Source organism: Pseudoalteromonas sp. GABNS16E (genome assembly GCF_028598715.1).
Classification (GTDB): Bacteria; Pseudomonadota; Gammaproteobacteria; order Enterobacterales; family Alteromonadaceae; genus Pseudoalteromonas; species Pseudoalteromonas atlantica.
Map to the genome: position 1 here is coordinate 1 of NZ_JAQREZ010000028.1, position 57,671 is coordinate 57,671.

At 41.1% G+C, this 57,671-nt stretch carries 56 protein-coding genes (1 of these 56 running past the window's edge); 31 read left to right on the forward strand and 25 right to left on the reverse strand.

Translation table 11 applies throughout. From position 1 onward, the window contains the following. The first annotated feature begins 631 nt into the window (after positions 1–631). Positions 632–1,168: a gamma carbonic anhydrase family protein gene (locus PSI06_RS12230; protein ID WP_004588027.1), complete on the forward strand. Its 537-nt coding sequence runs from the start codon at positions 632–634 to the stop codon at positions 1,166–1,168. Here PSI06_RS12230 and PSI06_RS12235 read toward each other — a convergent pair. Next, positions 1,151–1,411, reverse strand: a complete 261-nt coding sequence (locus PSI06_RS12235; protein ID WP_004588028.1) for a DUF1488 domain-containing protein — start codon at positions 1,409–1,411, stop codon at positions 1,151–1,153. The two genes, PSI06_RS12230 and PSI06_RS12235, sit on opposite strands and share 18 nt — an antisense overlap. Beyond that, complete coding sequence (gene aroE, locus PSI06_RS12240) at positions 1,408–2,232, reverse strand: shikimate dehydrogenase (RefSeq protein ID WP_273603855.1); 825 nt, start codon at positions 2,230–2,232, stop codon at positions 1,408–1,410. Before aroE ends, PSI06_RS12235 begins: the two co-directional genes overlap by 4 nt. A gap of 53 nt (positions 2,233–2,285) precedes the next feature. Between aroE and PSI06_RS12245 the strand changes: the two genes are divergently transcribed. Next, positions 2,286–2,723 (forward strand): group II truncated hemoglobin, encoded by a 438-nt coding sequence (locus tag PSI06_RS12245; RefSeq protein WP_256846611.1) that lies wholly within the window; start codon positions 2,286–2,288, stop codon positions 2,721–2,723. A gap of 93 nt (positions 2,724–2,816) precedes the next feature. Here the strand turns inward: PSI06_RS12245 and hemF are convergent, their stop codons facing one another. The 6 genes from hemF to PSI06_RS12275 form a co-directional block, all read right to left on the reverse strand. After that, the gene (gene hemF / locus PSI06_RS12250; protein WP_054983830.1) at positions 2,817–3,767 is read right to left on the reverse strand and encodes an oxygen-dependent coproporphyrinogen oxidase; all 951 of its coding nucleotides are present in this window, start codon (positions 3,765–3,767) and stop codon (positions 2,817–2,819) included. Between the two features lies 1 nt (position 3,768). Beyond that, entirely contained in the window at positions 3,769–4,332 is a 564-nt protein-coding gene (locus PSI06_RS12255) for an L-threonylcarbamoyladenylate synthase (protein WP_004588032.1), read from the reverse strand. A gap of 21 nt (positions 4,333–4,353) precedes the next feature. Beyond that, entirely contained in the window at positions 4,354–4,929 is a 576-nt protein-coding gene (locus PSI06_RS12260) for a DNA topoisomerase family protein (protein WP_004588033.1), read from the reverse strand. A 97-nt stretch (positions 4,930–5,026) separates the two neighbouring features. Further along, complete coding sequence (locus tag PSI06_RS12265) at positions 5,027–5,500, reverse strand: DUF494 family protein (protein ID WP_004588034.1); 474 nt, start codon at positions 5,498–5,500, stop codon at positions 5,027–5,029. A 1-nt stretch (position 5,501) separates the two neighbouring features. Continuing rightward, positions 5,502–6,593 carry a DNA-processing protein DprA gene (gene dprA, locus PSI06_RS12270; protein ID WP_004588035.1) on the reverse strand — a complete coding sequence of 364 codons (1,092 nt, stop codon included), beginning with the start codon at positions 6,591–6,593 and terminating at the stop codon, positions 5,502–5,504. 31 nt (positions 6,594–6,624) lie between these two features. Then, positions 6,625–7,746: a LysM peptidoglycan-binding domain-containing protein gene (locus PSI06_RS12275; RefSeq protein ID WP_004588036.1), complete on the reverse strand. Its 1,122-nt coding sequence runs from the start codon at positions 7,744–7,746 to the stop codon at positions 6,625–6,627. Positions 7,747–7,865: 119 nt separating this feature from the next. Between PSI06_RS12275 and def the strand changes: the two genes are divergently transcribed. From def to trkA, 4 genes are all read left to right on the forward strand, one after another. Beyond that, a complete protein-coding gene (gene def / locus PSI06_RS12280) occupies positions 7,866–8,372 on the forward strand; it encodes a peptide deformylase (protein WP_004588037.1) in 507 nt (168 codons plus the stop codon). Between the two features lie 21 nt (positions 8,373–8,393). Then, positions 8,394–9,347 carry a methionyl-tRNA formyltransferase gene (gene fmt, locus PSI06_RS12285; RefSeq protein ID WP_273603853.1) on the forward strand — a complete coding sequence of 318 codons (954 nt, stop codon included), beginning with the start codon at positions 8,394–8,396 and terminating at the stop codon, positions 9,345–9,347. Continuing rightward, complete coding sequence (rsmB, locus tag PSI06_RS12290) at positions 9,340–10,635, forward strand: 16S rRNA (cytosine(967)-C(5))-methyltransferase RsmB (protein ID WP_273603852.1); 1,296 nt, start codon at positions 9,340–9,342, stop codon at positions 10,633–10,635. The genes fmt and rsmB overlap by 8 nt, the downstream gene beginning before the upstream one ends. A gap of 75 nt (positions 10,636–10,710) precedes the next feature. Next, positions 10,711–12,087 (forward strand): Trk system potassium transporter TrkA, encoded by a 1,377-nt coding sequence (gene trkA, locus PSI06_RS12295; RefSeq protein WP_004588040.1) that lies wholly within the window; start codon positions 10,711–10,713, stop codon positions 12,085–12,087. Between the two features lie 85 nt (positions 12,088–12,172). On the opposite strand, the gene PSI06_RS12300 is transcribed toward trkA, so the two are convergent. The 8 genes from PSI06_RS12300 to PSI06_RS12335 all read right to left on the reverse strand — a co-directional run bounded on the left by PSI06_RS12300 (position 12,173) and on the right by PSI06_RS12335 (position 19,873). Beyond that, a complete protein-coding gene (locus tag PSI06_RS12300; RefSeq protein WP_004588041.1) occupies positions 12,173–12,388 on the reverse strand; it encodes an EF-hand domain-containing protein in 216 nt (71 codons plus the stop codon). Positions 12,389–12,566: 178 nt separating this feature from the next. Then, entirely contained in the window at positions 12,567–12,779 is a 213-nt protein-coding gene (locus PSI06_RS12305) for a calmodulin (RefSeq protein ID WP_273603851.1), read from the reverse strand. Positions 12,780–12,908: 129 nt separating this feature from the next. Further along, the gene (locus tag PSI06_RS12310; RefSeq protein ID WP_004588043.1) at positions 12,909–13,121 is read right to left on the reverse strand and encodes an EF-hand domain-containing protein; all 213 of its coding nucleotides are present in this window, start codon (positions 13,119–13,121) and stop codon (positions 12,909–12,911) included. Between the two features lie 463 nt (positions 13,122–13,584). Further along, entirely contained in the window at positions 13,585–14,247 is a 663-nt protein-coding gene (locus PSI06_RS12315; protein WP_004588044.1) for a PilZ domain-containing protein, read from the reverse strand. A 29-nt stretch (positions 14,248–14,276) separates the two neighbouring features. Continuing rightward, positions 14,277–15,728, reverse strand: a complete 1,452-nt coding sequence (locus PSI06_RS12320) for a TrkH family potassium uptake protein (protein ID WP_004588045.1) — start codon at positions 15,726–15,728, stop codon at positions 14,277–14,279. A gap of 50 nt (positions 15,729–15,778) precedes the next feature. Further along, positions 15,779–16,393, reverse strand: coding sequence for a YigZ family protein (locus PSI06_RS12325; protein ID WP_024032141.1), 615 nt, complete (start codon positions 16,391–16,393; stop codon positions 15,779–15,781). A gap of 86 nt (positions 16,394–16,479) precedes the next feature. Then, positions 16,480–17,802, reverse strand: a complete 1,323-nt coding sequence (gene pepQ / locus PSI06_RS12330) for a Xaa-Pro dipeptidase (protein ID WP_273603850.1) — start codon at positions 17,800–17,802, stop codon at positions 16,480–16,482. 184 nt (positions 17,803–17,986) lie between these two features. Next, a complete protein-coding gene (locus PSI06_RS12335; protein ID WP_273603849.1) occupies positions 17,987–19,873 on the reverse strand; it encodes a transglycosylase SLT domain-containing protein in 1,887 nt (628 codons plus the stop codon). Between the two features lie 295 nt (positions 19,874–20,168). Between PSI06_RS12335 and fadB the strand changes: the two genes are divergently transcribed. The 3 genes from fadB to tusA all read left to right on the forward strand — a co-directional run bounded on the left by fadB (position 20,169) and on the right by tusA (position 23,991). After that, positions 20,169–22,328: a fatty acid oxidation complex subunit alpha FadB gene (gene fadB, locus PSI06_RS12340; protein ID WP_096738858.1), complete on the forward strand. Its 2,160-nt coding sequence runs from the start codon at positions 20,169–20,171 to the stop codon at positions 22,326–22,328. A 4-nt stretch (positions 22,329–22,332) separates the two neighbouring features. Next, positions 22,333–23,502, forward strand: a complete 1,170-nt coding sequence (gene fadA / locus PSI06_RS12345; RefSeq protein WP_004588050.1) for an acetyl-CoA C-acyltransferase FadA — start codon at positions 22,333–22,335, stop codon at positions 23,500–23,502. Between the two features lie 249 nt (positions 23,503–23,751). Beyond that, positions 23,752–23,991, forward strand: coding sequence for a sulfurtransferase TusA (gene tusA, locus PSI06_RS12350; protein WP_055255663.1), 240 nt, complete (start codon positions 23,752–23,754; stop codon positions 23,989–23,991). Here the strand turns inward: tusA and PSI06_RS12355 are convergent. From PSI06_RS12355 to dnaA, 8 genes are all read right to left on the reverse strand, one after another. Beyond that, on the reverse strand, positions 23,988–24,935 hold the full coding sequence (locus PSI06_RS12355; RefSeq protein WP_273603848.1) for a hypothetical protein: 948 nt from the start codon (positions 24,933–24,935) through the stop codon (positions 23,988–23,990). The two genes, tusA and PSI06_RS12355, sit on opposite strands and share 4 nt — an antisense overlap. 103 nt (positions 24,936–25,038) lie before the next feature. Then, on the reverse strand, positions 25,039–25,488 hold the full coding sequence (locus tag PSI06_RS12360; protein WP_273603847.1) for a hypothetical protein: 450 nt from the start codon (positions 25,486–25,488) through the stop codon (positions 25,039–25,041). Positions 25,489–25,560: 72 nt separating this feature from the next. Continuing rightward, entirely contained in the window at positions 25,561–27,630 is a 2,070-nt protein-coding gene (gene glyS / locus PSI06_RS12365) for a glycine--tRNA ligase subunit beta (protein WP_004588054.1), read from the reverse strand. 2 nt (positions 27,631–27,632) lie between these two features. Further along, positions 27,633–28,535, reverse strand: coding sequence for a glycine--tRNA ligase subunit alpha (gene glyQ / locus PSI06_RS12370; RefSeq protein WP_004588055.1), 903 nt, complete (start codon positions 28,533–28,535; stop codon positions 27,633–27,635). 140 nt (positions 28,536–28,675) lie between these two features. Beyond that, entirely contained in the window at positions 28,676–31,102 is a 2,427-nt protein-coding gene (gene gyrB / locus PSI06_RS12375; RefSeq protein WP_096040911.1) for a DNA topoisomerase (ATP-hydrolyzing) subunit B, read from the reverse strand. A gap of 12 nt (positions 31,103–31,114) precedes the next feature. Continuing rightward, entirely contained in the window at positions 31,115–32,209 is a 1,095-nt protein-coding gene (recF, locus tag PSI06_RS12380) for a DNA replication/repair protein RecF (protein ID WP_024032132.1), read from the reverse strand. Positions 32,210–32,223: 14 nt separating this feature from the next. Then, positions 32,224–33,327, reverse strand: coding sequence for a DNA polymerase III subunit beta (gene dnaN / locus PSI06_RS12385; RefSeq protein WP_004588058.1), 1,104 nt, complete (start codon positions 33,325–33,327; stop codon positions 32,224–32,226). Positions 33,328–33,340: 13 nt separating this feature from the next. Next, complete coding sequence (dnaA, locus tag PSI06_RS12390) at positions 33,341–34,732, reverse strand: chromosomal replication initiator protein DnaA (protein WP_004588059.1); 1,392 nt, start codon at positions 34,730–34,732, stop codon at positions 33,341–33,343. Positions 34,733–35,348: 616 nt separating this feature from the next. On the opposite strand from dnaA, the gene rpmH reads away from it, so the two are divergent. The 20 genes from rpmH (at position 35,349) to glmU (ending at position 54,193) form a co-directional block, all read left to right on the forward strand. After that, the gene (gene rpmH / locus PSI06_RS12395; protein WP_004335215.1) at positions 35,349–35,483 is read left to right on the forward strand and encodes a 50S ribosomal protein L34; all 135 of its coding nucleotides are present in this window, start codon (positions 35,349–35,351) and stop codon (positions 35,481–35,483) included. A 7-nt stretch (positions 35,484–35,490) separates the two neighbouring features. Further along, positions 35,491–35,916 carry a ribonuclease P protein component gene (rnpA, locus tag PSI06_RS12400; protein ID WP_029772813.1) on the forward strand — a complete coding sequence of 142 codons (426 nt, stop codon included), beginning with the start codon at positions 35,491–35,493 and terminating at the stop codon, positions 35,914–35,916. Positions 35,917–36,041: 125 nt separating this feature from the next. Further along, positions 36,042–36,317 carry a membrane protein insertion efficiency factor YidD gene (gene yidD, locus PSI06_RS12405; protein ID WP_004588061.1) on the forward strand — a complete coding sequence of 92 codons (276 nt, stop codon included), beginning with the start codon at positions 36,042–36,044 and terminating at the stop codon, positions 36,315–36,317. An 8-nt stretch (positions 36,318–36,325) separates the two neighbouring features. Further along, complete coding sequence (yidC, locus tag PSI06_RS12410; protein ID WP_024032130.1) at positions 36,326–37,960, forward strand: membrane protein insertase YidC; 1,635 nt, start codon at positions 36,326–36,328, stop codon at positions 37,958–37,960. Between the two features lie 135 nt (positions 37,961–38,095). After that, positions 38,096–39,460 (forward strand): tRNA uridine-5-carboxymethylaminomethyl(34) synthesis GTPase MnmE, encoded by a 1,365-nt coding sequence (mnmE, locus tag PSI06_RS12415; RefSeq protein ID WP_273603846.1) that lies wholly within the window; start codon positions 38,096–38,098, stop codon positions 39,458–39,460. Between the two features lie 901 nt (positions 39,461–40,361). Continuing rightward, entirely contained in the window at positions 40,362–40,811 is a 450-nt protein-coding gene (gene mioC, locus PSI06_RS12420; protein WP_024032128.1) for an FMN-binding protein MioC, read from the forward strand. A gap of 426 nt (positions 40,812–41,237) precedes the next feature. Continuing rightward, entirely contained in the window at positions 41,238–43,127 is a 1,890-nt protein-coding gene (gene mnmG, locus PSI06_RS12425) for a tRNA uridine-5-carboxymethylaminomethyl(34) synthesis enzyme MnmG (RefSeq protein WP_004588065.1), read from the forward strand. Positions 43,128–43,142: 15 nt separating this feature from the next. Further along, a complete protein-coding gene (rsmG, locus tag PSI06_RS12430; RefSeq protein ID WP_004588066.1) occupies positions 43,143–43,763 on the forward strand; it encodes a 16S rRNA (guanine(527)-N(7))-methyltransferase RsmG in 621 nt (206 codons plus the stop codon). Positions 43,764–43,777: 14 nt separating this feature from the next. Continuing rightward, positions 43,778–44,563 carry a ParA family protein gene (locus PSI06_RS12435; protein ID WP_004588067.1) on the forward strand — a complete coding sequence of 262 codons (786 nt, stop codon included), beginning with the start codon at positions 43,778–43,780 and terminating at the stop codon, positions 44,561–44,563. A 20-nt stretch (positions 44,564–44,583) separates the two neighbouring features. Beyond that, on the forward strand, positions 44,584–45,510 hold the full coding sequence (locus PSI06_RS12440) for a ParB/RepB/Spo0J family partition protein (protein WP_004588068.1): 927 nt from the start codon (positions 44,584–44,586) through the stop codon (positions 45,508–45,510). Positions 45,511–45,652: 142 nt separating this feature from the next. Beyond that, positions 45,653–46,033 carry an ATP synthase subunit I gene (locus tag PSI06_RS12445; protein WP_024032126.1) on the forward strand — a complete coding sequence of 127 codons (381 nt, stop codon included), beginning with the start codon at positions 45,653–45,655 and terminating at the stop codon, positions 46,031–46,033. Positions 46,034–46,048: 15 nt separating this feature from the next. Next, positions 46,049–46,906, forward strand: coding sequence for a F0F1 ATP synthase subunit A (gene atpB, locus PSI06_RS12450; protein ID WP_004588070.1), 858 nt, complete (start codon positions 46,049–46,051; stop codon positions 46,904–46,906). Between the two features lie 51 nt (positions 46,907–46,957). After that, positions 46,958–47,191 carry a F0F1 ATP synthase subunit C gene (atpE, locus tag PSI06_RS12455; protein ID WP_138683981.1) on the forward strand — a complete coding sequence of 78 codons (234 nt, stop codon included), beginning with the start codon at positions 46,958–46,960 and terminating at the stop codon, positions 47,189–47,191. Positions 47,192–47,233: 42 nt separating this feature from the next. Next, on the forward strand, positions 47,234–47,704 hold the full coding sequence (atpF, locus tag PSI06_RS12460) for a F0F1 ATP synthase subunit B (RefSeq protein ID WP_004588072.1): 471 nt from the start codon (positions 47,234–47,236) through the stop codon (positions 47,702–47,704). 16 nt (positions 47,705–47,720) lie between these two features. After that, complete coding sequence (gene atpH, locus PSI06_RS12465; RefSeq protein ID WP_004588073.1) at positions 47,721–48,254, forward strand: F0F1 ATP synthase subunit delta; 534 nt, start codon at positions 47,721–47,723, stop codon at positions 48,252–48,254. A 14-nt stretch (positions 48,255–48,268) separates the two neighbouring features. Next, positions 48,269–49,810 (forward strand): F0F1 ATP synthase subunit alpha, encoded by a 1,542-nt coding sequence (gene atpA / locus PSI06_RS12470; protein ID WP_004588074.1) that lies wholly within the window; start codon positions 48,269–48,271, stop codon positions 49,808–49,810. A gap of 60 nt (positions 49,811–49,870) precedes the next feature. After that, entirely contained in the window at positions 49,871–50,731 is an 861-nt protein-coding gene (gene atpG, locus PSI06_RS12475) for a F0F1 ATP synthase subunit gamma (protein WP_004588075.1), read from the forward strand. Positions 50,732–50,764: 33 nt separating this feature from the next. Then, positions 50,765–52,150 (forward strand): F0F1 ATP synthase subunit beta, encoded by a 1,386-nt coding sequence (gene atpD / locus PSI06_RS12480; protein WP_004588076.1) that lies wholly within the window; start codon positions 50,765–50,767, stop codon positions 52,148–52,150. 13 nt (positions 52,151–52,163) lie between these two features. Continuing rightward, the gene (locus tag PSI06_RS12485; RefSeq protein ID WP_004588077.1) at positions 52,164–52,586 is read left to right on the forward strand and encodes a F0F1 ATP synthase subunit epsilon; all 423 of its coding nucleotides are present in this window, start codon (positions 52,164–52,166) and stop codon (positions 52,584–52,586) included. A gap of 248 nt (positions 52,587–52,834) precedes the next feature. Further along, complete coding sequence (glmU, locus tag PSI06_RS12490) at positions 52,835–54,193, forward strand: bifunctional UDP-N-acetylglucosamine diphosphorylase/glucosamine-1-phosphate N-acetyltransferase GlmU (RefSeq protein ID WP_273603845.1); 1,359 nt, start codon at positions 52,835–52,837, stop codon at positions 54,191–54,193. Positions 54,194–54,221: 28 nt separating this feature from the next. Here glmU and PSI06_RS12495 read toward each other — a convergent pair whose 3' ends face one another. Continuing rightward, entirely contained in the window at positions 54,222–55,064 is an 843-nt protein-coding gene (locus PSI06_RS12495; protein WP_273603844.1) for a LytR/AlgR family response regulator transcription factor, read from the reverse strand. Between the two features lie 205 nt (positions 55,065–55,269). Here PSI06_RS12495 and PSI06_RS12500 point away from each other — a divergent pair, with 205 nt between their 5' ends. Together PSI06_RS12500 and PSI06_RS12505 are read left to right on the forward strand one after the other, a co-directional pair. Beyond that, a complete protein-coding gene (locus tag PSI06_RS12500; protein ID WP_273603843.1) occupies positions 55,270–56,418 on the forward strand; it encodes an acyltransferase family protein in 1,149 nt (382 codons plus the stop codon). Positions 56,419–56,504: 86 nt separating this feature from the next. Continuing rightward, positions 56,505–57,671 carry the 5' portion of a choice-of-anchor I family protein gene (locus tag PSI06_RS12505; RefSeq protein WP_273603842.1) on the forward strand. 627 nt of this gene lie beyond the right edge of the window, so 1,167 of the gene's 1,794 nt are visible here — the first part of the coding sequence; its start codon is at positions 56,505–56,507; the stop codon falls past the right edge of the window.

A 57,671-nucleotide genomic window follows, 5' to 3' on the forward strand; every position in this document is an offset into this window, starting at 1 on the left:
TAGGCCTGCCGCCAGCGTTCAATCTGAGCCATGATCAAACTCTTCAATTAAAAAGTTTTGTGTCTTTCGACAGCTCAATGAATTCTGAATTTATTTAATATCTTTCGATATTGAATTGACTGTGCTGAATAACTACCTAAGTAATTATTCTGTTGGTCACTCAGTTTCAATTGAGACTCTAAATTTGTTTGCCTCACTACCTAAGTAGCTTGACTGTTAGAACTCAATCTGTACGAGTGCCCACACAGATGATTGCTTTATATTATTAAAGAACGTTGCGACGTTGTCGCTAGGGATGCGTATAATACATCCTTTATTTTTCGAGTCAACACTTAATTTTAAACTTTCTTTTTAGAAGATTTAAAACCGAAGTTTTACTTAACTCTGTGAGCAGCTCCTGCCTCGCTATGCGTTGGCGTTCCCCGTCTCAGTGGGGTCGCATTATAGGGAGAACAGATTTTTACGCAAGCACTTTTTAAAGAAAAACCAAAAAAAAGCACTGTTCGGTCAATATGTGAACTAAACCCTCTATAACTGGTAGTTTTATAATCAAAACAGGCCTTTTCTGGCCTATATTTAAGTGTTGCTGTTACACTCAAGCGACTATAACTGGTATTTAAAAGGTATATATATGGCTATCCGTTCTTATAAAGGTGTGACTCCCTCTTTTAATTCGTCTGTTTATGTTGATGAATCGTCTGTTTTGGTAGGAGATATTACTATTGGTGACCACAGTAGCGTATGGCCATTAGTGGCAGCGCGAGGAGATGTTAACTATATACGTATTGGTGAACGTACAAATATACAAGATGGTAGTGTTCTTCATTTATCACGCGCGACTAAAAGTAACCCAGATGGTTACCCACTTATTATTGGTGATGATGTGACAGTAGGACACAAGGTGATGCTGCATGGATGTACGCTTGGAAATCGTATACTTGTCGGTATGGGCGCTATTGTAATGGATAATGTAATAGTAGAGGACGACGTTATTATTGGTGGGGGTTCATTAGTACCGCCAAATAAACGATTGGAGTCTGGTTATTTATATGTTGGTAGTCCGGTAAAGCAAGCCCGCCCATTAACAGAGCAAGAGCTTGCCTTTTTAAAAGTATCGGCAGATAACTATGTGCAATTAAAAGACGAGTATTTAGCAGAGATCAACTAGATTCACTTCTATCTGCCCTGCCGAGTTATAACTTTCATTTTCTATAAGTTGCTCGGCACATTCTTCGTAATCAAATCGGTATTTATCAAAATGCTGCGTTGCATGGCTTTCATCTTGAAGCCCTAGCTTTCGTAAATCTATAATACACTCCACCAGCATCCCTGTTACTTGTGCAAAAAAGACTAGTTGGTGGGAAGGTTCTCTAAACTCGAGTCTATCTATAAACTGTATGGCTTGATTCATTTAAGCATGCCTTGTTTTAGTGCTTTAACAACAGGAAGTATGGCGGGCATTTTATTACGCCATACATAATATGCCTGTGCGGCTTGGCCTACCAACATACCACTGCCATCTAACAGCTTAGCGTGGTTATTATGCTCTGCAACCCAGTTCATAAATATGGTATTTTGCTGGGAGTAAAACATATCGTATGCCACCGTGCACTGACTTAGGTATTTTTCGTCAAGTGCTGGTAACTTGTTGTTCATACTGCTAGAGGTAGAATTTACGATAAGTGAGTAATTGCTTACAGGTAGTGTATCGAACCCATAGCCTGTTACCTTGCCATATTCAGCAAATAGTAGTGCTAAGTCTTGCGCTTTTTTTGCCGTGCGATTAACAATCGTTATTTCAGCTGGGTTATGCTCAAGTAGCGGTAGTATTACCCCTCTTGCTGCGCCACCAGCACCAATAATTAAAATACGCTTATTGGTAATTGTCACTTCATTGGCAAGTAAATCATTAACAAAGCCCACACCATCGGTGTTATCGCCTAACAAAGTGCCATCATCGCGTTTTTTAAGTGTATTAACTGCACCAACAATTTTAGCAAGTGGGGTGAGTTCATCAGCCATGGCATACGCTTGCTCTTTAAATGGCATAGTAACGTTGGCACCTATCCCGCCTTGCTCAAAAAAGGTGGTTACTGTTTTTTCAAAGTGATCGATAGGTGCTAATATTGCGCGGTAGTCGATTTGCTCACCCAAAGATACAGCAAATTGTTTATGTATCGCGGGGGATTTTGAATGTTTGATTGGATTTCCAAAAACCGCATATTTGTCCATTTTAAAGCAACCTCTTTGCAGCTATACACTGCCTATTAACGATGATAAGTAATATGATTAAACGACTTTTTTCAAAATCTAAACCAGCTCCTGAGCAACCAGCGCCCACTCCTGAGAAAACACCGTATGAAATTATTGGTGGAGAAGCAGGTACCCGTGCTATTGCTAATAGATTCTACGACATAATGGCCAGCGATGAATACGTCAAACCATTATATGATATGCATCCTCTGCCATTAGATAGAATTCGCCAAGTATTTTTTGAGTTTTTATCGGGTTGGTTAGGCGGCCCTAACCTATTTACTGAAAAACATGGCCAACCTATGCTGCGCAAACGCCATATGCCTTTTACTATAAATAAAGACCTGCGCGATCAGTGGATGTATTGCATGAATAAAACCCTCGATATAGAAGTAGACAACCCCCTACTGCGCGAAGGGTTAAAGCAGTCTTTTGGACAACTTGCCACCCATATGATTAATGAACACTAATTGTAACTGCTTAGCAAAAAGGCGCTGTTTAGCGCCTTTTATTAGGGTTTATTGACCTTTGCGGATTGAACAGCCCCTACCTTAATTTAATATTTATAACTGCCACTCTCTGGCTATCAAATCAGTGGGTTTAGTGCTTAGCCACTCTTGTGGACGTAAATAGTATTGATACAAATTAGCCTCTGCGCTGTCGGGCGCGGGCTTATAATTGTACTCCCAACGCGCCAGTGGTGGCATCGACATTAATATAGACTCTGTGCGCCCACCGCTTTGTAAGCCAAATAAAGTGCCTCTATCCCACACAAGGTTAAATTCTACGTAACGACCGCGGCGATACAATTGAAAGTCGCGCTGCTGTTGCGTGTATTCATCATTTTTACGACGCTCAATAATAGGTAAGTACGCATCTAAAAAACCATTACCAACCGATTGCATAAATGCAAAGCTCTGCTCAAACCCTAGTTCGTTTAAGTCATCAAAAAATAAGCCGCCTACACCGCGTGTTTCGTCGCGATGTTTTAGGTAAAAATATTCATCGCACCACGTTTTGTATTTTGGATACACTTGTTCACCAAATGGTGCACAAATGTCGTGTGCGACTTGGTGCCAATGCTGTACATCTTCAAAAACGGGGTAAAAAGGCGTTAAGTCAAACCCTCCGCCAAACCACCAAATAGGCTCTTCGCCTTCTTTTTCAGCTATAAAAAAGCGTACATTGGCATGACTTGTAGGAACATGTGGGTTTTTTGGATGAATAACTAATGAAACACCACATGCATGAAAGCTTCGCCCCGCAAGCTCAGGCCTATGAGCGGTCGCAGAGCCCGGCATAGATGCACCAAACACATGCGAGTAGTTAACGCCGCCTTGCTCTATTACATTGCCGTTAGTGGTAACACGCGTACGCCCGCCACCGCCTTCGGCACGTTGCCAGCTATCTTCTACAAATTTTGCACTGCCATCGGCCTGCTCTAAACCTTGGCAAATGGTGTCTTGCAAAGCCATAAAATACGCTTTTACTTGTTCCAATAATTCGCTTTGCATATTAACCTCTAAATACTTTGCCAGTCATGGCGTCTTTAATTGTGCTTGGCTGCGTGTTGCCCCCTAAGGGCTCATCAATGTAACAGCCTACCTTATCTGCAAATTGCTGCTTGGCTTGTTCAATACTTGTTACCGTTGGCTGTCCGGTTAAATTAGCACTAGTAGAGACAAGAGGCTTGCCTAATTGCTGGCACAAGCGCTTAACACTTGGATGATCAGTAACCCGTACGGCAATCGTATCAAACTGCCCTGTTAACCATTTAGGCGTATTTTTAGCTGCAGGCATTACCCAAGTAATAGCACCGGGCCAACTAGAAAAAATATCAGCGCGTTTGTCCATTGGCAGCTTTACATCGTCAACATACTTTAATAACTGGCCGTAGTTATCGGCGATTAAAATAAGGCCCTTTTCAACGGGACGCTGTTTTATTTCTAGCAACTTCTCAACAGCTTGCTGATTATCTGGATCACACCCTAAACCATAGACAGCTTCAGTAGGATATAAAATAACTTCACCTTGCTCTAAGCAAGATATAGCCGTAGGCAATGTAGAAAGGTCTGACAAAATATGCTCCAGAAATTTATATTAATCAGTAGTGGTAAGTTTATGCAGGCAACTTTTTTGTGGGCACTGTAGCACAGTACCATTGGCCATTTTTTTCTCAATAACAAGCGGCCAATCGCACTTAGGGCATGGCTTGGCTATTGGTTTGTTATTTAGAGTATATTTACAGCTTGGGTAACAATCGCATGAGTAAAACGTTTTACCAAATTTATTGCTGCGTGCAACTAGCTGCCCTTTTTTACATTTAGGACACCCAGGTAATTCATCATCGTTATTATTAGGTTCGTCATCGTGAGCGATATAATGACACTCAGGGTACCCTGTACAGCCAATAAACATGCCATAACGGCCATTTTTAACCACCAGCGGTTTTGTGCACTGTGGGCAGGCTGAATCTTCAAGAACCTTTATTTCGTTGCTGTCGTGATGCGCTAATGGACGAATAAAGTCGCATTTAGGGTAACTAGCACAACCCAAAAACGGACCAGTCTTAGAGTTACGGATCACTAATTCAGAACCACATTGTGGGCAGACTTCGTATTCTTTTTCTAAGGCGTGTTTATCCGCCGAGAAAAGCGAATGGTCGATTTTACTCATGAGGTTCCTAATGGGTTGCTGAATTTTCGCCTAATATACCCAAACCACTTAAAGATACAAGCTGTGCATATATGTTTAAGTGGTTTGGCATACAATTTTAATGTAGAAGTTCGGTGGGTTCGTCAAATATAAGGTCTTCCATTTGCTCGTAAGCCTCTTCTGAGCCAGGTACGTTAAATAACACCATAAGCACCACCCACTTTAAGTCATCGAGCGAAATATAAGGTTTATCTAATGCGGCTAGGCGGTCCATAACCATTTCACGGGTTACACTGTTAACCACCCTTATTTGCTCTAAAAACATCAAAAAGCCACGGCATTCAACGTTTAACATTTTGCATTCGCTATCGGTAAAAATGCGCATTGCTTGGTGAGGCTTTGTAATTAAGTAGGGCGACTCGTCGCTGCGTTGTAAATCGGCCAATTGTTCAAGCCAGTTTAACGCTTTAAAAATTTCGGTCTTATTAAAGCCCGCGCGAAGTAATTCATCGGTAAGCTCGTTTTCTTCAATATAAATATCGGCTTCACTGTGAATGTAGTTTTCAAAAAGATACATGAGAATATCAAACATATTACCTTCCTGTGCTTAGCTTTATATACCCGTCTAACACTCGCTCTATTTCGTCGTCTAACTCTAAGTCGAGCAACCTTGCCAGCACTTTATCAATTGGCCACTTGGCGCGACGTACAATTTCATCAACACTGGTTACCTCATACCCTATACTATTTAACACCTCACACTGTGACTGTTTGTTTACAGGCTCCTCTTTATTATATAGACCGCTTTGATAAGAAAAGCTCACCTCATCCAAAATATCTGTTACATTTTCGACTAACTTAGCGCCCTGCTTTATTAAAAAATGACTCGCTTGCGATAAAGGGTTTTTAATAGAGCCAGGTACTGCAAACACTTCTTTATTTTGTTCAATAGCGTAACGTACCGTGATCAATGAACCGCTTTTAATTTCAGCCTCTACAATAACCACGCCTAAAGACAGCCCTGATATAATACGGTTTCTGCGTGGAAAGTTATGCGCATTAGCGGCGGTACCCGGTAAAAACTCGCTTATTAATAAGCCATGCTCTAATACTTGGTCTGTTAATAATTTATGGCGTTTGGGGTAGTAAATATCAACCCCAGTCCCTAATACACCAATTGTTTTGCCATTATTGGCCAATGCGCCTTTGTGCGCGGCACCATCAATACCCCGCGCCATGCCCGAGGTAACAGTAATACCGGCTAAAGTAAGCTGATAAGCAAGCTCCGAAGCTATTTCAAGCCCCGTAGGGGTCGCGTTTCTACTGCCAACAATAGCCACTTGCGGGCTAGATAACAGCGATATATCGCCTTTACAAAATAACAGTAAAGGGGCACTGGCTATGTGTTTTAGCTCGTTTGGGTATAGCGCATCAAAAATACACACCACAGTAATATTAAGCTGCTGTATTTGTTGTTCGTAATGGTTTACTTGCTGCCAATTGGTATTGAGTAAGTTGCAGGCTTGGTTTTGGGTAAGGCCAAGCTGTTGTAATTCACTTTGGTTTAAATCAAATAATGATTCGAGGGGGTGAGTATGTGATAAGGCTAACAGTGTTTTAATACCTAAGCCTTTACACATATAAAAGGCAAGCCAGTGGGCTAGCTTGCCAGATGACTGATCCATGCTCTCTCCTAGAGCACCGACTCGCTACAACTTAATGAATTACTACACTATCTCCAACGCGAATTGGGTGCTGATTTTTTGTTATTAATGCATAACTCACTTTGTCATACACTTTAAATACAATTAACTCACCCACTTTTTCATGTGGCATTGTCCATGTTGTGGTGTCTTCATCTGGCTCGCTGCCAAATAATTCACCTGCATCAGATAAAAGCTTTTCAAATTTGCTCGAATCCTCTGGATAACGCGGTCCTCGTGGGCCATCAATAACGGTGGGTGATTGGCGTTCTAAATCGAGGATATGACCAACTTCAATTTGTTGCTCAGCACCTAAGTTTAGCACCACTACATCCATTGTGCTGAATTCTCTTACTTGGCGCGGCGAGTCAATAACACTGCCTGATACACTTTGCTTAGGACGATGCATATTAAAGTACGCTGGTAACATTTGGCCTTGCATAGCAGGGAGTAAAAAATCGCCTTGTTGTATTTCTTGTTTAACTGACTCAACCCGTAAAGACGATGGTACGCCATTGCTTTCATCGCCCGTTCTAAATGCACGAGCCATACCGACATAAGTAGCGCGAGTAGCTAGCTCTTCACCGGTTTGTGTATCTATGTAAGGTTCGCCTTTGTGATAAATAGCATACGCTTTATGTACTTTTAAATCGCCCTTAACGTATAAAATATGCCCGAGAGTTTGCGTTTTAGTATTTTCGTTTGCCCCTAAAATATACGGCTTATCATCTATGTCATCGCTGTTAATCGCTTGCTCATAACTTAAATAAGGTTTAATTATTTCAAGTGGCAAAGTGGTGATGGCGTTATTACCTTTTGGTGTAATACGCCCTTGCGGCGATAACTTTCTGTACGCTTTATTAATCACCAAACGCGGGTTACCGTCGGCGTCGTACACTAACGCGAGTGCATCGCCTGGGTAAATTAGATGCGGGTTATCTATTTGCGGGTTCATTTGCCACAACTCTGGCCACAGCCATGGTTCTTCTAAATAAATGCCGGAAATATCCCAAAGGGTATCGCCTTTTTTTACAACATATTGTTTTGGAGCATCTTTTTTTATTTGTAAAACATCAGCGACTGCAGGAAAAGCAGTACTTAGTGCAAACATAATTGCAGCCAATTGAGATTTCATTGGGCTTCCTTGTATTGTTTTTTCATTATTATTGACCAAAACCTGTTAAAGGGGAACGCGAATGGCTAAAATAAGAGCATACAATACCCTAAATTAAGCACAAGTGTAAAAAGGTAACTATGGCTAGGTTAGAAGTTTTAAGATTTCCAGATGAGCGTTTACGTACGGTAGCAAAAGAAGTTGCACAGGTTGATGACAACGTTCGCCAAATTGTAAAAGACATGCTAGAGACAATGTACGATGAAAACGGCATTGGGCTAGCTGCTACACAGGTTGATATTCATCAACGTATTGTGGTGATCGACGTATCAGAAGAACGCGACGAACCACTGGTTTTAATTAACCCACAAATTATTAAAAAAGATGGTGCAACAATTAGCGAAGAAGGCTGTTTATCAGTGCCTAACTCTTACGCAAAAGTAGACCGTGCTGAAACCGTAACCGTTGCTGCTCTTAACGAAAATGGTGAAGAATTTGTACTAGATGCAGATGAGCTATTAGCTATTTGTATTCAACACGAACTAGATCACTTACAAGGTAAACTATTTATTGATTACCTATCGCCATTAAAGCGTCAACGTATTCGCAAAAAGCTTGAAAAAGAAGCTAAATTTGCCGCGAAGTAATAAGCACCTTAGGAAAACTCAGTGACAAAACCACTACGCATTATATTTGCCGGTACGCCGGACTTTGCCGCTCGTCACCTACAAGCGTTAATTCAAAGCGAACACCAAATTGTTGGTGTTTACAGCCAACCAGATCGCCCTGCTGGGCGTGGTAAAAAATTAAAAGCCAGTGAAGTAAAAGCGCTTGCGCTTGAACATGAACTACCTGTTTTTCAGCCACAATCATTAAAAAATGAAGACGCACTCACTGAGCTTAAAAGCTTAAATGCCGATATCATGATTGTGGTGGCTTATGGCTTAATTTTACCAAAAGCCATTTTAGAGGCACCACGCTTAGGGTGTTTAAATGTGCATGGCTCTATTTTACCGCGCTGGCGCGGTGCTGCGCCTATACAGCGCGCAATTTGGGCTGGCGATGAAGATACCGGCGTAACCATAATGCAAATGGATGAAGGGCTTGATACCGGCGACATGCTGCACATTAGCCGCTGCCCTATTGCTGCGGATGAAACCAGTGCCAGTTTATACACTAAACTGGCTGAACTTGGCCCCGAAGCACTTATTCAAACCATTAATAAGTTAGCCAATGGCGAGCTTATAGCAGAGCCGCAAAACGACGAGCTGGCAAATTACGCTAAAAAGCTTTCAAAAGAGGAAGCAAATATTGATTGGACGATGGATGCTGTACAAATTGAGCGTAATATTCGTGCATTTAATCCATGGCCAGTGTGTTTTACTCAAATGGGTGAGCACAGCGTAAAAATTTACCAAGCCTCAGTCGTTGAGCAAACAGGCCCTGCGGGCGTTGTTTTATCAAGCGATAAAAACGGCATTGTAGTGGCGTGTGGCAAGCAAGCATTAAGTATTACACAGCTGCAACCCCAAGGTAAAAAACCAATGGCAATTAGCGACTTTTTAAACGGTCGCAGTGACTGGGTAACTCCTGGCACCGTATTAGGCGAAAACAATGAGTAATGTTCAAAACGTACGTGCGCTTGCCGCTGAAACTTTATATAACGTGGTTGATAAAGGCGCTTCGCTAAATCAAGAACTGCCATTTGCCAGCCAAGGGCTGCCCCCTAAAGACAAAGCGCTATTACAGCAAATTTGTTACGGCGTGTTGCGCTACCTACCTAGCCTTGAAAACTACTGCCAACATTTAGTAGAACAGCCACTTAAGGGTAAACGTCGTATTTTTCAGTTTTTGTTGTATGTCGGTATATATCAGCTGCAGCATATGCGCGTGCCACCGCATGCCGCCATTTCTGAAACCGTTAATGCCCTTGGCCAAATGCGTGCATTAGGCTTAAAAGGCTTAATTAACGCTATTTTGCGTAGTTTTCAGCGCCAACAAAGCGAGCTTGAAGAAAAAGCCAAGCAAATACCAGTGTGTTTATATAACCATCCAAATTGGTTTATTAAACAAGTGCAAGCTGCCTACCCAGACAACTGGGAAGCGCTTCTTGAAGAAAACCAACAACAAGCCCCTATGTGGTTACGTGTCAATCAAGCCCAATACAGCACGCAACAATACAGCGAAATGTTAACGGCTAACGATATAGAGCACACGTTAAACCCTGAGTTTGTTGATGGTATTAAACTAGCTAAGCCGCGTGATGTATTTTCGTTGCCAGAATTTGATGTGGGCGCCTGCTCTGTACAAGATGCCGCAGCGCAATTAGCCGCACGCTTTTTAGCACCTCAAGCTGATGAATACATTTTAGATGCCTGTGCAGCACCTGGCGGTAAAACATGTCATATATTAGAGCTTGCCGATGCAGAAGTATTAGCACTTGATAGTGACGCCAGTCGCCTAGAACGTGTTAAACAAAATTTAACCCGTATCGGTTTAGGCGCAGACCTACAATGTGCAGACGCTTCGCAGCCACACACATGGTGGGATGAGCAACAGTTTGACCGCATTTTATTAGATGTCCCTTGTTCGGCAACCGGTGTTATACGCCGCCACCCAGATATAAAATGGCTTCGCCGCGCATCAGACATTGAAGATTTAGCTACACTACAGAGCGATATACTCAATAGCATTTGGCCGCTACTAAAACCAGGCGGCACAATGATATACGCAACCTGTTCGGTACTGCCGCAAGAGAACCAACAGCAAGTCGCTAAATTTTTAGCTAATAATAGTGACGTTGAGCATATACCACTGCACGACAACGACACAGTTACCAACCCTGGTTTACAATTACTACCAGGTGAAAGCGACGGATTTTATTACGCTAAGCTAGTTAAAAAAGCCTAATAGCCGTACACTCAATAGCCATTTATTAAACAGTAAATGGCTATTTTTTTAATTAAACAGTAATTCGGGTAAATAATGAAAATAATCATACTCGGTGCCGGACAAGTCGGTGGTACGCTTGCTGAAAACTTAGTTGGCGAACAAAACGAAATAACCGTTGTTGATATAGACGGCAACCGCTTACGAGAGCTACAAGATAAGTACGACTTACAAGGGGTCACGGGGCACAGTGCTCACCCAGATGTGCTCAGACGTGCAGGTGCTGAAGACGCCGACATGATTATTGCGGTAACCAGCTCAGATGAAGTCAATATGGTGGCGTGCCAAGTCGCGTATAGTATTTTTAATACGCCAACTAAAATAGCCCGTATCCGATCAGAGCAATATTTAAAATACCGCGAAAAGCTATTTCATAACGATGACCTCCCGGTTGATCACTATATTGCCCCCGAAGCACTTGTTACCAAATATATTCGCCGTTTAATAGATTACCCAGGCGCGTTGCAAGTGCTGCAATTTGCCGATGGCATGCTCTCTCTTGTGGCTGTAAAAGCTTACTACGGTGGCTTATTAGTGGGTTATGCGCTTTCTGCTTTAAAAGAGCATATTCCGAATGTAGAAACCCGTGTAGCAGCAATTTATCGCCAAGGTAAAGCTATAAAGCCACTGGGCACCACGGTAATAGAAGCGGACGATGAAGTATTTTTCATTGCTGCCACTAAGCATATTCGCGCAGTTATGAACGAGCTACAAAAACTTGAGCGTTCTTACAAAAAAATTATGATAGCCGGTGGCGGTAACATTGGTGCAGGCCTTGCTCGCTCACTGGAAAAAAACCACAGCGTTAAGTTACTAGAGCGCAGTAAAGAGCGTGCTGAGCAACTCTCTGAAATGCTAGATAACACCGTCGTGTTTTGTGGAGACGCCTCAGACCAAGAACTACTATCTGAAGAGCACATAGAACAAGTTGATGTGTTTATTGCTGTAACCAACGACGATGAAGCAAATATAATGTCGGCCATGCTTGCAAAACGCATGGGCGCACAAAAAACCATGGTGCTTATTCAGCGTGGTGCGTATGTAGATTTAGTGCAAGGGGGTGAAATAGATATTGCTATATCACCACAACAAGCAACTATTTCGGCGCTACTTACACACGTACGCCGTGGCGATATTGTTAATGTGTACTCGTTACGTAAAGGCGCGGCAGAGGCCATTGAAGCCGTTGCCCATGGCGATGAAAACACATCAAAAGTAGTTGGCCGTGCGATTGCCGATATCAAGCTACCTGCAGGTACAACGATTGGTGCTATTGTACGTAATGACGACGTACTGATTGCCCACGACGACACGGTTATTATGTCTGGTGATCACGTTATTATGTTTTTAATCGATAAAAAGCATATCAACGTAGTAGAAAAGCTATTCCAAGTTAGCGCTATATTTTTATAGTTAAACACAAAAAAGCCGCTGACTAAGGCGGCTTTAGTGGAGTATGTTTTTTTAATGCTAGGCAACCCTGCTTAGCAGCTTCTAATTACTGTACTTTTGAAAACTCTTGCTCAGAAATTTCACCATTACCATCAGTATCTAGCTGGTCAAAAATTTTCACTAGCTGTGAATTTACCTGCGCTTCTTGCTTTGAAATTGCACCATCACCATCGGCATCGAACGAGGCAAAGTCGACTGCAGCGTACGCCGCTGATGAAGAAGCTAATACGATAACGGCAAGTGCTGTATTTAATGTTTTCATAGTTGTGTCCTAATTAAGAGGAAATCCTTTTCTAAGATCCATGGGTTTAAAAATTAACTAAAAAGTGCTTTTGTCAATGTGCATTATTAAGTTTTAATGCACATTGGATTAGAGCAAATGACTCTTTGCTAAGTGAACATGCGCTGCCCTGCGCTCAATTGGCAAAGATCATCACACCCTAGTATTTAGAGAACTCTTGCTTTGAAAGCTCACCATTTCCATCGGTATCAAGCTCAACAAACTCAGCCATTAAATCCGCATCCACCGATGCTTCCGCTTGGCTAATGGCGTCATTGCCATCTACATCTAGCGTGTCAAAATCAGTCCCTGCAAAGGCAGCAGAAGAAGAGGCAATAGCCATAAATGCGAGTGCTTTATTTAAATGCTTCATAATTTAATCCTTCAATATAAACAAATTAGTTAAGTTCACTACGTGGTGTACGCAATCCTTGTAATCCTTTTTCGTAAGCTCCCTTGCCTACTTAGGTTGTCATTGGCAACTCAGGATTGTTACCACACTTTAAGCTTCTGAAAATTCTTCTTTTGATAGCTCACCATCTTGGTCAGTATCTAATTCTGAGAACATGCTCATCAGTTTTGCATCAATTGATGCCTCTGATTTGCTAATCGTGCCGCTGCCATCTACATCTAACGTATCAAAATCGGTTGCTGCAAATGCCGCTGATGATGAAGCAAGGGCGATAAGTGCTAAAGTTTTATTAATGCTTTTCATAATATAATTCCTTCAAGTATATGTGTGCGATTAAGTGTTTTACTTTAAATCACGTTATTGTTCAGTACAGCCAGACTATTACAACTTGAATGCCAAGTTTTAAAAGCTCATTAATTTCAATAAGTTAAAAGAGTGCTTGGCTATTTTTGATAAATTTGCGGGGGTTTTATGTTGCAAACTAGCAACAAAGGGTATAGCTAAGTTTTTAAATACAATAAAAACAGCTAGTTACATAAGAGAAAAAAGCTACAATTTTCGGCGTAAATTGTAAGGATGAAGATTTATCGAAACAAGAGACTAAATTTTAGCCGTGAGGGGAGCTAACGTATCAAAATAACTCACTCGTAAAACTAATCTATACAGCTGATTTTTATAGAAAATAAAAATTATTTTTTGAATTTTTAAAAAATATGACTGCCACTCAAATAAAAAATGGCCATTTGTTGCTATTAAGCGAAAGTGCTTATTCTAATGGCAGCTCAAGCATCGCGGGATCGATAAAGTGCTCTTTCATAAATGCCTTCATTTCATCTTCACTGGCTAGAAGTTTAATACCACAATTAACTCCCGCGGCGTGTTCTTTTACACTGCATATTTCGCCAGTAAATGCTTTATTGTTGGTATCAACCGTCACCGTGCATTGCATATCTTTAATATTTTCATCGTTTTGATCGCCGCGGACATCAAACATCACCCCGGTAAGCGAGATGTCTTTAATCACCCCTTCAAGTACTCTATCGTCACTGAGAGTTAATTTTGCAGGTAATAAGGTAGGTATGCGTGTTTGCGCGCGCAGTGCAAATAACTGCACTTGCGTAGGGTAATTAATAAAAATGAGCCTAGCAGGGTGTGAGGCAACCGACATAAGCTGCTGCCTAAATGCTATTACTTGTCCGCCACTGCCTTCTATAACCGCTCTTACCACCACCATTACACCGTCACGTAGGTAATCACTTGCAGCAGGTAAACGCTTTGAACTTGGGTAATTTAAAATAATAAATTTATTTTCTAGCAAGCCAATAAACTCTGTTTTTACGCGTTTACTACTGGTAGGCGTAACAATTTCCAAGTCGACCAATCGCCCTGTTGTTAACTGGTGTAATTTATCTAAATTAGAATGTGGCATGCCTGTTCCTAAGCATCATTTATATATTATTACCCACGCCAAAAGGTCGGCGTAAATAGCACGAGTAAGGTGAAAATTTCTAAGCGACCAAATACCATGGCAATGGTTAATAGCCATTTGGCACCATCGCTCACCGCCCCATAATGCGAGGCAACATCACCTAAGCCTGGGCCTAAATTATTTAAACACGCCGCCGTAGCAGAGAACGCGGTAATGTTGTCCATGCCGGTTCCCATTAGTGCCAGCATTATAATAATAAACACCAATGCGTACGCTGAGAAAAACCCCCAAACCGCTTCAACTACTTTATCGGGCAGGGCTTTACGACCAAGCTTAATAGAGTATATAGCACGTGGGTGCACTAAGCGGTTAAGCTCACGTATGCCTTGTAGGTAAAGTAAAAACACGCGTACAACTTTCATACCGCCACCGGTTGAACCTGCACAGCCACCTATAAAGCTCGAAAAAATAAGCAATATAGGTAAAAACAGCGGCCAAGTAGAAAAGTTATCGGTGGCAAAACCGGCTGTGGTACTCATAGACACCGCCTGAAATAAGGCCTGATCGAGGGTTTCATCGCCATCGGCAAATATTTCGTTAGATGAGAGCACCGTAAAACAAATCACCACCAGCGCTAACTGTATCAGTAAAAAAACTTTAAATTCAGGGTCACGAATGTATACCTGAATATTACGACTCGCTACCGCCGCGTAATGCAGTGAAAAGTTAACCGCAGCAATAATTAAAAAGAAAACACATATAAAGTTAATGACAGGGCTATCAAAGTGCCCTATTGAGGCATCGTAAGTAGAAAAACCGCCAATCGCCACTGTAGAAAACGCATGGCATATAGCATCAAACCACTCCATACCTGCCGCCCAATACGCCAACATACAGGTTACCGTTAACGACACATAAATGTACCAAAGGTGCTTTGCGGTATCGGCAATGCGGGGGGTCATTTTTGAATCTTTTACTGGGCCTGGGATCTCAGCTCGGTATAACTGCATGCCACCGACCCCAAGCATGGGCAGAATAGCAACAGCAAGTACAATGATACCCATACCGCCAAACCACTGTAATTGCTGGCGATAAAACAAAACAGACTTAGGCAGGTATTCAATTCCGGTAAGTACAGTGGCCCCAGTGGTTGTAAGGCCAGAAAAGGCCTCAAACACCGCATCGGCCATAGACAAATTAGGTTCTTGTAAAAAAATCAGCGGTAACGATGCAAACGCCCCTAGTACCAGCCAAAACAGTACAACAATTAAAAAGCCTTCGCGTGCTTTTAAGTCGCCGTTTTCATGCCTGTTTGGGTAATAAGCTGTTAAACCAATAACCACACTAAATATAAACGCTAATACAAAAGGCACACCACCACCATCTTTATAAAATAAAGACACCACCGCAGGCGGCACCATGGTAATACTAAACAGCGCAACAAGTTGGCCAAGGATTTTTATGATGGTACGAAATTGCATGTAGCTTATCGCTTTTATTATTAGTAAATATAAGTGTGTAAGTTATTGTCTTACTCTTTGATAGTTAACTCAACTGCGCCATGGCTTAAATCAAAAATATCTTTAATGGCCTGTTTTGCTTGGCGGCTATCAATAGTAATAACCCATTCAATATTAGCAGTAAATTGTTTTTCTATATTAAGTACTTGATAATTGGTTTTTAACAATTGCTCTATTGCGCCCTGCATGCTGTATTCACTCTGGCCTACAATCTCGATACTCGGTACTTTAGTCACCGTTTTTAGCTGCGAAAGTGCATTATTAAGCGACCCACCATAGGCACGTACTAACCCACCGGTGCCCAGCTTTATACCGCCAAAATAACGGGTGACAACCGCAGTAATTTCGCCAAGTCCAGAACCCACCAGCACATTAAGCATGGGCTTTCCTGCGGTACCATTTGGCTCGCCATCATCAGAAAAACCATAAACATGGCTTCCGCCTGGGTTACCCGCTACGTGCGCCCAACAATTATGACGAGCATCTGGGTACTTTTCTTCAATGCTTTTAATAAATGCTTTAGCAGCCTGTAGGTCTGGCGTATGCGCGATATGAACTATAAAGGTGCTTTTTTTAATTTCTTCTTGATGAAACACATCATCGGCGGGGTATTTATATTCAGACATAATTAAAGCTCAATTAAAAATGGGGCCAAAAGGCCCCTTTGCATTCGCGTATTTTAGCGCGTATTGGCGAGCTCGTCTTTATTAGCTTAGTCGAGCGCTAAATCACGAGTCATATTTTCTAGGCTGTCTTCGTGAACAATAATATTGTCTTCAATACGAATACCGCCGTATGGTTTTAATGACTCGATTTTTTCCCAGTTAATAAACTGCTTACTGTCGGTTTGCGCTAAATCACCTAATAATGAGTCTATAAAGTAAAGCCCTGGCTCAATAGTAAATACTTGGTTTTTCTCTATTTTACGAGTACAACGTAAGAATGGGTGCCCTTCTGGCGATGGCTGGTGGGTGCCTTTATCATCACGCATAAAGCCGCCCATATCGTGCACTTGTAAGCCAAGGTGATGGCCCAAGCCATGAGGAAAAAATGTTGAGGTAATTTTACGTTCCACAATTTCTGTTGCAGGTAAGTTTACAATATTGAAGTCGCTAAGAATTTGCGCAATACGGTTATGGCAATCAACGTGTAAATCGCCATATAACATGCCAGGCTTTAATGCGTTGCCTAGCTCAATTTGTATTGCCGTCATAGTTTGTACTAGTTCAGCAAACTCGCCCTGCTTTTTAAAATCGTACGTACGGGTTATATCTGCGGCATACCCATTAAAGTTTGCGCCAGCATCGATTAAAAACGAATTATGAGTAAGCGGTGCTTTTGGCTCAAAATGTGTGTAATGCAAAATAGCGCAGTTTTCGTTAAGCGCTACTATGTTGCCATACGGCATTTCGTTTTCGCTTTGGCGTGTAGCCATAAGGTACGCTTGCTGAATATCAAATTCGCTACCACCATTATAAAACGTATCGCGTGCTGCTTTATGTCCATCTACCGCGATGCGGTTGGCTTGGCGTAAACATTCAAGCTCGTACTGCGTTTTATAAGCGCGGTTATAATGAATATAGTTAAGTACTGGCTCAGGGTTCATAATACTAAAGCCAAGCGCTTGCGCTACCTCTAGGTATTCGCCCATGTAAGCGTATTTAGCTTTATCGTAAGGTAATAGTTTTTCAACTTGATCAGGCTGTAGCAATAATTCTATATCAAAGTACTCAGCCCAAAAATCACGCGGCTCATCTGGTACTTTGTGCCAAAAATCAACTGGGCGGTAAAAAATAAGCTTAGGTTTATCGCTACCATTTACCACAATCCAACAATGTGGATTATCAATAACAGGAAGCCATGCTTTAAAGTGTGGATTAACTTTAAATGGGTAATACATATCGTCTAAAAACTGGCGCTTAGCTTGGCCTGAGTGAATAACTAAACCCTCGAGCCCTTCACGGTCACAAATTGTACGCGTACGTTGTTGTAATGTGGCAATATGCTCTGCATATAAAACGGCTAATTTATCCATTGTTAATCCATCTGTTAAATTTAACTTGCTTTGAGTCTACCACTTAAACGTAAAGCACTCAAAAAAGGGGGATATTTAACATGTAAATATCCCCCTAATACTTATACCCATCGTGTTACGTTATTAGCCCTTTATTTAGCACGCTAGAATGGCTAAATATTTTAGGTAATTGGTATTACATAATTTACCCGCCCATTTTCATTTTGAGTAACGGCGCGAGCACGTTTCCTTCTCGGCCCATCCGGGTGTGATAAACCTGGCGATAAGCAAACACATTTTTTACGTAATCTCGCGTTTCTCTATACGGGATCAGCTCAACCCATAGCTCTGCTGGTATGGCTTCGTCAGGTAACCAACGTTTAATACGATGATACCCTGCGTTATAAGATGCCGTAGCAAGTATTTCATTCCCTTTGTTTTTCTTTTTTAAGTACTGCAAGTAACTAGTACCTAAGCGTATATTGGTTTTAGGTTGGTACAAACGCGTACTCGATACCCTTGCTTTGTTAACGTATTCTGCCGTACTAGGGAGCAATTGCATTAAACCACGCGCATTTGCATGCGAACGCGCATCTGGTGCAAACGAGCTTTCGCGCCGTGCAATTGCAATACTCCACGCGGGGTCTATTTTGCTGCGTTTACTGTAGCGCTCAAATATATCTTGAAATGCAAACGGAAAACGCAGTTCAACATAATCCCATGCTTTAATTTTAGCTAACGTGAAAATAACGTTATCGTGCCAATTGTTTTGCGCTGCAACCTTTGAGGCAGCTAGTTTTTCTTCATCAGTAGAGGTGTTCGTTAAGTAATTCCATTCTCGGCGTGCAGAGGTAAAACGCTCGAGTTCGTAAAGTGCTTTTGCACGTTTAAAGCCCGGCGCATTCTTCACCTTCTCTACTAGTTTTTGATCAACCTGCAAAGGCTGATTATTTAAATCAACCGGCAGCCCTAATCGTGCCGCCGCTAAAAAACCATAGTAATCGCGGTTAGCGGCCACTTTAGTCCAAATTTCGTCTGCTTTTTGTTGCTCGCCTCGCTTAGCATAGCTATAAGCAAGCCAATATTGCTGGCCTAAACTTAAATCGTCTTTACCTGTAAAAAAAGCCGCTATGCCTTCCCAGTCTTGGGTTTTAAGCATATTACCAAGTTGCCACTGAATTAGCTTTCTGTCTTGTCGCGCTTTAGGCACTTTATTAAGCCAAAAGCTCGCCTGGCTATGGCCGCTCGACGCTAACGACAGCGCAAAGGTATAATATACCTCCGCCTTTTCATCATCAGCAAAATCAAACATGCCTTCAATTTTTTGCCACGCCTTTAATGCCAGCTCTTTATCACGCCAAATTAAACGCTTAACACCATAAATGGCTATTTGCGCTTCTTTTGCTGACTTAGTTTTATAACGATACAAGCCTGCTGCCGCACTAGGGTCGCGGCGTACTTTTAAGTATAAATCGGCTAAGTAACGCTCGTTTTTAGGTAACAACGTTTTTAAATAAGGGAGTAAACTTTGCGTACCGCCCTGCGCTGCAAGCGTTATGCGCTTCCATATAAGTTCATTATTTAAATAGCCTTTTTTGCGCCAAAGCGAAAATAGCGGGTCGCATTCATTCGGTTGCGACTTACCCACCGTCCATAAATCGGTAACCTGATTAAAAATGGCTTTTTCTGGCGCCCCTAAATCAAGCTGAAAATCTAAAAACGTGCATGTTAGCGCTGCGTTAGACGTTTCTCGGTAGTTTTTTATATAAGCTGCTTTTTTATTGTTTTTTTCAAGATACTCTAACCACGCTTTGCGTACCGGCCACTCAAGCGGGGTATGTTCATAAATGGTTAGGTAATCTTCTATTTCGCTTTGGTATTTAAAATTGGGATGGCGTTGCCAATATGTTTTTTCGACATACGGCTTTAGCGGGTGGTCTAACCCGTTTATTGCTTCTTTAAAGTCTTGGTAGCTTCCATAGCGCACTTTTTTTTCAGCATCTAAAAACGCGTCATTATCGATACTCGCTTGGGCAGAACTAAAAGGAAGAATAAAGGCAGCTGCCACAGCGCTTAATAAAATTTTTTTCATAATATCCTTTAGGTTTAACGACCTGTCAGGGTTAATAATTTCCAGTTTGAGACACTAAAACAATAATGAGAGTGCCTTTAATAAAGTATGAACAACATTTAATTTACGCACTCATAATAATTAATGAGTACCTTTAGCATATTCCAGTACACCTTAGCACCAAACCAGCTATATTTTAACCAACCGTTTGTAACCGAGTTAAATTTTTCGTTGCATTTTAATTTTAAAGCAAGCACACTGGTCGAAATGCAAACTCATCGTACCAGTCTTAGTTCGTCAACTAGGGAGAATAATAATGTTATATAAAAGCGATTCCTTTGAAGTTAGCTTCCTAAAGGAAAACATCGCCGAGTTTAAGTTTTGTGTTGCAGGTTCTGTAAACACACTATCTCAGCAAACTCTTTCAGATTGTGCAGCAGCATTAAAAGAATTAGCGTCTAATTCTGATATCAAAGGCATGATTTTTACCAGTGATAAAGATCACTTTATTATTGGTGCAGATATCTTCGAATTTTTACCAACATTTACTAAACCAGAAGAAGAATTAGTAACGTGGATCAAAAACGCAACCGACGTTTTTGACGCAATCGAAGACTTACCATTCCCAACTCTTAGCGCTATAAATGGCTTGGCACTTGGCGGCGGCTGTGAGTGGGCACTTGCTACCGATTATCGCGTTGCAAGCGAAACCGCTAAAATGGGCTTACCAGAAGTTAAACTAGGTATAATGCCTGGTTTTGGTGGCACAGTGCGCTTACCACGCATTATTGGCGCAGATAACGCCATGCTTTGGATCACCTCAGGCAAAGAAAACCGTGCCGCTGACGCCCTAAAAGTAGGTGCGTTTGACGCGGTAGTTAGTGCTGACAAACTTTTAGAGTCAAGCCTAGCAACACTTGAATTAGCAATTGCCGGCAAGCTAGATTGGCAGGCAAAGCGCGATGTTAAACTTCAGCCACTTAAATTAAACCGTGTTGAGCAAGGCATGAGCTTTGCAATGGCAGAAGGTATGGTAATGGGTAAAACCAAAGGCCACTATCCTGCTCCGGTTATGGCAGTTCGCACTATTAAAGCAGCGGCCAACTGTACTCGCGATGAAGCAATGGCAATCGAAAATGCTAACTTTGCAAAACTTGCGCGCACTAACGAAGCAGCTGCACAAACCGGTATTTTCTTAAATGACCAGTTTATTAAAGGTAAAGCACGTAAGCTTGCTAAGCACAGCGATGTTGAAATTAAACAAGCGGCTGTATTAGGCGCTGGTATTATGGGCGGCGGTATTGCATACCAGTCAGCTTATAAAGGCACACCAATCATAATGAAAGACATCCAACAGGATGCGCTTGATTTAGGTATGGGTGAAGCATCTAAACTACTGGGTGCAAAAGTTAAACGCGGCCATATGCCAATGGAAAAAATGCTGGCAACGCTTAGTAAAATTAAGCCAACGCTTAACGATGCAGACCTACAAAACGCCAACATTATTGTTGAAGCGGTTGTAGAAAACCCTAAAGTTAAGCAAGCGGTATTAGCTGACCTTGAAAAGAACATGCCAGAAGGCACGGTACTTACATCAAACACATCGACTATTTGTATAGACTTACTTGCAGAAGCACTCGATAAGCCAGAAAACTTCTGTGGTATGCACTTTTTCAACCCAGTACCAAAAATGCCATTAGTAGAAATTATCCGTGGTGCAAAAACCTCCGATAAAACAATTAATGCAGTTGTTGATTACGCTCTTAAACTTGGCAAGTCACCCATTGTTGTAAACGATTGCCCAGGCTTTTTTGTAAACCGTGTTTTATTCCCTTACTTTGCAGGCTTTAGCAAATTAGTTGTTGAAGGCGCTAACTTTGCAAAAGTAGATAAAGTAATGGAAAACGTATTTGGCTGGCCAATGGGCCCGGCTTACCTGCTTGATGTTGTAGGTATTGATACGGCGTATCACTGTACTGGCGTAATGGCTGACGGATTCCCTGAGCGTATGGCACGCGCAGAAAAAGATCCGGTGACTGTTTTTGCTAACGAAAAACGTTTTGGTCAAAAGAACAAAGCAGGTTTTTACAAGTACGAAACAGACCGTCGTGGTCGTCTTAAAAAATCAAGCGATGCAACAGCAGTTGAGCTACTAGCGCCAATTACTGATGCACCTAAAGAATTTGATAAACAAGAAATTATCGACCGTTGTATGATCCCAATGATCAACGAAGTACTACTTTGTTTACAAGAAGGCATTGTTGCTTCTCCTCAAGAAGCTGATATGGCCCTTGTATACGGCGTTGGTTTCCCTCCATTTAGAGGCGGCGCGTTCCGTTACTTAGATCAAACAGGTTTAGCTAACTTTGTTGCAGCAGCAGACAAATATGCTCACCTAGGTGCGATTTACCAAGTATCAGAGCAAACTCGCAAATGGGCCGAAGAAGGTCGTGTTTTCTATAAGGTGGAAGGTTAATATCATGAATAATCCAGTAATTGTAGATTGTATCCGCACACCAATGGGTCGCTCAAAAGGCGGCGTATTTAAAAACAAGCGTGCGGAAGATTTAAGTGCTCACCTTATGAAAGGGTTATTAGAGCGCAACCCAGCAGTTGACCCTGCATCAATTGACGATATTTATTGGGGCTGTGTACAGCAAACATTAGAGCAAGGCTTTAACGTTGCACGTAACGCATCACTGCTTGCGGGTATTCCACATTCAGTACCAGCTACAACCGTTAACCGTTTATGTGGCTCGTCAATGCAAGCATTGCATGACGCAGCACGCGCTATTATGACAGGCGCTGGCGACACTTACCTTATTGGTGGTGTTGAGCACATGGGTCACGTACCTATGACTCACGGTAACGACTTTCACCCAGGCTTAGCAACTTCAATTGCACAAGCATCTGGCTCTATGGGTTTAACTGCAGAATACCTTGCTACTATTCACGGAATTAGCCGCCAGCAGCAAGACGAATTTGCATACCGCTCACATCAACGTGCACATGCTGCAACAGTTGAAGGCCGTTTCCGCCGCGAAATTTTAGCAATGGAAGGTCACGCAGCTGATGGCTCTTTAATTTTAGTTGAAGATGATGAAGTAATTCGCCCTGAAACAACGGTTGAAGGTTTATCTCAGCTTCGCCCAGTATTTAACCCTGCCTCTGGCTCGGTTACTGCGGGTACATCTTCTGCACTTTCTGATGGCGCATCAGCCATGTTAGTAATGAGCGAAGAGAAAGCAAAAGAGCTTGGCTTACCAATTCGTGCACGCGTTAAAGCAATGGCTGTTGCCGGTTGCGATCCATCAATCATGGGTTACGGCCCAGTACCAGCAAGTAAAAAAGCACTTGCACAAGCTGGTATTACTATTGATGACATTGACGTAGCAGAGCTTAACGAAGCATTTGCAGCACAATCACTGCCTGTACTTAAAGACTTAGGTTTAGCAGACGTGGTTGATGAAAAAGTGAATTTAAACGGCGGCGCAATCGCACTTGGCCACCCACTAGGTTGTTCAGGTTCGCGTATTAGCACCTCGCTTATACACTTAATGGAAGACAAAAATGCAAAATATGGTCTAGCAACTATGTGTATTGGTTTAGGCCAAGGCATCGCGACTGTATTTGAACGTGTTCAAGACTAATTATTAGCTTAAACATGTAAACCATCTTGGTGATTAAAAAGGCGAACTAGCGCAAGTTAGTTCGCCTTTTTTTATGCCACCAGCTTATTGCTGATATGAATAATGTGATCGGGTGTATTAAATTTAAACCAGATTATTTTTTACTGTATTACGCTTACCCGTTATATGCAAAACAGTTAACCAAACAGATTAATTGCGCTAAACTACCCGACCAAACCAAGCCGCGACTATTTTTACAGGTAACTTTTTATGAGCTTTGATAATCCCGATCACCAATTAGACGCCATGGGCCTACGCTGCCCAGAACCTGTAATGATGTTACGCGCTGCAATTCGTAAGATGAACGACGGTGAAACGTTATTAATTACCGCGGATGACCCATCAACCACTCGCGATATTCCAAGTTTTTGTACATTTATGGATCACACACTGGTGGCTAAAGATGCCGATGAAGCACCGTATAGGTATGTGGTGAAGAAAGGGCTTTAAGGTTCATTGCTCAAATACTGCGTTCTAATTAAATTACTGCTTTTGAAGTGAGAATTATTTTTCTCTTCTAAATAATGAGCCACTCGGAACCACTCAAAATCCAAGTGAAATTTCTTTTCATTGTTAACTACTAATGCTGGTGGGCCCAAGAGTCGATTCATGTTTAAGTCTATATTTTGATCAAGTAACTTACTAAAATAGTCTTCAGCCTCAGTTACTGACTTATCCACCAAAGTGCGTAGTTTAATCATTAAATCAAAAATCCCTTCAAAATAACCATCTATCGCTCTGTTGAGGTCAACTAAATCAGAATTTAAGAGCTCATCTTTAAATGCAGAGTTTAACCCCTTTAACAACTTTATCCTTTCTTTCTCTTCCATTACCGATAATACGAGTGGAATCTGAAATTTTGTTATTACTCCATTTCCATGTTTACTTATAGATGGATATTTTAAAGTTAGCCTATTTACGGGTAACATTTTATGTTGGCATAAATTTCTCAAATTACAGCATAGAACATAATACTGATTCTCTTTAAAGATCTTCTCCTTTTCTATCAATAATTCAGGTAATAATGATTGATCAATATCATTAATTATCGAAAACTTATCACGTTCAATGTACAACCGATCTAAAACTAATTTTCCAGTATTCAAAATGTTTAGATAGGAGATATTTAATTTAGTACGGGCTTTTTGATTTTCTATATAAGCATGTACCTCAGAGAAACGTGAAAACTCTTGTGAGAGCTGAGCCATAGTAAGCAATGATTTGAATGTTTTAACTTCCTCTATCAAAACATCAAATAAATTTTCTATCTCAAGTTTTCTTGAGAATACTCTATATTTTTTTAAGCACTCATTTGAGTCTGATTCAGTTAACTTACTTCGTTCAAACCTGGGCTTATCATTTTCTAGATAGCAGTACTCTATATAATTATCCAATGTACTACCCCTTAATCCAAAGGCTCAATTTCATATTAACGTCCTTGTCGCAAATCTATAAGCCCACTCGGGCAACTAAAAGCTGACAGCTCCAAACTAGCAGCTATTTCTTAGTAATCGTCACTTTCGGCTCATCATAATCACTGTAATCAATGCTGACTATGTATGTACCTTTTATTGCAGGCGAGTAACTGAAGTAATTATAAATAGTATTACAGTCTGCAAGTACGGGTTGGCCGAGCGTTAGTTTTTGCCCTGCAGGTTGTGAGTCGCTATAGCCGCAGTTATAGCCTTCACTAAAGTCGGCATCGGCTATTTTAAATTCGTACACTTTACCTGGGGTGCTAAATTTAACTTCTGCTTGGTAAAGCGCGCCGCCCACAGGCATAAACTGGTACTGAGGCTCTGCATCCCAAAGCGTAAAATCGCCTCTTAGGTAAACTGTTTTATCCAGCTCTTGCTGTGGCAGTACGTCGTTAATAGACACTTGGCTAGTACACGCTGTGAGTAAGCCGGCAATGGCAAGCGTTAAAATTCGTTTCATTGGCATCATTAATGGGTTTCCTTCGTTCTGTTAAAACTAAAAAGCCAGCAATACGCTGGCTTTTTATTGGCTTAAGTGGTGTTATTTTTGTAGTACAGATATATCTGCAATATCTAAAAATAAGCGGCTTAACTGGCTTAATAGTGCGAGGCGATTTTGCTTTACAGCTTCATCGTCGGCCATAACCATGACGTTGTCAAAAAAGTTATCAACACTTTGGCGAATACCAGCCAATTGGCTTAATGCCTCTTGGTAGTTTCCATCAGCGTAAAGTGGTGCAAGCTCAGTTGCAAATTTTGCTACTTGTGATGCTAATACTTTTTCAGCGTCGTCGCTTAATAGGCTCTCATCAACATCACCTTCGGTGGTAATGTTATTTTTAGCTAGTATGTTACCTACACGCTTATTCGCTGCTGCAAGCGCTTCTGCGGCGTCTAACGTACGGAAGTGGCTTACTGCTTTAACACGACGGTCAAAGTCAGTAGGTTTAGTAGGACGACGTGCCAGTACTGCTTGAATAACATCTACTTCAATGCCTTCGTCTTGATACCATGCGCGGAAGCGCCCTAGCATAAAGTCAAATACGTCGGTTGATACATTTAGGTTAGTAAGCTTTTCGCCAAACAGTGTTTGTGCTTTTGCTACTAGGTCTAAAATATCAAGCGGTAGCTCTTTTTCTACCATGATACGCAGTGCACCAATGGCAGCACGACGAAGTGCAAATGGGTCTTTGTCACCTTTTGGTGCTTGGCCTATACCAAAAATACCCACCAGCGTATCAAACTTATCTGCAATTGCTACTGCACAGCTGATTAGATTTGTAGGTAAATTGTCACCTGCAAAACGCGGCATGTATTGCTCGTTTTGTGCAATAGCTACATCTTCTGCTTCGCCATCAAAGCGTGCATAGTGCATACCCATTACACCTTGTACGTCGGTAAATTCCATTACCATTTCGGTCATTAAGTCTGTTTTACTTAATAGGCCAGCACGTTTTGCAAGGTCTTTGTCGGCACCTAGTTGCTCTGCAATGTAGCCGGCAAGTTCGCTAATACGTACAGATTTATCTTTAAGCGTACCTAACTGCTTTTGGAATAAAACAGTATCAAGTGATTCTAGGCGGCTTTCTAGGGTTTTCTTTTTATCTGTTTCAAAGAAGAACTGCGCATCGGCTAAACGTGGGCGCACTACTTTTTCGTTACCAGATATAACCACACTTGGATCTTTACTTTCGATGTTAGATACAAACAAAAACTTATTTAAAAGCTTGCCGTTTTGATCTAATAGCGGGAAGTATTTTTGATCGTCCTTCATGGTGTAAATTAGTGCTTCGGCAGGTACATCTAAAAATGCTTCTTCAAATGTTGCCGTTAACGTTACTGGCCACTCTACCAGTGAAGTAACTTCTTCTAGTAAATCTTCATCCATTGCAACAACCGCATTCACTGCGCTTGCCGCTTCTTCTATTTGTGCACGGATTTGCGCTTTACGTTGTTCGTAATCAGCAATAACGTAGGCTGATTTTAATACGTCGAACACGTCATCTGCATGGTTAATGGTGATTTTTTCTGGATGATGAAAACGGTGGCCTTGTAACTGATTAGTTACTTGCTTACCTAAAATTTCGCCTTCAATAAGTTCATCACCAAATAAAATAGTTACGGTATGAACTGGGCGAATAAATTGTGTTTTATTCGCGCCCCAACGCATTGGCTTAGGTATTGGCAGCTTTGCTAACGACTTTGCAATGGCATCGCTCATGAGCGTTTTGGTTTCTTGTCCTGCTACTTTAGCAATATGTAAAAGCCAAGCGCCTTTGTCGGTCTCAAGAGTTTGTGCTTCACTTACGTCAATACCACAACCACGTGCCCAACCCATTGCTGCTTTAGTTGGGTTACCTTCGCTATCGAACGCTGCTTTAGTTGCAGGGCCACGCTTTTCTACTTCTTTATCTTGCTGCTTTGCTTCAAGCGCTTTTACTTGTAAACCTAAACGACGAGGTGATGCATACCAGCTTACGCCTTCATGCCCAAGCTCTAGTGTTTCAAGCTCTGCAGTTAAGTTTGCGGCAAAGGCTTCTGCTAATTTGCGCAGTGCTTTTGGTGGCAGCTCTTCGGTGCCAATTTCTACTAATAAATTTTGTGCTGACATGCTTACTTATCCTTACACAGCGGGAAACCAAGCGCTTCACGTGCATCGTAATAACTTTGTGCACACGCTTTTGATAACGCTCTAACGCGTAAAATATAACGCTGACGTTCGGTTACTGAGATTGCGTGGCGCGCATCGAGTAAGTTAAACGCGTGCGATGCTTTCATTACTTGCTCGTAAGCAGGTAGTGGTAAATTTGCTTCAATTAGCTTTTGGCTCTCAGCTTCACACTTATCAAACTGGGCAAATAAATCATCTACATTTGCGTGTTCAAAGTTGTAAGTAGATTGTTCTACTTCATTTTGATGGAATACATCGCCGTAAGTTACACGCCCTAATGGACCGTCTGCCCATACTAGGTCGTAAATACTGTCTACGCCTTGAATGTACATTGCTAAACGCTCTAGGCCGTAGGTAATTTCACCGGTTACAGGAGAGCACTCTAAGCCCCCTACTTGCTGAAAGTAAGTAAACTGCGTTACTTCCATACCGTTTAGCCAAATCTCCCAACCTAAGCCCCATGCGCCTAGTGTTGGCGATTCCCAGTTATCTTCTACAAAGCGTACTTCGTGCGTTAGGGTATCAATTCCCATCGCTTCTAGTGAGCCTAGGTAAAGCTCTTGAATGTTATCTGGTGATGGCTTTAAAACTACCTGAAATTGGTAGTAATGTTGTAAGCGATTAGGGTTTTCGCCGTAGCGGCCATCGGTAGGACGGCGACACGGTTGTACGTATGCGCTCGACATTGGCTCAGGGCCAATAGATTTTAAGAATGTTTGCGGGTGAAATGTCCCTGCGCCCACTTCCATATCAAGTGGTTGAATAATGACACAGCCTTGCTGTGCCCAATAATCCTGTAAAGCCAGGATCAAACCTTGAAAGGTTTTAACGTCATATTTTTGCATATTTGGCTTTTTACTATCTGAAAGTAGCGTGAAAATTACCCTCAGTATACCTTGTGCACACGCAGGTTTTAAGCAGTTTGTGCGGTTGTTAAAATAAAAAAGGAGCCATTAGGCTCCTTTTAAGATGTAAGTATAATTTTTTACACGTCTAAGTTAACTACGCGAAGTGCGTTGGTTTCTATAAACTCACGACGTGGCTCAACTTGATCGCCCATTAATGTTGCAAACAATTGATCTGCCGCTACAGCATCTTCAATTGTTACTTGTAACATACGACGAGCTGAAGGATCCATTGTGGTTTCCCACAGTTGGCTAGGGTTCATTTCGCCTAATCCTTTATAGCGCTGAATGTAGATCCCGCGCTTAGATTCTGCGATCAACCATTCTAAAGCATCCACAAAGTTATCAACAGGTTTTGTTTTCTCACCACGTTGAACATATGCGCCTTCTTTTAAGATGTTTGCGATCTTCGTGCCAGTCACAGCAATGCGTTGGTAGTCACGTGAGGCAATAAAGTCGTAATGTAATACGTGTGCTTTATCCACACCATGCTGACGAATATTCACAACCGGGAAGTACAAGTTGCGCTCTGCATCATGCTCTGTTCCAGCGTGGAAAATTGTCGCATCTTCATCACGTTCAACTAAGTCGTCAACTAGCTCTTTCGTCCACTCAATTACTTTAGCTTCGTTAGATAAGTCTTCTACTTTTAACTCGCTTTGGTAAATCAAACGTTCCATTACCGTGTTAGGGTATTTACGTTTTAAGCGCTCAATGACTTTAACTGTGTTTTGGTAATCTTGTACTATTTGCTCAAGCGCTTCACCTTCAATTGCACTTGCATCTTCGCTTGTGTAAAGCGCTGCATTATTTAGTGCAAGTGATGTTAGGTACTCTACAAGTGCAGGATCGTCTTTAATATAACGCTCTTGCTTACCTTTTTTCACTTTATAAAGTGGTGGTTGTGCAATGTAAATATAACCACGCTCAACAATTTCTGGCATTTGGCGATAGAAGAATGTTAGTAGCAATGTACGAATGTGAGAACCATCCACGTCCGCATCGGTCATGATAATGATGCTGTGGTAACGTAGTTTTTCTGGGTCATATTCATCACGGCCAATACCACAACCTAGGGCTGTTATTAGCGTCGCTACTTCTTGTGAAGAAAGCATCTTATCAAAGCGTGCTTTCTCTACGTTCAAGATTTTACCTTTAAGTGGTAAAATTGCTTGGTTTTTACGATTACGACCCTGCTTGGCTGAACCGCCAGCTGAGTCACCCTCCACTATGTATAGTTCAGATAATGATGGGTCTTTTTCTTGGCAGTCAGCTAATTTACCTGGTAAACCTGCTAAATCCATAGCGCCTTTACGACGAGTCATTTCACGGGCTTTACGCGCCGCTTCACGTGCTCGTGCTGCATCAATAATTTTACCAACAACAATTTTGGCATCCATTGGGTTTTCTAATAAGAAATCAGAAAACTTTTCAGCCATTGCTTGCTCAACCGCAGATTTAACTTCGCTTGATACTAGCTTGTCTTTAGTTTGTGATGAGAACTTAGGATCAGGTACTTTAACACTTACAACCGCTGTTAAGCCTTCACGCGCATCATCGCCCGTTGCATTACTGGTTGTTTTAGCTTTTTTGTTAAAGCCTTCTTTTTCCATGTAGTTATTAAGTGTACGTGTTAGCGCAGATCTAAAACCGGCTAAGTGAGTACCACCATCACGTTGTGGAATGTTATTAGTAAAACAGTAAATGTTTTCTTGGAAGCCATCGTTCCACTGCATTGAAACTTCAACGCTAATACCATCTTCTTCACGCTCGTGAGTAAAGTGGAATACACCTTTATGTACTGGTGTTTTATTGCGGTTTAAGTATTCAACAAACGCTTGAATACCGCCATCATATTTAAAGTGGTCGGTTTTATTTTCTTCGCGTTCATCAGATAAGATGATGCTTACACCAGAGTTCAAAAACGATAGCTCGCGTAAACGCTTAGCTAAAATATCATAATGAAAATCAAGGTTTGTAAATGTTTCGCCACTTGGCCAAAAACGCAGTTCAGTACCCGTAGTGTCAGCATCTCCAATAACAGTTAATGGAGCGTTAGGTACGCCCATGCTGTAAGTTTGCTCGTGCAATTTGCCTTCACGACGAATAGTAAGGGTTAGTTTTTCTGATAATGCATTTACTACCGATACACCAACACCGTGTAAGCCACCTGATACTTTATACGAGTTATCATCAAACTTACCACCGGCATGAAGTACCGTCATGATAACCTCGGCAGCAGACACACCTTCTTCTTCATGGATAGAAGTTGGGATACCACGACCGTTATCTCTTACAGAGACTGAACCGTCTAAGTGAATCGTTACATAAATATCATCACAATGACCTGCTAAGGCTTCATCGATAGAGTTATCAACGACCTCAAACACCATGTGGTGTAAGCCTGTGCCATCATCGGTGTCCCCTATATACATTCCAGGACGCTTTCTTACTGCGTCTAATCCTTTAAGTACTTTAATACTCGACGAATCATAATTCTCAGACATGGTTAATCCCACTTATCTTGTTATTAGGTTGCCATGTTTCACGTGGAACATTTGTAGTTCTCGTTGCATGGGTTCCACCACAGCAGAAATACTTTCAGACAAAATTGAAGAAATAAAAATTTGAGAACTGCAATGAGCCAATAATTGTCCCACTTTCTCTTTTGTATCTTCGCCTAACTCTGAAGGTAGATCATCTATTAGCAATATAGATTGCTTATCTGTCTCTGACTCAATTAAACTATTTTGCGTTACTTTTAACGCATAAAGCAATAACTTCAATTGACCGCGTGAAAACGTATTCTCTACGCTGTTGCCAGCGACACTAAAACTAAAATCGGCCTTATGAGGGCCTTTACTTGTAAAACCTTGGCGAGCGTCTCGCTCAAAGTTTTGCTCTAATGCATCACTCAAAGACTCACTGTCTTTCCAGCCTGCATTAAAGTTGATTTCTAAATCGCGTATAAGCGTTAATTCTGCACACATTTTATCAAAAAACTGCTGCTTAAACCTACTTATATACGCCATTCTTAATTTATTTATTTGTTCTGCCAGTCTAACAAATTCTTTGTCCCAAAACCTAATTTGGTCAAAATAATTCTTTGGCTTACTTTTTAATAATGCATTGCGCTGTTTTAGCACTTTATTAAACGATTGCCATAAATAAAAAAACTCATGTTCCACGTGGAACAAACCCAAATCTAAAAACTTACGTCGCTCTTTTGGGCCCCCAAAAAACAATGAATAGCTTTCGGGTGTAATAATTTGCACAGGCATTAACTGCGCAAGTTCAGAGATTTTTCTACTGGCTTTGCCTTGTATTTTTAAATTAGTTTCACCACTTTGGGTTTTACTAATCCCAATAGGAATAGACAAGTCGTGTAGCGCTTTGCGGCCATGTATTACAAACTGATCTTGCTGATGTTGAATAATACTTTTATGTTTAGGTGTTCGAAAAGATTTGCCGTGAGAAAGGTAATAAATAGCCTCTAAAAGGCTGGTTTTTCCGCTGCCGTTTTCACCATAAATTATATTAACGCCGTTGACTGGTTCTAGCGTCAGTGCCTCAATATTACGAAAATACTTGAGGCTCAAGTGACTTAAACTCATTTATAATGGGTATCTTATAATCGCATAGGCATAACCACGTACATTGCTTCTTCATCGCCCGCACCTTCAATAAGTGCACTGCTGTTTGAATCTGCTAATGTAAATAGTACATCTTCTGTTTTTAATGTATTTAGTACATCTAATACATACGATACATTAAAACCAATTTCTAGCTCATCACCCTCATACATTACTTCTACTATTTCCTCAGCCTCTTCTTGCTCAGGGTTATTAGCCGTAATTTTAAGTAAGCCATTGGCAAGGTTTAAACGCACACCTCTAAATTTTTCGTTAGATAAAATAGACACACGTTGAAATGCATTACGTAACCATTCACGGTTAGCGGTAATTACTTTATCTCCACCACGCGGTAATACGCGGCGGTAATCAGGGAAGCGGCCATCCACTAACTTACTGGTAAAAGTAAATTCCACATCGATAATACGAATATGGTTAGCGCCAAATTGAATAGTAACTAATTCTTCATCGGCAACCATAAGGCGCATAATTTCTTGCACACCTTTGCGCGGTATTATTAATTGGCGCTGCGTATTTAACGATTGGCCTAATTCTTTTTGCGCTATTGCCAAACGGTGGCCATCGGTGGCCACTGTTTTAATGTCGGTATTATCTACTTCAAACGACATGCCATTTAAGTAATAGCGAACGTCTTGGTTAGCCATTGAAAAATGTGTGCTTTCAAGTAACTTACGCAACTCTAAACGCGTTAGCTGAAATTCAACCTCGCCATCCCACTGCTCTAAATTAGGAAAGTCTTCCGCGGCAAGTGTAGTAAGTGAAAAGCGGCTTTTACCACTGGTTAAAAGCAGTTGGTGCTCTTGTAAGCTCAATGTAAGCTCAGAACCATCAGGCAGGCTTTTACAAATATCGAGTAATTTTTTAGCAGGTAGTGTTAACTTTGTATCGGCAATATCATCACCAACAAAAACACCTGCAACTAGTTCAATTTCAAGGTCTGTGCCTGTCATTGAAAGTTGCCCGTTTTCTACCACTAACAATACATTAGATAATATAGGTAACGTATGTTTACGTTCAATCGCACCCGATACTTGCACTAATGGCTTTAAAAATTGTTCTCTTGAAATGGTTATTTGCATAATAAAGTCAGCCCTAAGATGACAACGTTCTTATTAAATTTTGATAATCTTCTTTTATTTCGTGGCTTTCATCACGAAGTGATTTAACCTTTCTACACGCATGTAATACCGTGGTGTGGTCACGTCCACCAAATGCGTCACCAATCTCAGGTAAGCTGTGATTAGTTAATTCTTTTGATAATGCCATAGCTACCTGACGCGGCCTCGCGATAGAGCGGCTACGGCGCTTAGATAACAGATCTGACACACGTATTCTGTAATACTCAGCCACAGTGCGCTGTATGTTGTCTATAGTGACAAGCTTATCTTGTAGTGCCAATAAATCGCGCAGCGCTTCTTTTACAAAGTCGATAGAAATTGGGCGTCCGGTAAAATTAGCATTAGCTATTACACGGTTAAGCGCGCCTTCTAATTCACGTACGTTTGAGCGTAATTTTTTAGCGATAAAAAAAGCGACTTCGTGCGGTAAATTAATTTTACTCTGCTGCGCTTTTTTCATCAAAATGGCAACGCGCGTTTCAAGTTCTGGCGGCTCTATAGCAATTGTTAAACCCCAACCAAATCGTGATTTAAGCCTGTCTTCTACGCCCTCAATTTCTTTTGGGTAGCGGTCAGAGGTTAAAATAATTTGCTGATTACCTTCTAATAATGCATTAAAGGTATGAAAAAATTCTTCTTGTGAGCGCTCTTTATTAGCGAAAAATTGAATATCATCAATCATTAGCGCATCAACACTACGGTAATAACGTTTAAATTCTTCAATGGCGTTATTTTGTAGTGCTTTTACCATGTCTTGCACAAAACGCTCAGAATGCATGTAAACAATTTTAGCATCGGGCTTGTTAGCCATAATGCCATTACCTACTGCATGTAATAAGTGAGTTTTACCTAAGCCTGTGCCACCGTAAATAAATACCGGGTTAAAGGCAGAGCCAGGGTTATCTGCAACTTGTGTTGCAGCCGCTTTTGCTAGCTGGTTAGATTTACCCTCAACAAAGCTGTCAAAGGTATAGTTATCTTTTATATTAGATTTATAGCCTGATTTAGGCGCAGGCTCTACTGCTGCTTTTTGTTCTACAGGTTGCTGTTTAGCAGGTGCCTGTGAACTAGGTGATGCAGGGGCTTCAACACTTGGCGCCGCCGCTTGAGTATTTAGTAGTGGTTTACTACCTACATCAAAACGCAATTCGGGCGCTTCATCACCACAAATTTCTACCAGTAACTCATTAATACGGTTTAAATACTTTTCTCTTACCCAATCAAGAACAAAGCGATTAGGTGCGTAAATCGTTAAGGTATCTTCGGTACTTTCTGCTTGTAGTGGTCTTACCCACATACTGAATTGTTGCGAAGGCAACTCATCTTGCAATACATATAAACAACTTTGCCAAACCGACAGATACACAGTTAAACTCCCAGAGGTATAATTTTTATTCCCGCACATCAATAATGATTAAAAATCATGCATTTATTGCGTTCAATTGGCCAGCTACCCGACCCAAGACCGGGTATTATGAAGGCACTTTATCCACAAGTAAAAGATTGATTTTTATAAAATTGTTGATATCAGTGTATAAATATCTTAACAGACTGATTTATAGCGACTTTTATTTTAAAGCCTGATAACAGATCATAACAAAAACACACTGAGATCGCGAACCAATTTTACGATCTAAATGAGTTTTCCCATGCTTTTATTCACTTTTTAAACACCAGCTGTGGAAAACTTCTTAATTATGATGATCCTAGTTGATCACCCTACTTTATTACGATCCACATTCTTTTAGTCAGTCTCGGCCATTAATTCGCCTTTTTGCGTAAAAGCAGACCATTTTGCTTTAAAATTAATCCATAAATATCAAGCCAGCGTACAAAAAATGTAATAAACACGGTGTTTACAGCGCAATTATGATTGACTTTAAAGTGCTTAATCTATAATATCTCGCGCTCGCAATGGCACCTGTGCCAGGATCGCGACCTGCATAGGATGTTTTAACTTTAACCGATCGGATGAGATTGTTATGAAAAGAACTTTTCAACCTAGCGTTTTAAAACGCAAACGTGCACACGGCTTCCGTGCTCGCATGGCAACTGTAAATGGCCGTAAAGTATTAGCACGTCGCCGCGCTAAAGGCCGCAAAGTTCTTTCTGCTTAATATATAAGTGGAAGACTTTAGCTTTGGCAGGGAGTTACGTCTGTTAACTCCCTCGCATTACTCTCGCATATTTAACGAACCCGCTCGGGCTGCAACTCCTTTATTTACTCTTTTAGCTAAACCTAATGACCAAGATAAACCTAGGTTAGGGCTCACTGTTGCTAAAAAACGTGTAAAAAAGGCATGCCAACGTAACCGTATTAAACGACTCGCTCGCGAAAGTTTTCGTTTAAATCAACACACCATCGATAATATCGATATTGTGCTTATGGTAAAAAGTGGTATTGATGAGCAGTCTAACGAAGAAATAACCAAACAACTTACAAAGCTGTGGCGTAAAATAAATGAACGCTGCAAACCTGGTGCACCTAAACCACCACCTTTTAAAAAACGCCCAAACAAATCAGCTAAATCTAATAAACAAACCCGATAGCAATAGAATTGCAGGGTTAATTAGGGTATCTTTAGCTCACCTTTTAATCATGCGTTTAAAATCTCTAATTGAGCCTTTAAATACATGGTATCTATTCACTAAATATACGCAGGGGTATAAACACCATGAGGTTACTTAAACCACTTGTTGCTATTCCAAAGCGTTGTTTAGTGTTATTTATCCGCGGTTATCAAATGTGGATAAGCCCACTACTAGGCCCGCATTGTCGTTTTAATCCAAGCTGCTCTCATTACGCTATTCAAGCAATTAATTTGCATGGATTTGTAAAAGGGAGTTGGTTAGCACTTAAACGCATATTAAAATGCCATCCTTTACATTCAGGCGGAGAAGACCCCGTTCCTGAAAAATTAACCCGTATTAACCACCAACACGAGAAATAAGAGCTGTTATGGAATCGCAACGCACGTTTTTATTAATCGGTTTAATGTTAGTGTCGTTTTTATTATTTCAAGAATGGAATAATGACTACAACACACCTAAAGCCGATCCTAGTGCCACCACACAAACACTAAACACAACGTCACCAGAGTCAGATGATTATATACCGTCATCGTCAGATTCAGGTTTACCTGCTTCGGCTACCGCTGCTAAGCGTTCAGTTATTGACATTACGACTGACGTTTTCAAAGTAAAAATAGACACCAAAGGCGGTGACATTGTTGAAGCAGACTTACTCCAATACGAAGAAGTAAAAGGTGAAGAAACACCATTTATGCTTCTAGGCGAGTTTGATGGCAATCAATACTTCTCACAAAGTGGTTTAATTGGTTTAAATGGCCCAGACGCATCAGCGAATGGTCGCCCTACTTACCAAGCAACGCAAAAAGCCTACACGCTAAGCGGTGATGAGCTACGTGTACCACTTACCTATGTTGATAGTAATGGCGTTAGCTTCACTAAAACATACGTATTTAAAAAAGGTCAATACGATGTAGGCCTTGAGTACACAGTAAATAATGCTACAAGTGCGCCAGTGCAAGTACAGCTATACACGCAAATTAAGCGTACCGTACAAGAAAAAGGCAGCTTAGTAGATCAAAACTATTTAGGTGCAGCTTACGGTACTGATGAAGAGTCGTACGAAAAATACAGCTTTTCTGATATGGCTGACAAAAACCTAAATAAAAACACCCAAGGCGGTTACGTTGCATTTATTCAGCATTACTTTGTAAGTGCATGGGTGCCTAAGCAAGACGAAACACACACGCTTTACAGCTTAATTACTAAAAGTAATGCCGCTATTATTGGTACAAAAGCAGCGCCTATAAATGTACAAGCCGGCAGCGAGCAAACTCTTAATGCGACTTACTACATGGGTCCTAAAGAGTCAGATATTCTTGAAGCGATTCACCCAGATTTAGACCTGACTGTAGATTACGGTTGGTTATGGTTTATTTCGCAACCTTTATTTGTACTTCTTAAATGGCTACACAGTATTTTAGGTAACTGGGGTGTCGCTATTATTGCCATCACTATTATCGTTAAATCGTTAATGTACCCGCTTACTAAAGCGCAATACACGTCAATGGCAAAAATGCGCGCCCTTCAGCCTAAAATGGCTGCACTAAAAGAAAAATATGGTGATGACCGTCAAAAGTTCGGCCAAGCTACTATGGAAATGTACAAAAAAGAAAAAGTTAACCCTATGGGTGGCTGTTTCCCTATTTTGCTACAAATGCCAATTTTCTTAGCACTATTTTACGTATTCTTAGAATCAACAGAGCTGCGCCATGCAGAGTTCATTCTTTGGCTAACTGACCTTTCTACAAAAGACCCATACTACGTATTACCAATATTATTTGGTGCAAGTATGTTTGTGACGCAAAAACTACAACCAATGACGGTTACCGATCCAATGCAGCAAAAAATGATGACCTTTATGCCAGTTATCTTCTCTGTATTCTTCTTATGGTTCCCATCTGGTTTAGTACTTTACTGGTTAGTGTCTAACCTTATTTCTATTGTCCAGATGCTTATCATCTACCGTGGCATGGAAAAGCAAGGTATAAAAGTAAGAGGCTAGCTTAACGGCTACTCATATAAAGGCGACTTAGGTCGCCTTTTTTATTGCCTATTTTTTACCACAGCTATTCGCTACCAATAAATGCATAGGTTACAATAGCGCCATTAAAGTTACTCTCGTTGGCAAATAAATAGCATGATCAATCAAGACACAATTGCAGCACAAGCGACCGCCCCTGGGCGTGGTGGCGTAGGTATAATTCGGGTTTCTGGCAGCCTTGCTAAAAGCGTGGCCGAAAAAATAATAGGTAAAGTACCTAAGCTTCGCTATGCCGACTACGTTCCTTTTAAAAGTTTAAGCGGCGAGCAACTCGACCAAGGCATCGCTATTTATTTTGCAGGCCCAAACTCATTTACCGGCGAAGACGTACTTGAACTGCAAGGTCACGGCGGCCCAGTTGTACTCGACATGCTATTAAAAGAAATTAGCCAAATAGAAGGCGTTCGCTTAGCTAAGCCTGGTGAGTTTTCTGAGCGCGCCTTTATGAACGACAAGCTTGATTTAACCCAAGCAGAGGCTATTAGCGATTTAATTAATGCAACCTCAGAGCAAGCAGCTAAAAGCGCCCTACAGTCGCTACAAGGTGAGTTTTCTAAACACATTGAAACCCTAGTAGAAAAAGTTATTCATTTACGTATGTATGTAGAGGCAGCCATTGACTTCCCTGATGAGGAAATTGACTTTTTATCCGATGGCAAAGTGTCGGGCGATTTAGATGCCATTATCAGTCAATTACACACAGTAACGAGCCAAGCTAAGCAAGGCAGTATTATGCGCGAAGGTATGCGCGTTGTTATCGCAGGGCGCCCTAATGCGGGTAAATCAAGCCTACTTAATGCCCTAGCAGGCCGCGAAGCCGCCATAGTAACCGAAATAGCCGGTACTACTCGCGACGTACTACGTGAGCACATTCATATTGATGGTATGCCACTGCATATTATCGATACCGCAGGCCTACGTGAAAGCCCAGACCGCGTTGAACAAATAGGAATAGAGCGCGCGTGGGATGAAATAAATCAAGCTGATCGCGTGTTGTTTATGCTTGATGGCACCGACACCACCGACACCGACCCACACGCAATTTGGCCTGAGTTTATGGCAAAGTTACCGCAAGGAATGGGGGTTACCGTTATCAGAAATAAAGCCGATTTATCGGGCGATGCAGTAGGTATAGATGAAAACCAACAATACCCAGTAATTAGTTTAAGCGCTAAAAATGCGCAAGGTATTGAGCTTGTACGCGACCACTTAAAAGCTTGTATTGGCTTTCAGGGCGCAACAGAAGGTGGATTTATGGCGCGTCGCCGCCATTTAGATGCACTTGAACATGCGGCCTATCACTTAGATACTGGTAAAACGCAGTTAGAAATGCACGTCGCCGGCGAAATATTAGCCGAAGAGCTACGCCTAACGCAGCAGTACTTAAACGAAATAACCGGTGAATTTACCTCAGACGACCTACTAGGCAAAATATTTAGCTCGTTCTGTATTGGTAAATAACTCGCTAAAGCAGCATAAAATAACACTCACTTTAGGGCACATTAGTGCCCTTTTTTATGCCCGGTATAAAAATTTAAAAAGCTAAAATGGGGTTAAAATTAAATAAAAACGCGCCTGATTTTATCGTATACAACTCACCAGTTTAATCTCTCACAGTATAAAACACACCACGTTAAGCGCGTAATTGGCGCTCTACATAGCTTAAAAAAGTACCAATATACCGCTAAAAAGTATCCTTAAGTAGATCGTTTTAACTACAGTTTATGAATTTATAAGCAAAAGTAACCGGTACTATCAAAGCCAACGCCCTCGTTTTTAATCGATCCACCAGCAAAACTCCTCGCTGAACTTGAAAAATAATAAGACTAATTAAAAAAGGTTATCCACAATCGCCTACTTTATGGCTAATAAAACAAAAATAGCGGCACATTTATAAGCTTAAACCGTCACGATCTATAAAAAAGCGTGGTTTATTACACTTATTTTCACTTTTTTAGGGCAGATCTGCTTAATCGGATCGTTTTTAAAAATTATTTTTGATCGCCCTTTTAAGTTATCAACAAGATTACTATCCACATTATGATCAACAACAGCTTAGCTATATAAAAACGTGGGCTGGTGGCCTCACTTATAATAAAAAATCAATGACTTAGCTATATCTAGATCTACAAAACATACTAGTTAAGCAGAGCTTTCCCCAACCTTATCAACAATTTGATCAGAAGATTACATTTAAATACTTTTTGTTAATTCATTTATATTCAATAACTTATATAAGCGATTGCAACAAAGAGTAAAAACAACTCAAAAATAGTTATACAAAATTACAAAGGTTTTCTTTACTGCAAGCCTAACTCAGATATCATAGCGGGCAAATAAGTAAAGTGTGATCAGTTTAAATATGAGTTCTGTAAATATAATCGTTGGTAGTCAAATGGGATCTGCAGAATATGTAGCAGAACAACTATGTGATGAGTTAAATAACCAAGGTATAAGTGCTGAACTACATGATCAACCTAATTTATCTGATATTGATCAACATAATACAATCTGGCTTATATGCACATCGACCTATGGCGCAGGCGATTACCCCGACAACCTTTTACCATTTATTGAGCAGCTAAATCAGCAAAGTGACTTATCTGCAATTAAATATTCAGTCATTGGCTTAGGCGATACCAGCTACGACACCTATAACCTTGCTGGGCGTAATATAAATAGTTTAATGGCCAGCCTTGGCGCAACATGCATAGCGCCAAGGCTTGAATTAAATATTCTTGATGAGGCATTACCCGAAGATACCGCCCTAGAGTGGTTAGATTCGTGGATAGAGAAAACACAATTAAAGTAATGTGATCGAATAAAATGCATAAACAAAGTTACCCACAATTTACTAATAATTTAATAGCTTTTGTGGATAACCGCTGATCAAACTGCGTTTTTAAGCATGCTTATCCATTGGATAAGATCCAATCGATATTGGGCTGTGTATAAACCCCCTTTTTGATCAGAGCTTATTTGCCTGATGATCCGATCATATTAACACCTTTAGATCTGATCTAATTTTATGTTTTAAATGAATAAATAGAGCTTATCAACAGAAAACCCGATCACTAGTAGTAATAGTATTAAAAGATCTCTTTAAAAGATCCTTTATATTATAAGTGATCAGTGACTTAGATCTTGCCCACTGTTTAATCATTTATCTTCTGCTAATTTCTAGGTAGAATACGCTCCCTTTTGAAGTTTACTGGTTTGATTAAGTAGGATCCCATTAATGATTTTTCACGAAAAGTTTGACGTTATCGTAGTAGGTGGTGGACATGCAGGCACTGAAGCCTCATTGGCTGCTGCACGTATGGGGATGAATACCCTGCTGCTAACTCATAATATGGATACACTTGGTCAAATGTCTTGTAACCCAGCAATTGGTGGCATAGGCAAAGGCCATTTGGTTAAAGAAATTGATGCGCTAGGCGGTGCTATGGCACAAGCTATTGATAAAGGCGGTATTCAATTTCGTACCTTAAATTCTTCAAAGGGACCTGCTGTTCGTGCAACTCGAGCACAAGCTGATCGCGCTTTGTACAAAGCTGCAATTCAAAACACATTACAAAACCAAGAAAACCTAAAAATATTTCAACAATCGTGTGACGATCTTATCGTTGAAAACGACAAAGTTGTTGGCGTAGTAACCCAAATGGGATTACGTTTTAGCGCACCTAGTGTTGTATTAACCGTAGGTACTTTCTTAGGTGGCCAAATACATATTGGTTTAGAGAATTTTAAAGGTGGTCGTGCAGGCGATCCCCCTTCAATTGCACTTGCTGATCGTTTACGTGAGTTACCTTTTAGAGTAGACCGTTTAAAAACAGGTACTCCACCACGTATTGATGCCCGTACAGTTGATTTTAGCAAGATGCAAGAACAACCAGGTGATGCGCCTACACCGGTATTTTCGTTTATTGGTAAACAAAGCGATCACCCACAGCAAATACCGTGCTATATCACCTACACAAACGAAAAAACCCATGAGGTTATTCGTAACAATTTACATCGCTCGCCTATGTACTCTGGCGTAATTGAAGGTATAGGACCACGTTACTGCCCTTCAATAGAAGATAAAATTGTGCGCTTTGCTGATAAAGACAAGCACCAAATATTTGTAGAGCCTGAAGGTTTAACATCGTACGAGCTTTACCCTAACGGTATTTCAACCAGCTTACCTTTTGATGTGCAGTTACAAATTGTGCAATCGATAGATGGTTTTGAAAACGCACATATTTGTCGCCCTGGTTATGCTATTGAATATGATTTCTTTGACCCACGTGATTTAAAACAGTCATTAGAAACCAAGTTTATAGACGGATTATTTTTTGCAGGCCAAATAAATGGTACTACTGGTTACGAAGAAGCCGGTGCACAAGGCTTAATAGCCGGCATGAACGCCGCTTTACAAGTACAAGGCAAAGATGCATGGACTCCACGTCGTGATGAAGCATATGTGGGCGTACTAATAGACGACTTAGCAACGCTTGGTACAAAAGAACCGTACCGTATGTTTACTAGCCGTGCGGAATACCGTTTATTATTGCGTGAAGATAACGCTGATATTCGCTTAACAGAAAAAGGCCGTGAACTTGGTTTAGTTAGCGATGAGCGCTGGCAGGCATTTAACGAAAAAATGGAAGTGATCGAAAAAGAGAAACAGCGTATTAAAGAAACCTGGATCCATAAAGATCATGCTGTGGTTGATCAAGTAAACGCCTTATTAAAAACACCGCTTACTCGTGAAGCAAGTTTAGAGGATCTACTTCGTCGTCCAGAAATTCGTTACGACGATTTAATGGCTATTGATGGGCTAGGATCTGAGTTTACAAACCAAGCTGCACTTGAACAAGTTGAGATCCATACTAAATACGCAGGCTACATTGCGCGCCAGCAAGATGAGATCAATAAACAGCTTCGTCATGAAGAAACCATTTTGCCTAAAGAGTTCGATTATTCAACGGTATCGGGTTTATCAAACGAGGTAGTTGCTAAGCTAACGGATGCACGTCCAGACACTATTGGCCAAGCTTCTCGTATTTCTGGTATCACCCCAGCGGCGATTTCGCTATTATTAGTGTATCTGAAGAAGCAAGGCTTATTACGCAAAACTGCGTAATGGTAAAGGTAAACTGTGTTACAGCAACAATTAACAACATTGTTAGCGCAAACTGATATTGCGCTAACTGAAAAACAACAACAGCAATTAGTTAAATACGTTGAGTTACTAAACAAATGGAACAAAGCGTATAATTTAACATCTGTACGCTTACCAGAAGAAATGATGATTAAGCACATTATGGATAGCTTAGTTGTTGCACCTCATTTACCCGGTCATCATTATATTGATGTAGGCACAGGTCCTGGCTTACCAGGTATTGTATTAGCTATTGCACTACCTGATACCCAATTTGTATTGCTTGATAGCTTAGGCAAACGTGTTCGCTTTTTAATGCAAGTTAAACACGAGCTCGGGCTAAATAATGTCACCCCTGTGCAGTCAAGAGTTGAAGAATATCAACCAAGTGTTAAATTAGATGGCGTACTAAGTCGTGCGTTTGCTTCACTGCAAGATATGGTTGATTGGTGTTCACACTTAATTGATCACTCAGGCAAATTTATAGCGCTTAAAGGTGTGTTTCCTAGTGAAGAGCTAGAGTCACTTCCTGAGGGGGTAAAATTTGAAGATAAAATCTCGCTAGTAGTGCCTGAACTTGATGCACAACGACATTTAATTATTCTTTCTAAAGACTAGGGATCAGAGACATAGTGGCAAAAGTCATCGCATTAGCAAATCAAAAAGGCGGCGTTGGTAAAACAACAACGGCTGTTAATCTCGCTGCATCTATGGCTGCAACGAAGCGTAAAGTGCTGTTAATAGATCTCGACCCCCAAGGCAACGCTACGATGGGTAGCGGTGTAGACAAATATGGCGATGTTGCCACCATTTACGATTTACTCATTGAAGAAAAACCTATGGATGAGGTGATAATCACCGAAACCTCGGGTGAGTATCATATGATAGCGGCCAACGGCGATGTAACCGCAGCCGAAGTAAAATTAATGGAATTGTTTGCACGCGAAGTACGCCTTCGTAATGCGCTTGAAAAAATACAAGATAAATACGAATTTATTTTTATCGACTGCCCGCCTTCACTAAATATGTTAACAGTAAACGCCATGGCTGCTGCTGATTCTATTTTAGTACCAATGCAATGTGAATATTATGCGCTTGAAGGGTTAACCGCATTAATGGACACTATTACGCAACTTGCAAAGTTAGTTAACCCTAACTTACAAATTGAAGGCATTCTTCGTACTATGTACGATCCGCGCAATCGATTAGCAAATGATGTATCAGAACAATTAAAACAACATTTTGGCGATAAAGTATACCGCACCGTGATCCCACGTAATGTGCGTCTTGCCGAGGCACCTAGTTTTGGTGCACCAGCAATGTACTACGACCGCGCATCAAGTGGCGCAAAAGCCTACTTAGCACTTGCGGGCGAAATGCTACGCAGAAAAGAAAAAACAGCGCCGGTAGTCGCCTAACTTTAAGGTAAAAAAATAACATGTCTGCTAAAAAACGAGGTTTAGGCCGAGGACTCGATGCCCTTTTAAGTTCATCAAAACCAGCGCCGAGCTCAAGCAAGGAACAAGACACAGTAAATGTGACTGAAGCTGTACAAACTGCAGCACAGCCCGTTGCGAATGAATTGCAAAAGCTGCCTATTGAGTTTTTACACTCAGGAAAATACCAGCCTCGTAAAGATATGTCTGAAGAAGCGCTTGAGGAGTTAGCAAGCTCTATCCGCTCTCAAGGCATTATTCAGCCAATTGTGGTGCGCCCAGTTGCAGAAAATAGCTTTGAAATAATAGCCGGTGAGCGCCGTTGGCGTGCTGCACAAATAGCAAAGCTTGAAAGCGTACCTTGTATTGTAAAAGATGTGCCAGATGAAGCCGCCGTTGCTATTGCGCTGATAGAAAATATTCAGCGTGAAGATTTAAACGCAATGGAAGAAGCTATCGCTTTAAACAGATTATTGAATGAATTTGAATTAACGCACCAGCAAGTTGCCGATGCGGTGGGTAAATCGCGCACTACCGTGACCAATTTACTACGATTAAACAATTTAAATAGTGATGTTAAAATTCTGTTAGAGCATGGCGACATAGAAATGGGCCACGCACGCTGTTTATTAGCCCTTGAAGGTGAAGCACAATCTGACGCTGCAAGATTAGCCGTTGCTAAAGCGCTAACTGTTCGCGAAACCGAAAAGTTAGTACGCTCAATTTTAGAGCCGGTTGCTGCTAAAGAAGCACCTGAAAAAGACCCAGATGTTAAGCGTTTAGAGCAAAAATTAGCCGACAACTTAGGGGCTAAAGTAGAAATAAATTATAACGCGAAAGGCAAAGGTAAGTTGGTTATTTCTTACACCAATTTAGATGAGCTTGATGGCATTTTAAATCGTATAAATCACAGCAATACCGACCATTAAAATTTTACATGTCCGATAAGAGACATTTGTAGCTATTTTGTGTTACAAAGCGTCTACTCAAGTTGCAAAACTGGTAGGATTAAGTATAATTTCGCCAGTTTTCACACCCTAACAATTAGAACGTCATAAAGGTTAACTAAACGTGACTAATAAGTTAGCAAGACCTTATAGGCTTGCCGCATTTAAATTAATTTGTCTTCAGGGTATCGTAGCACTTGTAGCTGCAGTAATTATTTTTGTTGGTTGGGGAGTAAACGCCAGCGTATCAGCACTTGCCGGTAGCAGCGTAGCAATACTTCCCCACCTAGTATTTGCGCTTTATGCATTCAGATATATGGGTGCAAGCAAAGCAAATCAAGCGTATACCTCGTTAAAACGCGGTAACGGATTAAAATTTATGCTAACAATCGTATTGTTTGCACTGATACTCAAGTCAACCACGGTCGTTTTAGTGCCGTTTTTTTGTGTTTACGTATTTGTGCTCTTTACTGGATTGTTTGCACCCGTTTTTTTTAAACATTAACTTTTGGGATATAACATGGCTGCAGAAGAAGTTACTATATCAAGCCATATCCAGCATCACTTAACAAACGCTAAGATGTGTATGACCGACTCAGGTCTTGCCTTCAACAAAGCGTGTGCAGACAGTGGTTTCTGGACATGGAATATAGATACCCTCGCATGGTCAATCGGACTTGGTCTATTATTTTTATGGACCTTCCGAAGCGCCGCAAAGAAAGCTCACACCGGAGTACCGGGTAAATTTCAATGTTTTATTGAAATGATTGTTGAGTTCGTTGGTGACAACGTACGTGACACTTACCACGGTAAAAGCAAATTAATTGCTCCATTAGCCTTAACAATTTTTGTTTGGGTGTTCTTAATGAACTTAATGGATTTAATCCCAGTTGATTTCTTACCTGCACTTGCTGGTTTTGTTGGTGAACAAGCCTTTGGCATGGACTCACACGACGTTTACATGAAAATTGTACCTACCACAGACATAAACTTAACTGCTGCATTAGCATTGGGCGTGTTTATTCTGATGATTGGTTACTCTATTAAAATTAAAGGGGTTGGTGGCTTCATTAAAGAGCTTACACTTCACCCGTTTAGCTCTAATAGCAAAGTGGCTATGATTTTCTTAATTCCTTGTAATTTATTACTAGAAACAATCGCTCTAGTGTCTAAGCCTTTCTCGTTAGCACTGCGTTTATTCGGTAACTTATACGCTGGTGAATTGATATTCATACTTATCGGCGCAGTTGGTTTAATGCAACTTCCGTTGCACTTTGTTTGGGCTGTATTCCATATCTTAGTAATCGTGTTACAAGCATTCGTATTTATGATGCTAACCATTGTTTACCTAAGCATGGCAAGTTCTGACAATCACTAATTTATACACTTTTTATATTTAACTTTAACAATTGAAACTTTGGAGAAAAAAATGGAACTAATGATCGGTCTTAAGTACATCGCAGTTGCTTTACTTATCGGCTTCGGTGCAATCGGTACTGCTATCGGCTTCGGTAACATGGGTGGTAAATTCCTAGAAGCATGTGCGCGTCAGCCTGAACTTGCACCTTCATTACAAGTTAAGATGTTCATCCTAGCTGGTCTAATCGATGCGGTAGCAATGATCGGTGTTGGTATCGCAATGGTAATCCTGTTCGTACTTTAATTTTATTTTTTGAACAGCTTACTATTTTAAGGAGGAGCGGTCGTGAACATAACAGCCACTCTTATCGGTGAATTAATTGCGTTTACGGTGTTTGTACTATTTTGTATGAAATATGTATGGCCACCACTTAATGATGCAATTGAGTCTCGCCAGAAGAAAATTGAAGATGGTTTAGCTGCCTCTGATAGAGCCGAAAAAGACTTAGAACTTGCGCAACAAAAAGCTGCAGAACAGCTTAAAGATGCAAAAGCTCAAGCGGCTGATATCATTGAACAAGCTAAAAAGCGTGCCGTGCTTATTGTTGACGAAGAAACTGTTCGTGGACAAGAAGAGCGTGAAAAAATTATTGCTCAAGGGCACTCTGAAATTGAATCAGAGCGTAACCGTGTAACAGAAGAGCTACGTAAGCAAGTAGCAACTCTGGCAGTGGTTGGCGCTGAAAGAATTTTAGAGCGTGAAATCAATCAAGCCGCACATAGTGACATCGTTGAAAAACTTGTCGCTGAGCTGTAATTAGGAGGGTATGAGCATGTCTGAATTGACTACTATCGCTCGCCCATACGCTAAAGCGGCTTTTGAACTTGCCGTTGAAAAAGGCACGATTGAAAGCTGGAATGACATGTTGTTTTTTGCAGGCGAAGTTGCCAGCAATGAACAAGCATCAGCCATTCTAGCTGGATTGCCTACTGCTACTGCACAAGCTGAGTTATTTATTAACTTATGTGCTGAGCAGCTCAACGAACAAGGTCAGAACCTAGTTAAGGTGATGGCTGAAAATGGACGTTTGATTGCACTGCCTGAGGTTGCTCAGTTATTCGCTGCGTTTAAAGCAGAGTATGACAAAGAAATCGACGTAGATGTGATTTCGGCAACCCCTCTTGCTGCAGCGCAGCAAGAGTCATTGGTAGCGACACTTGAAAAACGTTTCGCACGCAAAGTTAAGCTGAATTGTAGTGAAGACGCTGCAGTTGTTGGCGGCCTTATTATTAAGGCGGGTGACACTGTAATCGACGGCTCAGTACGCGGTAAATTAAACCGCTTAGCCACAACACTACAATCGTAATTGGGAAAAAGAGCATGCAACTTAATTCCACTGAAATTTCAGATCTGATCAAACAACGTATTGAGCAGTTCGAAGTTGTAAGTGAAGCTCGTAACGAAGGTACTATCGTATCTGTTACTGACGGTATCATCCGCATCCACGGTCTAGCTGACTGTATGCAAGGTGAGATGATTGAGCTTCCAGGCAACCGTTATGCTATCGCACTAAACCTTGAGCGTGACTCAATTGGTGCAGTAGTTATGGGTCCTTACGCTGACCTTACTGAAGGCGTAAAAGTATACACAACTGGTCGTATCTTAGAAGTTCCTGTTGGTGCTGGCTTACTTGGTCGTGTTGTAAACACACTAGGTGCTCCTATCGACGGTAAAGGCGCTTTAGATAACGACGGTTTTGAACCTGTAGAAAAAATTGCACCAGGTGTAATCGAGCGTCAATCTGTAGATGAGCCAGTTCAAACTGGTTACAAATCTATTGATGCGATGATTCCAGTTGGTCGTGGTCAGCGTGAGCTTGTTATCGGTGACCGCCAAACAGGTAAAACTGCACTAGCAATCGATGCAATCATCAACCAAAAGAACACAGGCGTTAAGTGTGTGTACGTAGCGGTTGGCCAAAAAGCATCTACTATTGCTAACGTAGTACGTAAATTAGAAGAGCACGGTGCACTTGCAAATACTATCGTAGTTGTAGCATCTGCTTCTGAGTCTGCGGCACTTCAGTACTTAGCACCGTTCTCGGGCTGTACTATGGGTGAATACTTCCGTGACCGTGGTGAAAACGCATTAATCGTATATGATGATTTATCTAAGCAAGCTGTTGCTTACCGTCAAATCTCATTACTACTTAAGCGTCCACCAGGTCGTGAAGCATACCCAGGTGACGTATTCTACCTTCACTCGCGTCTTTTAGAGCGTGCATCGCGTGTAAACGCTGATTACGTTGAAAAGTTCACTAACGGTGAAGTGAAAGGACAAACTGGTTCATTGACGGCATTGCCAATCATTGAAACTCAAGGCGGCGACGTTTCTGCGTTCGTACCGACAAACGTTATCTCTATCACCGATGGTCAGATCTTCTTAGAAACTGACTTATTCAACTCAGGTATCCGTCCGGCAGTAAATGCTGGTATCTCGGTATCGCGTGTTGGTGGTGCTGCACAAACTAAAATCGTTAAGAAACTAGGTGGCGGTATCCGTCTAGCCCTAGCTCAGTACCGTGAATTAGCTGCGTTCTCGCAGTTCGCGTCTGACCTTGATGATGCAACTCGTGCTCAACTTGAGCATGGTGAGCGTGTAACAGAGCTAATGAAGCAGAAACAGTACGCACCAATGTCTGTTGCTGAAATGTCTTTGTCGTTATTTGCAGCTGAGAAAGGTTATCTTAAAGATATCGAAATCTCTAAAATTATGGATTTCGAAGCAGCTTTACTTTCTTATGCAAGTAGCACATACGCAGAGCTTGTGGCTCAAATCAATGAAACTGGTAACTACAACGCCGAGATCGAAGCGCAGCTTAAAGAACTTCTTGAGAAGTTCAAGTCTACGCAAACTTGGTAATTTAGTTATTAATGGTGCGCTTTAGTTTACTAAAGCACACCTTGATTCGGAGAGAGAGTCATGGCCAGCGGAAAAGAGATTAAAAGCAAGATCGGGAGTATTAAAAATACTCAAAAGATCACTAGCGCAATGGAAATGGTTGCTGCGTCTAAAATGAAAAAGGCGCAAGAACGAGTGGCTTCAAGCCGTCCATACGCTGACAAATTACGCAAAGTAATTGGTCGTGTTGCTCAAGCAAATCTTGATTTTACTCACCCGTTCTTAGAAGAACGTGAAGTAAAACGAGTTGGTTATATTGTTATCTCTACAGACCGTGGTCTATGTGGCGGCTTAAACTCAAATGAGTTTAAAAAAGTTGCATTAGACATTAAAGCGTGGAAAGAAAAAGGTGTGGACGCTGAGTTTGCAACTTTAGGTAGCAAAGCTGCTAGCTTCTTTCAACGTTTTGGCGGTCAAGTGCTTGCTAAAAAAGCAGGCCTTGGAGATAAGCCTTCAGTACAAGACGTAATTGGTCCTGTAAAAATTATGCTAGATGCATTCTCAGAAGGTAAAATTGACCGTTTATTCCTGGTATATAACAACTTCGTTAATACCATGAAGCAAGAACCAACAATTGACCAGTTACTCCCTTTGCCAAAAGCTGAAGAAGAAGTATCTGCCCACACATGGGACTACTTATACGAGCCAGGCCCAGACGCTATATTAGAGTCTTTGCTTGTACGCTTTGTTGAGTCTCAGGTATACCAAGGTGTGGTTGAGAACGCTGCCTCTGAACAGGCTGCCCGTATGGTTGCAATGAAAGCTGCAACAGATAATGCCGGCGACCTTATGGATGAGTTACAGCTTGTTTATAACAAGGCCCGCCAAGCGGCAATCACACAAGAAATTAGTGAGATTGTTTCTGGTTCAGCCGCAGTTTAATGCTTCAGGCAAAGATTAACGAGAGGAATAGACATGAGTTTAGGTAAGGTCGTCCAAATTATCGGTGCCGTTGTGGATATTGAGTTTTCTCAAGACAACGTGCCAGCCGTATATGACGCGCTAAAAGTAACAGATGGCGATTTAGCTGGTTTGACTTTAGAAGTTCAACAACAGCTAGGTGGCGGTGTTGTTCGTACTATCGCACTAGGTACTACTGACGGTTTACGTCGTGGCGCAGCGGTAGAAAATACAGGTGAAGCGATTCAAGTTCCAGTTGGTAAAGCAACGCTTGGTCGTATCATGAACGTACTTGGTGAGCCAATCGATGAAGCTGGCCCAATCGGCGAAGAAGACCGTATGTCTATTCACCGTGCAGCGCCTTCATACGAAGAGCAATCAAGTTCAGTAGAACTTTTAGAAACTGGTATCAAGGTAATCGACCTTGTATGTCCATTTGCTAAAGGTGGTAAAGTTGGTTTATTCGGTGGTGCCGGTGTTGGTAAAACCGTAAACATGATGGAACTTATCCGTAACATCGCAATCGAGCACAGCGGCTACTCAGTATTCGCAGGTGTTGGTGAGCGTACTCGTGAGGGTAACGATTTCTACCATGAGATGAACGATTCAAACGTACTTGATAAAGTATCGCTTGTATACGGTCAGATGAACGAGCCTCCTGGTAACCGTTTACGCGTAGCGTTAACTGGTCTTACTATGGCTGAGAAGTTCCGTGACGAAGGTCGCGATGTACTTTTCTTCGTAGATAACATCTACCGTTACACGCTTGCTGGTACAGAAGTATCTGCACTTCTTGGTCGTATGCCATCAGCGGTAGGTTACCAGCCTACACTTGCTGAAGAAATGGGTGTACTTCAAGAGCGTATCGCTTCAACGAAGACAGGTTCAATTACATCAATCCAAGCGGTATACGTACCTGCGGATGATTTAACGGATCCATCTCCAGCAACTACCTTTGCTCACTTAGATGCAACAGTCGTACTTTCACGTGATATCGCATCACTTGGTATCTACCCAGCGGTAGACCCACTTGATTCATCTTCACGTCAACTTGACCCATTAGTAATTGGTCAAGAGCACTACGATACAGCACGTGGCGTTCAAACAGTTCTTCAGCGTTACAAAGAACTTAAAGACATCATTGCTATCCTAGGTATGGACGAGCTTTCTGACGAAGATAAGCAACTTGTATCTCGTGCACGTAAAATCCAGCGTTTCCTATCTCAGCCATTCTTCGTGGCAGAGGTATTTACAGGTGCGCCAGGTAAATACGTTTCACTAAAAGACACAATTGCTGGCTTTAAAGGCATTCTAAGCGGTGAATTTGATGACCTTCCAGAGCAAGCGTTCTACATGGTAGGCTCTATCGAAGAAGCTCAAGAAAAAGCTAAAAGCATGTAATTAGGAGGGTAGTATGGCAGCTATGACTGTACATCTTGACGTAGTAAGCGCAGAGCAGAGCTTGTTCTCTGGTCTAGTTGAATCGATTCAAGTATCTGGTAGTGAAGGTGAGCTTGGTGTTAATGCCGGTCACGCCCCACTACTAACTGCCCTTAAACCTGGTATGGTACGTTTAGTTAAGCAACATGGTGAAGAAGAACTCATCTACATTGCTGGCGGTACACTAGAAGTTCAACCGAACATAGTAACCGTACTTGCTGATACAGCTGTTCGTGGTGAAGACCTAGACGAGCAAGCCGCAGAGCAAGCTAAGCGTGACGCAGAAAGCCAAATGGCTAATGCATCAGCAGCTGAATTTGATTATCAAAAAGCAGCTATGCAACTAGCAGAAGCTATTGCACAACTTCGCGTAATTCAGCAATTACGTAAAAAGTAAGCCTATCCGGTTTTTAAAAGCCCACGTTATGTGGGCTTTTTTGTGCCTGTAATTTGGCTTTACACTTATATCGGTTAGCAAAGCTGGTTACAATAAGTGTAATTATTATGAATAGTTTGTTTATCATAGATTCAGTCATTATTTTTTATAATACGGCTGAGTATGTATACATGGAGTGACATGCGTAATCTAGTTAAGCTACTTTCATTAACTTCTCACTAAAACAACGGAAAAAGGAAATTGTTTTAATGGCTCTAACAACAGTAATTCTTGCTGCGGGTAAAGGTACTCGTATGCGCTCTGCTCTACCTAAAGTTCTGCACAACGTTGCAGGTAAACCAATGGTGCAGCATGTTATAGATAACGCAAAGGCACTTGGTGCAACCACCACTAATTTAGTTTACGGGCATGGCGGCGAACTATTACAACAACAACTTGCCGATAACGACGTAAACTGGGTACTGCAAGCAGAACAACTTGGTACTGGCCACGCAGTAGCACAAGCAAGCCCTCATATTAATGATGACGACACTGTACTTGTTTTATACGGTGATGTACCTCTTACAAAGCAATCAACACTTGAGCGCTTGCTAGCTGCAACCCCTGAAAATGGTTTAGCGGTATTAACAGTTAATTTGGTTAACCCAAATGGCTATGGCCGTATGCTACGAGAAGATGGCAAGCTTGTAGGTATTATTGAGCAAAAAGATGCAAGCGCTGAGCAGCTACTTATCAGCGAAGTAAACACCGGCATTATGGCGGTTAACGGCAAGCTTTTAAAAACATGGTTAGGCAATCTATCTAACAATAATGCGCAGGGTGAATACTACCTTACTGATATCGTTGCTATGGCGCACAGTGAAGGTGTAGAAATCACCTCAGCACAGCCCGATCATGCAATGGAAGTTGAAGGCGCAAACAACCGCGTACAACTTGCAGGCCTAGAGCGTGCTTATCAAGCATGGCAAGCAGAAGAGTTAATGTTAAATGGTGCCACCCTAGCCGACCCTGCTCGTATTGATGTACGTGGCAATGTTAAAACAGGCGAAGACGTATTAATTGATATAAACGTTATTTTTGAAGGTAATGTAACCCTAGGCAATAACGTACAAATTGGCCCTAACTGCGTACTTAAAAACTGTACCATAGGCGATAACGTTGTAATAAAAGCGAATACCCTAATTGAAGATGCAAGCGTAGCGGCTAAATGTACGCTAGGCCCATATGCTCGCCTGCGCCCAGGTGCGGTAATGGAAGAAGACTCGCACATTGGTAATTTTGTAGAGATGAAAAAAACCCGCTTAGGGAAAGGTTCTAAAGCAAACCACTTAAGTTACTTAGGCGATGCTGAAATTGGCGAAAAAGTGAATATAGGCGCAGGTACTATTACCTGTAACTACGATGGAGTTAATAAAGCAAAAACCATTATTGGTGATAACGCCTTTATTGGTTCAAATTCATCACTTGTTGCTCCTGTAAATATTGGTACAACAGCAACTGTAGGTGCAGGCTCTGTGATCACCAGTACCGTTGAAGATGAACAACTTGCAATAGCACGTTCTAAACAGCGTAATTTAACTGGCTGGAAACGCCCGGTTAAAAAATAATTATAAAAGGCTACTTAGGTAGCCTTTTTTATTTCAGTTGAAGTTTAAACTGTTCTTTATAGCGTCTAGATAAGTTAAGCATCTTACCTGTAGTTAGTTTTATTTCACTATCGCCACTAGGTAGCGGTGTAATAGACTCTATTCTATCAAGGTTTACGCCATGGCTGCGATGGACTCTGCAAAAGCCTTTCTCTTCTAGTTGCTTGCTTAGTTCTGTTAGGGTCATTCTTAAAGGGTAAATAGACGTACCAATATACAAGTTTACATAGTTGCCCGATGATTCAAGCCAATCAACATCATCTATTTTTACAATAAACTCTTTACCATGCTTTTTTACAAGCAACCGGTTTAGACTGGGTGTGGCTTGTTGCTCGCTTTCTTCTATAGAAGATGCCTCCCCAATTAATTGCTGAACGACATATTGATATACTTTTATGAGCGCAATAAAAAATATAAAGCTTATAGCATCCTTTTGATATTCGTATATTAATTCAAACCAACTCAAACCAAAATCATAAGAGCGACCCCAAGCTAAATATACAAGCTTGCGACTGCCTACCATAATAGCAATATGTAACATGCTAAATACAATTGAAGCGCCAAAATACATACCCAATGAAGCAGGTATTTTATGCCATTTAAAAGGTGTGTTATTCAAAAACCAAATTAAAGCCGGAAACATAAGCAAAGATCCTAACGCGCTTGAATACTCCCATACAAATGGCTCCCAAATTAAAAATGGTAAATCTCCTGATCTTTTTACCTCCATGATTTGGGTTGTTGCATTTACGGTATTATTAATTAATACGTAAGCACACAGTAATACTGATGCGTATAAGGTTTGAAAACGCTGAAAGTGTTGTAGGTTCATAGTATGTGCTTATATTTATGTGGTGGGTTTATCCCTAAATACCACCGTTTATCACTATTGCCTGTAATATAAGCACTTATGAATAGTTTTTGCGAGTCGTTTAAGTCTTACTAGTAGCAATAGGTATACATTGGTTTTAGCATGAATAAACAATTACACGTAACAAACCGCCATTACTTTCTTGATTGGCTGAGAGTCATTGCGTTTGCTGTACTTATTTTTTATCACAATTGGCATGTTGTACAGCGAAAACTGGGGCTTTCACTTTAAAAGTACTTATATATCTCGCTACGTAGAGTATTTTTTATTGGTGTTTGCTCCTTGGAGAATGCTACTGATTTGGTTTATATCTGGAGTAGCACTTCGCTTTATGCTCGATAAAGTGAGAGGTGTTAAATCAAATGCGTTATTTGTTTTAAATCGCTCTATTTTTATATTACTACCTTTGCTGGTGGGGTTATGGCTAATAGTTCCCTTTCAGTTGTATGCAGAAATGTCGCAAAAGAGCGTAATAGACATAACGTATTGGCAGTTCTACTTAGCGTTTTTAGATATTAATAATGAGATGTTTGCCAATTACCAGTCTGGGGTATGGCCGCACGTAGATGTAAATCATTTATGGTATTTACGCTCTCTTTGGCAGTTCATGCTTATCATTATTTTATTTTCACTATTCATGAAGCTCCCTTTTTTTACGCCTTTACTCAAGTTAGGTAAAGTGAGGCTGCCATTACTGGTAAGCTTATTAGTCATAGCCATGTTGCTTACACATAACTACTTAGAAGGAGATGCTGTAAGGGAGGCTAACGGCTTTATATTTCTATTTATAGGGTTTCTGTTAGCCAAACACAATTATTTTTGGGCGAGCCTAAAACACTATTTTTGGGTGTTATGTGTAAGCTTTACCCTGCTGTGTATATACATATTAATGGCTTACCAAAACGTATTTGATTTACCTAGTTATATTTTTACTACTATATACAATATTCAAAGAGTATTGGGAGTGCTTACCATGCTTGCACTCGCACAGCATTTTTTAAACTTTAAAACTAATTACTTAAAAACATTTAATAGCTGGGTGTTCCCTTTTTATTTATTGCACCAAAGTGTACTCATAATCCTATGTTTTGTTTTGCAGCCTTTAGAGGTAGGTTCTTTTATTGAACCACTCTTGGTTGTTATTGGTACATGGTGTATTTGCGCGGTTATTACATTAATAGTGACACGTATTGATATTTTAAGGCCTTTAATAGGTGTTAAAACTCAAAATAGCTATTCCAAGCCTTATAAATTATTAGGTTATACAGTAAGCCTTATTCTTGTGTGCCCCTTAGCATTTAAACTCGTTTTTTAAGTTAAAAAAGCTTTATTAAAAGTGCCATAGCTTTGTCATACCTGTGTGTTGTTATTTTGTTCAATACCACACTAAGGAAAATAACAATGTTAAAAAGGTCACTTATAGCACTTTCACTCATATCAATATTAACAGGTTGCTCACTAGATGGAGATGACGGCCAAGATGGCACGCAAGGTATCCAAGGGGAGCAAGGCACAGCGGGTCAAAATGGTACTAACGGCACTAATGCAAACTCTGCGTTAAATATAAGTTTAGTAGGCCGCGCTGTACTTAATGCCCAAAGCCCCGAAGGTGCAGCCGAAATAGTTGCTTATCAAGCATCTAAAAAGTGGATATACGCCATTAATAGCTCTGGTGATGAAGCCGTTGTTAATATTATACCCGCCGACACCTTTGATACGGCGGCCCTTGTTCAAGATAACGAAGGGATAGTGAATGCAACTAACCTAACATCAACCATTACCCTTACCTTAAACGACAACACCCCAGGCGATGCAAACAGCATAGCAATAGATGAAAACAACCAAATGCTAGCTGTGGCTATGGCTGCTAAAAATGTGGGCGAAGCGGGTCAAATTGCATTTTACGACATAAGCGGCGATTCACCCGCCTTCATAAAAAATGTACTAGCGGGCTTTTTACCAGACATGGTGACTTTTAACCACGACGGTACAAAAGTAGTTGTAGCCAATGAAGGTGAACCAAATGGCGATTACAGTATCGACCCAGAAGGCTCTGTAAGCATAATTAATATAGTAGAAGGTGTAGTAGCTGATACGGCAACTAATATTGACTTTACTACTTACAATAGTCAGCAAGCTGAACTTGAATCTGATGGATTTGTGTTTGCTAACCCTACTGGGCGCACTATTAACGGAAATGTAATAAATACGACAGTAGCTATGGATTTAGAGCCTGAGTACGTCAGCATTTCTAAAGATAACAACTATGCCTACGTATCAATTCAAGAAAATAACGGTCTCGCTATTATTAACCTAGAAGATAATAGCGTAGAGCTAAAAGCGCTAGGCTTTAAAGACTGGTCAGATTTACAAATAGATGCATCAGATAAAGACGGCGGTGTTAATTTTAAATCGTACCCAGGGCTTTATGGTATGTATCAGCCAGATACAATTTCAAGCTTTAGCTGGAAAGGTGCAAATTTTATAGTATCGGCAAATGAAGGTGATGCACGCGAGTACTTCTTTGATGTAACAGATGAAGCAGACTGCGCAGCAAAGGGCGGTCTA

Bases quoted from the DNA above. Each gene is read 5' to 3' on its own strand.
- PSI06_RS12440 (WP_004588068.1), top strand. From the start codon at position 44,584: ATGTCTGCTAAAAAACGAGGTTTAGGCCGAGGACTCGATGCCCTTTTA.
- fadA (WP_004588050.1), top strand. From the start codon at position 22,333: ATGAATAATCCAGTAATTGTAGATTGTATCCGCACACCAATGGGTCGC.
- trkA (WP_004588040.1), top strand. From the start codon at position 10,711: ATGAAAATAATCATACTCGGTGCCGGACAAGTCGGTGGTACGCTTGCT.
- gyrB (WP_096040911.1), bottom strand. From the start codon at position 31,102: ATGTCTGAGAATTATGATTCGTCGAGTATTAAAGTACTTAAAGGATTA.
- atpE (WP_138683981.1), top strand. From the start codon at position 46,958: ATGGAACTAATGATCGGTCTTAAGTACATCGCAGTTGCTTTACTTATC.
- yidD (WP_004588061.1), top strand. From the start codon at position 36,042: ATGAGGTTACTTAAACCACTTGTTGCTATTCCAAAGCGTTGTTTAGTG.
- PSI06_RS12335 (WP_273603849.1), bottom strand. From the start codon at position 19,873: ATGAAAAAAATTTTATTAAGCGCTGTGGCAGCTGCCTTTATTCTTCCT.
- mioC (WP_024032128.1), top strand. From the start codon at position 40,362: ATGAGTTCTGTAAATATAATCGTTGGTAGTCAAATGGGATCTGCAGAA.
- PSI06_RS12485 (WP_004588077.1), top strand. From the start codon at position 52,164: ATGGCAGCTATGACTGTACATCTTGACGTAGTAAGCGCAGAGCAGAGC.
- atpA (WP_004588074.1), top strand. From the start codon at position 48,269: ATGCAACTTAATTCCACTGAAATTTCAGATCTGATCAAACAACGTATT.
- PSI06_RS12275 (WP_004588036.1), bottom strand. From the start codon at position 7,746: ATGAAATCTCAATTGGCTGCAATTATGTTTGCACTAAGTACTGCTTTT.
- pepQ (WP_273603850.1), bottom strand. From the start codon at position 17,802: ATGGATAAATTAGCCGTTTTATATGCAGAGCATATTGCCACATTACAA.
- fadB (WP_096738858.1), top strand. From the start codon at position 20,169: ATGTTATATAAAAGCGATTCCTTTGAAGTTAGCTTCCTAAAGGAAAAC.
- yidC (WP_024032130.1), top strand. From the start codon at position 36,326: ATGGAATCGCAACGCACGTTTTTATTAATCGGTTTAATGTTAGTGTCG.
- PSI06_RS12320 (WP_004588045.1), bottom strand. From the start codon at position 15,728: ATGCAATTTCGTACCATCATAAAAATCCTTGGCCAACTTGTTGCGCTG.
- PSI06_RS12235 (WP_004588028.1), bottom strand. From the start codon at position 1,411: ATGAATCAAGCCATACAGTTTATAGATAGACTCGAGTTTAGAGAACCT.
- def (WP_004588037.1), top strand. From the start codon at position 7,866: ATGGCTAGGTTAGAAGTTTTAAGATTTCCAGATGAGCGTTTACGTACG.
- PSI06_RS12230 (WP_004588027.1), top strand. From the start codon at position 632: ATGGCTATCCGTTCTTATAAAGGTGTGACTCCCTCTTTTAATTCGTCT.
- PSI06_RS12315 (WP_004588044.1), bottom strand. From the start codon at position 14,247: ATGCCACATTCTAATTTAGATAAATTACACCAGTTAACAACAGGGCGA.
- dprA (WP_004588035.1), bottom strand. From the start codon at position 6,593: ATGGATCAGTCATCTGGCAAGCTAGCCCACTGGCTTGCCTTTTATATG.
- PSI06_RS12260 (WP_004588033.1), bottom strand. From the start codon at position 4,929: ATGAGTAAAATCGACCATTCGCTTTTCTCGGCGGATAAACACGCCTTA.
- rsmB (WP_273603852.1), top strand. From the start codon at position 9,340: ATGAGTAATGTTCAAAACGTACGTGCGCTTGCCGCTGAAACTTTATAT.
- mnmG (WP_004588065.1), top strand. From the start codon at position 41,238: ATGATTTTTCACGAAAAGTTTGACGTTATCGTAGTAGGTGGTGGACAT.
- tusA (WP_055255663.1), top strand. From the start codon at position 23,752: ATGAGCTTTGATAATCCCGATCACCAATTAGACGCCATGGGCCTACGC.
- hemF (WP_054983830.1), bottom strand. From the start codon at position 3,767: ATGCAAAGCGAATTATTGGAACAAGTAAAAGCGTATTTTATGGCTTTG.
- PSI06_RS12325 (WP_024032141.1), bottom strand. From the start codon at position 16,393: ATGTCTGAATATAAATACCCCGCCGATGATGTGTTTCATCAAGAAGAA.
- recF (WP_024032132.1), bottom strand. From the start codon at position 32,209: ATGAGTTTAAGTCACTTGAGCCTCAAGTATTTTCGTAATATTGAGGCA.
- aroE (WP_273603855.1), bottom strand. From the start codon at position 2,232: ATGGACAAATATGCGGTTTTTGGAAATCCAATCAAACATTCAAAATCC.
- mnmE (WP_273603846.1), top strand. From the start codon at position 38,096: ATGATCAATCAAGACACAATTGCAGCACAAGCGACCGCCCCTGGGCGT.
- atpD (WP_004588076.1), top strand. From the start codon at position 50,765: ATGAGTTTAGGTAAGGTCGTCCAAATTATCGGTGCCGTTGTGGATATT.
- atpB (WP_004588070.1), top strand. From the start codon at position 46,049: ATGGCTGCAGAAGAAGTTACTATATCAAGCCATATCCAGCATCACTTA.
- dnaN (WP_004588058.1), bottom strand. From the start codon at position 33,327: ATGCAAATAACCATTTCAAGAGAACAATTTTTAAAGCCATTAGTGCAA.
- PSI06_RS12495 (WP_273603844.1), bottom strand. From the start codon at position 55,064: ATGAACCTACAACACTTTCAGCGTTTTCAAACCTTATACGCATCAGTA.
- glmU (WP_273603845.1), top strand. From the start codon at position 52,835: ATGGCTCTAACAACAGTAATTCTTGCTGCGGGTAAAGGTACTCGTATG.
- PSI06_RS12305 (WP_273603851.1), bottom strand. From the start codon at position 12,779: ATGAAGCATTTAAATAAAGCACTCGCATTTATGGCTATTGCCTCTTCT.
- PSI06_RS12310 (WP_004588043.1), bottom strand. From the start codon at position 13,121: ATGAAAAGCATTAATAAAACTTTAGCACTTATCGCCCTTGCTTCATCA.
- PSI06_RS12265 (WP_004588034.1), bottom strand. From the start codon at position 5,500: ATGTTTGATATTCTCATGTATCTTTTTGAAAACTACATTCACAGTGAA.
- glyQ (WP_004588055.1), bottom strand. From the start codon at position 28,535: ATGCAAAAATATGACGTTAAAACCTTTCAAGGTTTGATCCTGGCTTTA.
- atpH (WP_004588073.1), top strand. From the start codon at position 47,721: ATGTCTGAATTGACTACTATCGCTCGCCCATACGCTAAAGCGGCTTTT.
- glyS (WP_004588054.1), bottom strand. From the start codon at position 27,630: ATGTCAGCACAAAATTTATTAGTAGAAATTGGCACCGAAGAGCTGCCA.
- rpmH (WP_004335215.1), top strand. From the start codon at position 35,349: ATGAAAAGAACTTTTCAACCTAGCGTTTTAAAACGCAAACGTGCACAC.
- PSI06_RS12360 (WP_273603847.1), bottom strand. From the start codon at position 25,488: ATGATGCCAATGAAACGAATTTTAACGCTTGCCATTGCCGGCTTACTC.
- atpG (WP_004588075.1), top strand. From the start codon at position 49,871: ATGGCCAGCGGAAAAGAGATTAAAAGCAAGATCGGGAGTATTAAAAAT.
- PSI06_RS12300 (WP_004588041.1), bottom strand. From the start codon at position 12,388: ATGAAAACATTAAATACAGCACTTGCCGTTATCGTATTAGCTTCTTCA.
- PSI06_RS12245 (WP_256846611.1), top strand. From the start codon at position 2,286: ATGATTAAACGACTTTTTTCAAAATCTAAACCAGCTCCTGAGCAACCA.